49 protein-coding genes and 2 pseudogenes (1 of these 51 cut by a window edge) are annotated in these 54,635 nt (G+C 65.8%); 33 read left to right on the top strand and 18 right to left on the bottom strand.

Going from position 1 to position 54,635, the window contains the following annotated elements; genetic code table 11:
* Positions 1 to 436 precede the first annotated feature (436 nt).
* Both IE116_RS05550 and IE116_RS05545 read left to right on the top strand, forming a co-directional pair.
* Positions 437 to 1,219 carry a metallophosphoesterase gene (locus IE116_RS05550; RefSeq protein WP_189610520.1) on the top strand — a complete coding sequence of 261 codons (783 nt, stop codon included), beginning with the start codon at positions 437 to 439 and terminating at the stop codon, positions 1,217 to 1,219.
* Positions 1,220 to 1,335: 116 nt separating this feature from the next.
* On the top strand, positions 1,336 to 1,650 hold the full coding sequence (locus IE116_RS05545) for a nucleotide pyrophosphohydrolase (RefSeq protein WP_229828383.1): 315 nt from the start codon (positions 1,336 to 1,338) through the stop codon (positions 1,648 to 1,650).
* Between the two features lie 85 nt (positions 1,651 to 1,735).
* Here IE116_RS05545 and ilvD read toward each other — a convergent pair whose 3' ends face one another.
* From ilvD to IE116_RS05525, 4 genes are all read right to left on the bottom strand, one after another.
* Positions 1,736 to 3,433 carry a dihydroxy-acid dehydratase gene (gene ilvD, locus IE116_RS05540; protein WP_189610516.1) on the bottom strand — a complete coding sequence of 566 codons (1,698 nt, stop codon included), beginning with the start codon at positions 3,431 to 3,433 and terminating at the stop codon, positions 1,736 to 1,738.
* A 20-nt stretch (positions 3,434 to 3,453) separates the two neighbouring features.
* Positions 3,454 to 4,908: an FAD-dependent oxidoreductase gene (locus tag IE116_RS05535; protein ID WP_189610514.1), complete on the bottom strand. Its 1,455-nt coding sequence runs from the start codon at positions 4,906 to 4,908 to the stop codon at positions 3,454 to 3,456.
* Positions 4,909 to 5,016: 108 nt separating this feature from the next.
* Positions 5,017 to 6,300, bottom strand: a complete 1,284-nt coding sequence (locus tag IE116_RS05530) for an extracellular catalytic domain type 1 short-chain-length polyhydroxyalkanoate depolymerase (RefSeq protein WP_189610512.1) — start codon at positions 6,298 to 6,300, stop codon at positions 5,017 to 5,019.
* A gap of 19 nt (positions 6,301 to 6,319) precedes the next feature.
* The gene (locus tag IE116_RS05525; protein WP_189610510.1) at positions 6,320 to 6,754 is read right to left on the bottom strand and encodes a ribbon-helix-helix domain-containing protein; all 435 of its coding nucleotides are present in this window, start codon (positions 6,752 to 6,754) and stop codon (positions 6,320 to 6,322) included.
* A gap of 286 nt (positions 6,755 to 7,040) precedes the next feature.
* Between IE116_RS05525 and IE116_RS05520 the strand changes: the two genes are divergently transcribed.
* Both IE116_RS05520 and IE116_RS05515 read left to right on the top strand, forming a co-directional pair.
* Positions 7,041 to 8,606 carry a UbiD family decarboxylase gene (locus IE116_RS05520; protein WP_229828009.1) on the top strand — a complete coding sequence of 522 codons (1,566 nt, stop codon included), beginning with the start codon at positions 7,041 to 7,043 and terminating at the stop codon, positions 8,604 to 8,606.
* 85 nt (positions 8,607 to 8,691) lie between these two features.
* Positions 8,692 to 9,759, top strand: a complete 1,068-nt coding sequence (locus IE116_RS05515) for a Bug family tripartite tricarboxylate transporter substrate binding protein (RefSeq protein WP_189610508.1) — start codon at positions 8,692 to 8,694, stop codon at positions 9,757 to 9,759.
* An 84-nt stretch (positions 9,760 to 9,843) separates the two neighbouring features.
* Here IE116_RS05515 and IE116_RS05510 read toward each other — a convergent pair whose 3' ends face one another.
* Positions 9,844 to 10,143: a Dabb family protein gene (locus tag IE116_RS05510; protein ID WP_189610506.1), complete on the bottom strand. Its 300-nt coding sequence runs from the start codon at positions 10,141 to 10,143 to the stop codon at positions 9,844 to 9,846.
* Between the two features lie 46 nt (positions 10,144 to 10,189).
* Positions 10,190 to 12,478: an FdhF/YdeP family oxidoreductase gene (locus tag IE116_RS05505; RefSeq protein ID WP_189610504.1), complete on the bottom strand. Its 2,289-nt coding sequence runs from the start codon at positions 12,476 to 12,478 to the stop codon at positions 10,190 to 10,192.
* Positions 12,479 to 12,812: 334 nt separating this feature from the next.
* On the opposite strand from IE116_RS05505, the gene IE116_RS05500 reads away from it, so the two are divergent.
* Positions 12,813 to 13,406, top strand: coding sequence for a DUF1294 domain-containing protein (locus IE116_RS05500; protein WP_189610501.1), 594 nt, complete (start codon positions 12,813 to 12,815; stop codon positions 13,404 to 13,406).
* Here IE116_RS05500 and IE116_RS05495 read toward each other — a convergent pair.
* Together IE116_RS05495 and IE116_RS05490 are read right to left on the bottom strand one after the other, a co-directional pair.
* Positions 13,351 to 15,147: a GGDEF and EAL domain-containing protein gene (locus IE116_RS05495; protein ID WP_189610499.1), complete on the bottom strand. Its 1,797-nt coding sequence runs from the start codon at positions 15,145 to 15,147 to the stop codon at positions 13,351 to 13,353. The two genes, IE116_RS05500 and IE116_RS05495, sit on opposite strands and share 56 nt — an antisense overlap.
* Positions 15,148 to 15,152: 5 nt before the next feature.
* Positions 15,153 to 15,962: an alpha/beta fold hydrolase gene (locus IE116_RS05490; RefSeq protein ID WP_189610498.1), complete on the bottom strand. Its 810-nt coding sequence runs from the start codon at positions 15,960 to 15,962 to the stop codon at positions 15,153 to 15,155.
* A 289-nt stretch (positions 15,963 to 16,251) separates the two neighbouring features.
* Between IE116_RS05490 and IE116_RS05485 the strand changes: the two genes are divergently transcribed.
* Positions 16,252 to 17,079, top strand: a complete 828-nt coding sequence (locus tag IE116_RS05485) for a cytochrome c oxidase assembly protein (RefSeq protein ID WP_189610496.1) — start codon at positions 16,252 to 16,254, stop codon at positions 17,077 to 17,079.
* A 47-nt stretch (positions 17,080 to 17,126) separates the two neighbouring features.
* Here the strand turns inward: IE116_RS05485 and IE116_RS05480 are convergent, their stop codons facing one another.
* The 3 genes from IE116_RS05480 to coxB are packed head-to-tail and all read right to left on the bottom strand — an operon-like array spanning position 17,127 to position 20,841.
* Entirely contained in the window at positions 17,127 to 17,510 is a 384-nt protein-coding gene (locus IE116_RS05480; RefSeq protein WP_189610494.1) for a hypothetical protein, read from the bottom strand.
* Positions 17,507 to 20,008, bottom strand: a complete 2,502-nt coding sequence (gene ctaD, locus IE116_RS05475; RefSeq protein WP_189610491.1) for a cytochrome c oxidase subunit I — start codon at positions 20,006 to 20,008, stop codon at positions 17,507 to 17,509. Before ctaD ends, IE116_RS05480 begins: the two co-directional genes overlap by 4 nt.
* Positions 20,005 to 20,841: a cytochrome c oxidase subunit II gene (coxB, locus tag IE116_RS05470; RefSeq protein ID WP_189610490.1), complete on the bottom strand. Its 837-nt coding sequence runs from the start codon at positions 20,839 to 20,841 to the stop codon at positions 20,005 to 20,007. The genes ctaD and coxB overlap by 4 nt, the downstream gene beginning before the upstream one ends.
* Positions 20,842 to 20,908: 67 nt before the next feature.
* Here coxB and IE116_RS05465 point away from each other — a divergent pair, with 67 nt between their 5' ends.
* Positions 20,909 to 21,391 carry a DUF2231 domain-containing protein gene (locus IE116_RS05465; protein ID WP_189610488.1) on the top strand — a complete coding sequence of 161 codons (483 nt, stop codon included), beginning with the start codon at positions 20,909 to 20,911 and terminating at the stop codon, positions 21,389 to 21,391.
* Between the two features lie 16 nt (positions 21,392 to 21,407).
* Here the strand turns inward: IE116_RS05465 and IE116_RS05460 are convergent, their stop codons facing one another.
* A complete protein-coding gene (locus IE116_RS05460) occupies positions 21,408 to 21,842 on the bottom strand; it encodes a CopD family protein (RefSeq protein WP_189610486.1) in 435 nt (144 codons plus the stop codon).
* A 156-nt stretch (positions 21,843 to 21,998) separates the two neighbouring features.
* Between IE116_RS05460 and gor the strand changes: the two genes are divergently transcribed.
* Complete coding sequence (gene gor / locus IE116_RS05455) at positions 21,999 to 23,351, top strand: glutathione-disulfide reductase (RefSeq protein ID WP_189610484.1); 1,353 nt, start codon at positions 21,999 to 22,001, stop codon at positions 23,349 to 23,351.
* Positions 23,352 to 23,403: 52 nt separating this feature from the next.
* On the opposite strand, the gene IE116_RS05450 is transcribed toward gor, so the two are convergent.
* The 3 genes from IE116_RS05450 to mnmH all read right to left on the bottom strand — a co-directional run bounded on the left by IE116_RS05450 (position 23,404) and on the right by mnmH (position 26,107).
* Positions 23,404 to 24,534 carry an FAD-dependent monooxygenase gene (locus tag IE116_RS05450; protein WP_189610482.1) on the bottom strand — a complete coding sequence of 377 codons (1,131 nt, stop codon included), beginning with the start codon at positions 24,532 to 24,534 and terminating at the stop codon, positions 23,404 to 23,406.
* Between the two features lie 250 nt (positions 24,535 to 24,784).
* A complete protein-coding gene (locus tag IE116_RS05445; protein WP_189610480.1) occupies positions 24,785 to 24,955 on the bottom strand; it encodes a hypothetical protein in 171 nt (56 codons plus the stop codon).
* 93 nt (positions 24,956 to 25,048) lie between these two features.
* The gene (gene mnmH / locus IE116_RS05440; RefSeq protein WP_189610478.1) at positions 25,049 to 26,107 is read right to left on the bottom strand and encodes a tRNA 2-selenouridine(34) synthase MnmH; all 1,059 of its coding nucleotides are present in this window, start codon (positions 26,105 to 26,107) and stop codon (positions 25,049 to 25,051) included.
* Between the two features lie 84 nt (positions 26,108 to 26,191).
* Here mnmH and selD point away from each other — a divergent pair, with 84 nt between their 5' ends.
* Both selD and map read left to right on the top strand, forming a co-directional pair.
* Entirely contained in the window at positions 26,192 to 27,250 is a 1,059-nt protein-coding gene (gene selD, locus IE116_RS05435) for a selenide, water dikinase SelD (RefSeq protein ID WP_189610476.1), read from the top strand.
* 248 nt (positions 27,251 to 27,498) lie between these two features.
* A complete protein-coding gene (gene map / locus IE116_RS05430; protein ID WP_189610474.1) occupies positions 27,499 to 28,269 on the top strand; it encodes a type I methionyl aminopeptidase in 771 nt (256 codons plus the stop codon).
* Between the two features lie 135 nt (positions 28,270 to 28,404).
* On the opposite strand, the gene IE116_RS05425 is transcribed toward map, so the two are convergent.
* A complete protein-coding gene (locus IE116_RS05425; RefSeq protein ID WP_189610472.1) occupies positions 28,405 to 30,219 on the bottom strand; it encodes a tannase/feruloyl esterase family alpha/beta hydrolase in 1,815 nt (604 codons plus the stop codon).
* Between the two features lie 212 nt (positions 30,220 to 30,431).
* Here IE116_RS05425 and folC point away from each other — a divergent pair, with 212 nt between their 5' ends.
* From folC to chrA, 11 genes are all read left to right on the top strand, one after another.
* Positions 30,432 to 31,754, top strand: coding sequence for a bifunctional tetrahydrofolate synthase/dihydrofolate synthase (gene folC, locus IE116_RS05420; protein WP_189610470.1), 1,323 nt, complete (start codon positions 30,432 to 30,434; stop codon positions 31,752 to 31,754).
* A 61-nt stretch (positions 31,755 to 31,815) separates the two neighbouring features.
* Positions 31,816 to 32,676: an SPOR domain-containing protein gene (locus tag IE116_RS05415; protein ID WP_189610468.1), complete on the top strand. Its 861-nt coding sequence runs from the start codon at positions 31,816 to 31,818 to the stop codon at positions 32,674 to 32,676.
* Positions 32,673 to 33,161: a CvpA family protein gene (locus IE116_RS05410; RefSeq protein ID WP_189610466.1), complete on the top strand. Its 489-nt coding sequence runs from the start codon at positions 32,673 to 32,675 to the stop codon at positions 33,159 to 33,161. The genes IE116_RS05415 and IE116_RS05410 overlap by 4 nt, the downstream gene beginning before the upstream one ends.
* 26 nt (positions 33,162 to 33,187) lie before the next feature.
* On the top strand, positions 33,188 to 34,711 hold the full coding sequence (purF, locus tag IE116_RS05405; protein ID WP_189610464.1) for an amidophosphoribosyltransferase: 1,524 nt from the start codon (positions 33,188 to 33,190) through the stop codon (positions 34,709 to 34,711).
* Between the two features lie 197 nt (positions 34,712 to 34,908).
* Entirely contained in the window at positions 34,909 to 36,639 is a 1,731-nt protein-coding gene (locus IE116_RS05400; RefSeq protein ID WP_189610462.1) for a nitrite/sulfite reductase, read from the top strand.
* A gap of 43 nt (positions 36,640 to 36,682) precedes the next feature.
* Positions 36,683 to 37,243 carry a DUF934 domain-containing protein gene (locus IE116_RS05395; RefSeq protein ID WP_189614456.1) on the top strand — a complete coding sequence of 187 codons (561 nt, stop codon included), beginning with the start codon at positions 36,683 to 36,685 and terminating at the stop codon, positions 37,241 to 37,243.
* Complete coding sequence (gene cobA / locus IE116_RS05390; protein ID WP_189610460.1) at positions 37,244 to 38,011, top strand: uroporphyrinogen-III C-methyltransferase; 768 nt, start codon at positions 37,244 to 37,246, stop codon at positions 38,009 to 38,011.
* 24 nt (positions 38,012 to 38,035) lie between these two features.
* Positions 38,036 to 38,758, top strand: a complete 723-nt coding sequence (locus IE116_RS05385) for a MarC family protein (protein ID WP_189610458.1) — start codon at positions 38,036 to 38,038, stop codon at positions 38,756 to 38,758.
* A gap of 30 nt (positions 38,759 to 38,788) precedes the next feature.
* Positions 38,789 to 39,295 carry a disulfide bond formation protein B gene (locus tag IE116_RS05380; protein WP_189610456.1) on the top strand — a complete coding sequence of 169 codons (507 nt, stop codon included), beginning with the start codon at positions 38,789 to 38,791 and terminating at the stop codon, positions 39,293 to 39,295.
* Positions 39,296 to 39,328: 33 nt separating this feature from the next.
* On the top strand, positions 39,329 to 40,459 hold the full coding sequence (locus IE116_RS05375) for an enoyl-CoA hydratase/isomerase family protein (RefSeq protein ID WP_189610454.1): 1,131 nt from the start codon (positions 39,329 to 39,331) through the stop codon (positions 40,457 to 40,459).
* Positions 40,456 to 41,850, top strand: a complete 1,395-nt coding sequence (gene chrA / locus IE116_RS05370; protein ID WP_373302950.1) for a chromate efflux transporter — start codon at positions 40,456 to 40,458, stop codon at positions 41,848 to 41,850. Before IE116_RS05375 ends, chrA begins: the two co-directional genes overlap by 4 nt.
* A gap of 43 nt (positions 41,851 to 41,893) precedes the next feature.
* Here the strand turns inward: chrA and IE116_RS05365 are convergent, their stop codons facing one another.
* Both IE116_RS05365 and IE116_RS05360 read right to left on the bottom strand, forming a co-directional pair.
* The gene (locus tag IE116_RS05365; protein ID WP_189610450.1) at positions 41,894 to 42,796 is read right to left on the bottom strand and encodes a ketopantoate reductase family protein; all 903 of its coding nucleotides are present in this window, start codon (positions 42,794 to 42,796) and stop codon (positions 41,894 to 41,896) included.
* Positions 42,797 to 42,868: 72 nt separating this feature from the next.
* Positions 42,869 to 43,918, bottom strand: a complete 1,050-nt coding sequence (locus IE116_RS05360; protein ID WP_189610448.1) for an SDR family oxidoreductase — start codon at positions 43,916 to 43,918, stop codon at positions 42,869 to 42,871.
* Between the two features lie 291 nt (positions 43,919 to 44,209).
* Here IE116_RS05360 and IE116_RS05355 point away from each other — a divergent pair, with 291 nt between their 5' ends.
* From IE116_RS05355 to IE116_RS05305, 12 genes and pseudogenes are all read left to right on the top strand, one after another.
* Positions 44,210 to 45,184 (top strand): tripartite tricarboxylate transporter substrate-binding protein, encoded by a 975-nt coding sequence (locus tag IE116_RS05355; RefSeq protein ID WP_189610446.1) that lies wholly within the window; start codon positions 44,210 to 44,212, stop codon positions 45,182 to 45,184.
* A 62-nt stretch (positions 45,185 to 45,246) separates the two neighbouring features.
* A pseudogene (locus tag IE116_RS25825) lies at positions 45,247 to 45,561 on the top strand (N-acetylmuramoyl-L-alanine amidase); the annotation flags it as partial.
* Between the two features lie 34 nt (positions 45,562 to 45,595).
* A pseudogene (locus tag IE116_RS25820) lies at positions 45,596 to 45,811 on the top strand (lysozyme inhibitor LprI family protein); the annotation flags it as partial.
* Positions 45,812 to 45,882: 71 nt separating this feature from the next.
* The gene (locus IE116_RS05345) at positions 45,883 to 47,079 is read left to right on the top strand and encodes an MFS transporter (protein ID WP_189610444.1); all 1,197 of its coding nucleotides are present in this window, start codon (positions 45,883 to 45,885) and stop codon (positions 47,077 to 47,079) included.
* Positions 47,080 to 47,252: 173 nt separating this feature from the next.
* Positions 47,253 to 48,104, top strand: a complete 852-nt coding sequence (locus IE116_RS05340) for a p-hydroxycinnamoyl CoA hydratase/lyase (protein ID WP_189610441.1) — start codon at positions 47,253 to 47,255, stop codon at positions 48,102 to 48,104.
* Between the two features lie 66 nt (positions 48,105 to 48,170).
* Complete coding sequence (locus tag IE116_RS05335) at positions 48,171 to 50,273, top strand: acetate--CoA ligase family protein (protein ID WP_189610438.1); 2,103 nt, start codon at positions 48,171 to 48,173, stop codon at positions 50,271 to 50,273.
* Between the two features lie 54 nt (positions 50,274 to 50,327).
* On the top strand, positions 50,328 to 51,494 hold the full coding sequence (locus IE116_RS05330) for an acyl-CoA dehydrogenase family protein (RefSeq protein WP_189610436.1): 1,167 nt from the start codon (positions 50,328 to 50,330) through the stop codon (positions 51,492 to 51,494).
* Positions 51,495 to 51,520: 26 nt separating this feature from the next.
* Positions 51,521 to 52,288 carry an alpha/beta fold hydrolase gene (locus IE116_RS05325; RefSeq protein WP_189610434.1) on the top strand — a complete coding sequence of 256 codons (768 nt, stop codon included), beginning with the start codon at positions 51,521 to 51,523 and terminating at the stop codon, positions 52,286 to 52,288.
* A gap of 121 nt (positions 52,289 to 52,409) precedes the next feature.
* Complete coding sequence (locus tag IE116_RS05320; RefSeq protein ID WP_189610432.1) at positions 52,410 to 53,216, top strand: FAD binding domain-containing protein; 807 nt, start codon at positions 52,410 to 52,412, stop codon at positions 53,214 to 53,216.
* A 151-nt stretch (positions 53,217 to 53,367) separates the two neighbouring features.
* Positions 53,368 to 53,823: an SRPBCC family protein gene (locus tag IE116_RS05315; RefSeq protein ID WP_189610429.1), complete on the top strand. Its 456-nt coding sequence runs from the start codon at positions 53,368 to 53,370 to the stop codon at positions 53,821 to 53,823.
* Entirely contained in the window at positions 53,820 to 54,338 is a 519-nt protein-coding gene (locus tag IE116_RS05310) for a (2Fe-2S)-binding protein (protein WP_189610427.1), read from the top strand. Before IE116_RS05315 ends, IE116_RS05310 begins: the two co-directional genes overlap by 4 nt.
* Positions 54,331 to 54,635, top strand: the 5' portion of a protein-coding gene (locus IE116_RS05305) for a xanthine dehydrogenase family protein molybdopterin-binding subunit (protein ID WP_229828008.1). Its footprint extends 2,053 nt past the window's final position; 305 of the gene's 2,358 nt are visible here — the first part of the coding sequence; its start codon is at positions 54,331 to 54,333; its stop codon lies off the right edge, out of view. Before IE116_RS05310 ends, IE116_RS05305 begins: the two co-directional genes overlap by 8 nt.

The following is a 54,635-nucleotide window of genomic DNA, read 5'->3' as shown; positions in this document are numbered from 1 at the left end:
CGACGCAGGCCGTTTTTGTTTTTGCGGTGGCGACGACGCCTTCAGCTGCCGGCCATACCGAGAGCGGCTAATGGATAGCGGCTACCTGTCGCGTTGTATATCTGCCATGGCAGGGCCCGTGGCGGCCTGATGACTGCACGCAGGCGGTGGGCTTCGCTATCCTGTTGGAGGCTGTCGGAGCCGGGTGGCCATGCAACGGTAACTTCTTCACGGCCTTGGCATCCCGGCTGAACCGTCGGGGTGTCACGCGCGTGTGTTCCTTTTGAGGAAGTGCTGCGGGGTGTCCTGCTTGCGTGAGGAAATCGGGTCGCGAATCGCCGCGGCCTGCAGCACATCGCACCTTGCACGGTATTTGCTTCTACGTTGTCGCTTTGAGCCCGCCGCATGCGTGTGGCGGCAGTTCGTGCGAGTCGATGAAAGAGTGAACGGATAAACGATGTCCCTGGTGCAACATTTTCAGCGTAATCAGCATGGCCGCGATTTTGCGGTCGGGGATATTCACGGCCATTTCTCGAAACTGCAGGCTGCGTTGGACGCAGTCGATTTCAATCCTGCGGTGGACCGCCTGTTCAGCGTGGGCGACCTCGTCGACCGCGGGCCGGAGTCGGAAGAGTCGCTGGCCTGGCTGGCGCGCCCCTGGTTCCACGCCGTGCGTGGCAATCACGAAGACATCGCGATCCGGCATGTGGCCAACGGGAAGGTGGACGTCAGCAACTACACGACCAACGGCGGCGCGTGGTTCCTGGCGATGGCCGAGCCGCGTCAGGAAGAGTTCGCCGATGCGTTTTCTGCCATGCCGTTGGCAATCGAAGTGGAAACGCAAGCCGGGCTGGTGGGCCTGCTGCACGCGGACTGCCCGACCAGCAATTGGGCGTCGCTCGAAGCCAAGCTGATCAAGCGGCGTTCGGCTCGGGACCGGGCCATGTGGTCGCGCGACCGCATCCATTCCGAGAACGCCGAGGGCGTCGCAGGCGTGCACGCGGTCATCGTCGGTCATACCCCCGTGCGCGAGCCGCTGCGCCTGGGCAACGTTTTCCACATCGATACGCGCGGCTGGAAGCCGAACGGCTACTTCACGCTGCTCGAGCTGGGAACGCTGGATGTGCCGCCGCCTGAACGGATGCTGGAGCCGGCGCTGCCCGCGGCAGACGACGCGTCCATCGAGACGGGCGTGGTCGGTTCCTTGCTGCGCTGGTGGCGCAGCCCGGATGGTCCATGAACCGGGACGGCAACCAAAGCAAGGCGGTGGCGACGGGGGCATCCCCTGATCGTGTGGGCCATGACAGTGCTGCAGCAGACCCGGCCAGGGGCGCGCATTCCGCTTCGAATCCGCGACTGCTGGATGCCGACGAGCTGGAACGCCGTCTTGCGGCGTTTGCCGCCGCCCGGGACTGGGAGCGCTTTCATTCGCCCAAGAACCTGGCCATGGCGCTGAGCGTCGAGGCTGCTGAACTGGTCGAGATCTTCCAGTGGTCCACCGAGGCGGAATCCCGCGCCATCATGCAGACTGGCCACGCCGAACATGTGGGTCAGGAACTGGCCGACATCGCGATGTACCTAGTGCGGATCGCGTCGGTGCTTGGCGTGGATCTGAACGAGGCCATCGCAAAGAAGCTGGCGCTGAATGCGCAGAAATATCCTGCGCCGTGATGCAGGGGGCTTGAGGCGGACACCGTGATGCGGGCGCCTTGATCCGCGCCGTGAAGCGGGCCCCTCGAGTTTCGCGCCGCGCCGGCTATGCGCCCGGCGCTTCTCCCGTATCCACCAGCACCGCGCCCTGACTCAAGGGTCGGACATTTTCCCGATAGATCTGCAGCCAGCCGCCGTGCGCGCGCTGGGCCGGCTTTTTCCACCGTGCCTGCCGTTGCGCCATGACCTCGGCCGACACGTCCAGGTCCAGGCGGCGGGTGTCCAGATCGATGGTGATGGGGTCGCCGTCCTCGACCAGGGCCAAGGGCCCGCCCATGGCGGCTTCAGGCGACACCTCGGCCACGACCAGTCCTTTGCACACCAGACCGGAGAGATGTCCGTCGGTCAGGATCGCGACCTTGTCGCCCAAGCCGGCGCCGTCGATGGCGAACACGACGCGTGACGCCCCGCCGCCCATGGCCGGGCCGCCGCATACGCCGGCGCCGCGCATGACGACCACGCAACCGGGCTGGATGCGGCCGTCCTTGATACCGGCAATGGCGTCATCCGTGGTCCAGAAGCAGATGGCCGGACCGGTGTAGCGGCGCTGCTTGCGTTCGACGATGCCGGTCTTGATCAGGCCGGATTCCGGCGCCAGGTTCCCACGCAGCAGGATAATGGCGGGCAGCGGAGCCACTGGCCGGTCGATCGGCCGGATGACGTCAGGATCGTGCACGATCGCATCGACCAGGTTCTCGGCAACCGTGGTCCCGGTAGCCGTCAGCACATCCGTCATCAGCAGGGGTTCCAGCTGCTTCATGAGCGCGCGGCAGCCGCCCGCGGCTTCGAACGCTTCGATGGTCTCTTCGCCGATCGGCCGCACGCCGCTCAGCACGGGCGTGGTGCTGCCAAGCCGCTCGAACAGGGCGTAGACATCGACGCCGGTGCGCCCTTCGGCAGCAACCGCCTGCATGTGCTTGACGGTGTTGAGCGAGCCGCCGACCGACAGGATCACCCGGACGGCATTCAGGAAGGCTCCGTGCGTCAGAATGTCGCGCGGCTTCACGTCGTCCAGCACCATCTGCACGATGCGTGCGCCGGCGGCGCGCACATCGGCCATCATCTTGTCGCTGTTGGCGGCAACGGGCGTGCTGCCTGGCAGCGCCATGCCCAAGGCTTCGCACACCATGTGCATGGAATTGGCGGTCCCGAGGCCAGAACAGACGCCCGGGCTGCGGATGGCCTGGCGGCTCATGCCGATCAGTTCTTCCACGGGCATCGATCCCGTCACGGCGTGCATGGCGCCCACGAACACGTCTTCGATGTCGACGTGCTTGCCTTTGAATGCACCGCTGGCCTGGTAGCCGCAAGGCACCATCAGCGTCGGGATGTTCAGACGGGCCGCAGCCATGAGCTGGCCCGGGACGGTCTTGTCGCACGAAGTCAGGCAGATCATGCCGTCGAGCTGCGCGCCTTCAACGGCGACTTCGATGTCATTGGTGATCAGGTCGCGCGCGCCCAGCATGTAGGCGCCGCGCGCACCCGCGCCGGTGATGAAGTCGCTCGGCGCGGCGGTGCGGATCTCGAAAGGGATGGCGCCGGCGGCGCGGACCGCGGCCTTGAGCTGGACGGACACGGAGTCCAGGTGGCTGAAACAGGACGCCAGTTCGGACGAACTGTTGACGACGGCGATCTTGGGCTTTTCGCAATCGGCCTCATCAAGGCCGAGCGCTTGCCACTGGGCATTGCGCACGGCCCACAGGTAAGAGCCGCGCGGAAAGTTGCTGCGCAGGGGGCGGGTCATCGGGTGTCTCCGTGGAAGGCTCAGGCGGCCTGAGTGGCGGTGGTGGGACGGGCATCGGTCTGACTGCCTGCCCCGGGCCGCACCAGCACGTGTTGACGCAACAGGGCAGCCTGCAGGCTGCCGATGTCGACCGCGCGCGGCTCGACGTTCTGCGACACCGCCAGGGCCGCCGCGGTGCCGGCGGCCTGGCCCGTCACCCAGCATTGCGGGATCTCGCGCATGAAGCCGTGCGAGTTCGGGTCGCACGAGATGTGGCGGCCGGCGGCTAGCAGGCCGTCCAGCTGCTTGGGCACCAGGGCGCCGTACGGGATGGAGATATTGGGAAATTTGGGCGAGACGGCGGGCGTCACGCCGACCTCATCCGGCAGGGCCGTGCCCGACGACCACTGTTCCCGCACGATGCGGCCCGTGCCGACGAGGCGACGTGTGTGCCGCACGCCGATCTGCGGGGCGCTGAGCATCAGGAACGCGTTTTCGAAGCCGGGCGCGTGCTGCCGGAAGAAGTCGAGATGGCCCGCCATCAGCCGGTGCGAGCGCACTTCCACATCGGTCAGGTCTTCCACGACCAGTCCGGAAAATCCCGACTGGCGTGGTCCCATGAACAGTGCCACGTCATTGCGCCAGGACACGAAAGGCCGTTCGAACAGGCCGACCGCCTTGCGGCCCTGCGCCATGAATTCGGTGTACTGCTCGGGCTGTCCGACCCGGAAGTCGATCCAGCGCGCCATATCCACACCGCCAAACATCCATGAGGTGTTCATGCAATGGTGGACGTCGTTGGCTTCGATGTCGGTTTCGAATTCGGTGCCGGCGCGCGCGAACATGTCGCCGTCACCGGTGCAGTCGATCACGACCTTGGCACGGATGGCCATGCGGCCTTCCTTGCTCTCGAAGATCGCGCCCCGCGTCGCGCCGTCTTCCACGATGGGGGTCGCCCCCCAGGCGTGGAACACCAGGCGCACGCCGTGCTCCAGCACCATCTCTTGCGACAGAAGCTTCAGGCGTTCCGGGTCGATGGTGGGCGACCACGTCACGACGCCGTGGTACGCGGCGGTGCGCTGCGCCCAGTAGGCGGCGCGCTGCGGATCGCGCGAGCCCCATTCGTCGGCGGCCGGACCGGCCACGGCGCCAGGGGGCAGGCGGTGGAGCAACTCTTCGGCAAGGCCGCGGATGGTGGGCTTGCCTTCCCAGTCCGTCATCCGGTCGATCCAGATCACCAGGCCGCCGGTGGACAGGCCGCCCAGGTGGTTATAGCGCTCGAGCAGCGTGACTTCGGCGCCTTCCCGGGCCGCTGCAATGGCCGCAGCGGTGCCGGCCGGCCCGCCGCCCACCACCAGCACGTCGCAGCGATGATGGATCGGGATCTCACGGGCGGCTTCCTGGTAAAGGCCGGTGTCCCTGGGCCGATCCGTGCGTTGGCCCTCGAAAATATCCGAGGACAGAATGCGTTCGTCACTGCGTTCAATGGTTTTCATGCGTCTTGCCCAGCCTGTTCTGCGCCCGGACGCGCAGGATGGCTCGCCCGGTTTTCATTATTATGGAACGTCGTTCCAAAAAAATAAAGGCCGGGCGTGTCGAGTCGATTACACCGACTTGGGATGCGCCAGGAAGAAGCGGAGCATTTCGCGGCTGGCATCCGGCCCCATGGGGTCGGTGTAGCTGCCCGCGCGATCGCCGCCGGCCCAGGCATGCCCGGCGCCGTGGATGGTCCAATGCTCGACATCGGCCCGGCCGTCTTCGCCGGCAATCACCTTCTTGCTGTATGACCTGCCGCCTGCCGCTTCGCCTCGATCCGCCGCAGCCTTGGCGGACGCCGGACCGCTGATGCGGCGGACGATGTGCTCGGCGTGCTGCGGATGCACGGTGGTGTCGGCGTCGCCCTGGAAGACGATGGTCGGCAGGACAGGGCCTTTGGATTTGGCCGTCACGGTGTTGCGGCTGGGCGCCTGGCCGCTTTTCATGGCCGCCAGGGCCGAGGGCACATCGCGCGCGGCGCCTACGTCCAGGCCCGAGTGCACGCCCACTGCGGCGTACAGATCGGGATAGGCGTGGCCCAGGATGGCGGCCATGGCGCCGCCGGCCGACAGGCCCGCGACGTACACCCGGCTACGGTCCACCTTGTAGTTGGCAAGAATGTCTTCGGTCAGGCCGGCGAGCAGGGCAGGTTCGCCGCCGCCACGCAGCTGGTCACCCGGGCGGAACCAGTTCCAGCATTTCGACATGTTGTCGCTCTGGCGCTGGATCGGATAGGCGACCAGGCACACATTGGGTTCGGCCAGGCGGTTCATGCCGGTGCCAGCGGCAAAATCGACGCCGTCCTGGGTGCAGCCGTGCAGCATGACGACAAGCGGCAAGGGCGTGTCGGCATAGCCGCTCGGGATGTAGAGCAGGTAGTCCCGGGACCCGGCCGGGCCGGTAAAGGCGCGACGAACGGTGTGGCCGCAGTCTTCAACGGTAGCGGATGCCGCGGACGCCTGGCGTGGGGACGTCCCGGCAAAGGGGGACGCCGTGGCGCCGGCGAAGGGAGACGCCGTGGCGCCGGTAAAAGGAGACGCCGTGGCCCCGGCGAAGGGAGACGCCCCGGCGCCAGCCAGGGGCGATCCGCCGGCAGCCTGCGCTGCAAACCCGGCCGTGGCCGCGCGGGTGGCTTCGGCGACTTTGGCGGCGACGGCGGCGCCCAGCGCCGTGGCGCCGGCAGTCGCGGCCGATCCTTGCCCGAACGATGCGGCGTCGAACCCTGCGCCGGGCTGGCCCTGCATGGCCCCCAATGCGCGCTGGATCGCCGCGGTGGCTTCCTGCGGGCCGGCGGTCTGCAGCAGTCGGGCGGCGTCCTGCATGGACTTCAAGAAATCGTCGTTCATATTCATGCGTGCTCCTGTGGCGGCCTCAGTGGGTACGGGCGGCCAATGCGGTTTTGACGGCAGCGCTGGCGTGAAAGGCGCCCAGCACGGAAAGGGATTCAATGGTGGCCAGCGCCAGTTCCGGCGTGACGTCGTTCGCAATGCTGGCCAGGCCCAGGACCTGGATGCTCAGCGTCTCGCCCCGCGCCCGGACGGCTTCCAGGTCGGCCCGGGAAAAGTGCTGCATGCCGAGCACCAGCTCGCGCCGCACCACCGTGTCGTGAACGACCTTGGTGTGCAGCGCCAGCTGGTTGCGGATCGCCGTGCGGATCAGATCGGTCCGGTTGGCATAAAAACCTTCCTGCACAAGCAGATCGATCTGGCCCAGGTCGACCGGGCCCAGATTGATCGTGATCTTTTCGGTTTCGCCGCCTTTCGGTCGGCTGCCCGGCGGTACTGCCGGGACGGGTGCGTCGGTCATCGGAACGAACTCCTGGAATGCGGAACAGCTTTGAGAAGTTTGCAAAGGAGAGCAGAAAGCATCCTGTAAACATCCATTAACCATCCAATGGGATGGTTATAGCCTGGTCTGCTGCATTGCGTCAAAGACTGTGGTGACACATTGTTCGTTTTCTGCGATCACCTCATCGAAAACTTTTGCTTATTTCCGGCGCGGGCTTGCTCTTTAATGGCTCACCACAAAGAGACCGCGTCGGCGCCACCCACATGGCCCGCCAGACGCCGATCCGCCGATTCAGGAGACTGGTTTGACCGATGCCCACCACCCGGCTGCGCCTGCCGCATCCACCGCGCTCGACATGGAGCGCTTCCGACTCAAACATTTCCTGGAAAGCCTCGGCGACGATGAACTGGAGCGCCGCACCGACGCGACCCCGTTGACCGAGATCGCCGCCATCCTGGAAGGCAATCCGCGTGCCGTCTGGTTCGACGCGCCCGGTGGCGAGTCAACCAGCCTGTGCGGCAGCGTGGTCGCCGGCCGCAATCGTATTGCCCAGGCCTTTGGCACCACGCCGGACGGTCTGCTGCCGGAGATCATGGCCCGGCTGCGCCGCAAGGGTGAAGTCGTGGAAGTCGCCAGCGACGTGGCGCCCGTGCAGCAGGTGGTTCTGACAGGCGACGAGTGCGACCTGACCACTTTGCCGGTCCATTTGCAGCACGGCATGGACGGCGCGCCGTACATTTCGGCGTCGATCGACTTCGTGCGTGACCCGGAAACCGGCTGGACCAACGTCGGCATCCGGCGCCTGATGCTGCGCGGCCGCCGCGTGGCCGGTGTGGACGTCGTTGCGCCGTCCGACCTGCGCGCGATCTATCTGGCGCACGCGGCCCGGGGGGAACGCCTGCCGATTGCCTTTGCCGTGGGCTCGCATCCGATCGACCACGTGGCGGCGACCATGCGCATTCCGACCGACGAGCTGGCCCTGATCGCCAGCCTGCGCGACGCGCCACTGCCGGTGGTCAAATGCGTGACCAATGACCTGATGGTGCCGGCCGACGCCGAATTCATCATTGAAGGCTATCTGCACGAGCACGGCCATACGGAACCCGAAGGTCCGTACGGCGAATTCCTGGGCTATTACGGCGGCGTCAAGCGCAATCCGCTGTTCCACGTCACCGCGATCACGCATCGGCGCGATGCCGTATTCCAGACCGCGACCATCAGCGGCCCCAGCATGGCGACCACCGACACGGCGCAGCTGTCGGCCTTGCGCACCGAAGTCATGGTGTGGCGCGCGCTGGAGACCGCCGTGCGCCAGGTCGACGGCGTGTACGCCAACCCGGCCACGGGCGGCATGTTCAACGTGCGTGTCGCCATGCGACAGCGCGTCCCGGGCGAAGCGCGCAACGCGATTACCGCCGTGTTCTCGTCGCTGGCCAACGTCAAGCACGTGTTCGTCGTCGACCCTGACATCGACATCTTTTCTGACGCACAAATGGATTGGGCGCTGGCCACGCGCTTTCAGGCGGACCGCGACCTGGTCGTCGTGACCGGCCTGCGGGCCATGCCGCTCGATCCGTCGCTGGCCGGATCGCACCAGGGCGCCAAGGCCGGTTTCGATCTGACGCTGCCCATTCTGAAGCCGGGCGCCAAACGGTCGATGGAACACCGGGTGCCCGCGCCACCGGTCTTCGACGGCCCGCGTTTCGACTCATGGTTGGCGGCGCTGGAAGATGGCCCCAAAAGCTTCAACGAGCTGATGTCGGCGACTGGCACGCAGGATGGCCGCGAGGTCGTCCGCTGGCTGGAGGATATCGGAGCCACCCGGTCCATTACCCGCGACGATGAAGGCCGCTACCACTTCGAGCAATAAGGCGGACATTCGCTACCGCATCCATTTGGCACAGAGCGCCGGCCGACCGGCGCCGCCCATCGACACACTGGAGGAGACACCAGGCATGACCGCAACCGGCTTTCGACAGAAGACGCTCCCCGTCCGCACCTACGCTGAGGGCGCGCCCGCAACGGCATCGGCGCTGCGCCGCCATCTGATGCTCGGCACTGCGCTGGCCGTGGCCCTGGCCTGTGCTGCCGCGCCCTGGCAGGCCAGCCATGCGCAAGGCGTCGGCGATTATCCCAACCGGATGATGCGGATCATTTCACCGCACACCCCGGGTGGTCTGGGCGACACCTTCGCGCGCTACCTGGCGCTGGAACTGGGCAAGCGCCTGAACCAGCCGGTCGTGGTCGAGAACCGGGCCGGCGCCAACCAGGCGATTGCCGCCGAAGCCGCCGCCCGGGCCGCGCCCGACGGCTACACCCTGTTCATCGGCACCCAGACGGCGCTGGTGTTCAATCCGATCGCCAAGAAAAAACTGCCCTACGACGCGGTCAAGGACTTTGCGCCCGTCAGCATGCTGTTCAACACACCGTTCTACCTGGTGGTGAACAGCAATGTGCCGGCCACGACCGTGCCCGAGCTGATCAGCCTGGCCAAGGCCAAGCCCGGCAAACTGACGTTTGCGTCCCTGGGGCAGGGCAGCTCGCAACACCTGGTGGCGGAAATGTTCAAGGACATGGCCAAGGTCGACATCCTGCACATTCCGTACAAAGGCAGCGCGCCAGCGTCGACCGACCTCATGGCTGGTCAAGTGGACATGATGTTCGAAGGCGGCAGCTCGTCGCTGCCCAACGTTGCGACCGGCAAACTGCGCGCACTGGCGTCCACCAGCCTGAAGCGGACCGAGGCGATGCCCAACCTGCCCACCGTGGCCGAAACCCTGCCGGGGTTTGAACTGACGGTCTGGTTCGGCCTTGTCACCCCGGCCGGCGTGCCGCGGCCCATCATCGACAAGCTCAACCGGGAAGTCACGGCGATTCTGAAAGAGAAGGCCACGCACGACAAGTTCTACGCCGTGGGCGTGGAAGTGTCCCCCAGCACGCCCGAAGAACTGTCGCAGCGGATCCAGGCAGAAATCCCCCAGTGGACGAAGGTCATGCGAGACGCGAACATCCAGGCAGAGTGACCCCCCTGGCGGGCGCCATCCCTGCCGGGGGTTCCTGCTCCCCGCAGGTACGCGATGCCCGCTGGTTCTTGCTCCGGACCGCGTCTACACCTCGTAATCCACCATGCACCCCTGTTCCAGAAACCGGTCCACCTTGAATCGGGTTTCCTGATGGACCGGGTGCTGGTGGTACGCCTCCAGCGCAGCCTTGTCGGTAAAGACGGTGTAGACGGCCACGTCCATGGCCTTGGATGACACCTTGAAGTTCAGCCCGGCTTCGGATTCGAGCAGGCCGGGAATGCGGCCCACCTGCGCGGCCAGCGCGGCCTGGATGAGGGCAAAGGCCGCATCCTTGTCCTGGCCGTCGGCCAGGCGCAGCTTCCACATCGCAATGTGTTTGATCATGTCCGCCTCCGTGTCGAAGGCGGCAGTGTAGCGGTGCGCTGGCGCTTCACCGCCCCAACCTGACCGGGATGGCCTTGGCGGCCGGCACAAAGCTCTCTTCGGCGTAATGCGATAGCGGAATGAGCGGATTGCATTCCGGGTAGTAGCCGGCCACGCATCCCTGGGGGATGTCATAGGCCACGATACGCAAGCCAGCTACCCTGCGGGGCTTTTCCGGCTCGATGGCCGTCGTCACATTGACGGTCTCGCCATCGGCATACCCCAGGCGCGAGATGTCCGCCCGGTTCATGAACAGTACGTGGCGGGTCCCATCGACCCCGCGGAAGCGGTCGTCGTAGCCATACACCGTGGTGTTGAACTGGTCGTTGCTGCGCAGGGTCATCAACTGCAGGACGTCCGGTGCATGCACGTCGACGTCGGCGTCGGCCTTGAAGCTGGCGGGCACCGTAAAGTTGGCGCGGCCCGTTTTGGTGTTCCACTTGCGTTCGCGTGCCGTATTGGGGCGCGGAAATCCGCCCGGGGTGCGCATGCGTTCCTCGTAGTCGTGGAACTGCTCGGGCAGGGTCGCCTCGATCGCACCGCGCACCAGGCGATAGTCGCCAGCCCAATCCGCCCACGGCACGGTGGTGTGGTCCAGCGCCGCCAACGCAATACCGGCAATGATCGCGGGCTCGGACTTCAGGGTGGGACTGGCCGGGGTGGCGCGCCCGTAGGACGCATGAATGAACGTGGTGCTGTCTTCGGTCGTCACGGCCTGGACGCCGCTCAATTGCACGTCTTCTTCGGTCCGGCCCAGGCAGGGCAGCACGTAGCTGATCCTGCCGTGCACCAGGTGGCTGCGATTGAGTTTGGTGGCCACCTGCACCGTCAGCCGCAGGTTGGCCCAGGCCGCTTCCATGGCAACCGTCTCGGGCACCGCGCGCACAAAGTTGCCGCCCAGGCCAACAAAGGCCTTGACGCTGCCATCCAGCACCCCTTCGCACGTCTCGATCGTGTTCAGCCCCTTGTGACGCGGCGGCTCGAAGTGATAGAGCTCGGCCAGTTTGTCGAGCGGGAACAGTTCGGGCTTTTCGGTGATGCCGACCGTGCGTTGCCCCTGCACATTGGAATGGCCCCGTACCGGGCAGATGCCCGCGCCTTTCTTGCCGATGTTCCCTCGCAGAAGCAACAGGTTGACCAGCATCTTGACGTTGTCGACGCCTGCCCGGTGCTGCGTCAGCCCCATGCCGTAGATGCCCATGGCGGCCTTGGACCGGGCGTAGGTCGCAGCCACGGTTTCCAGGTCGGCGCGAGCCAGTCCGCTGTGGGCTTCGATGGTGCCCCATGACGCGGCGCGTGCCGAATCGGCAAATTCGTCGAAGCCATGGGTATGGGTCGCGATGAAGTCCACATCGATCCAGCGAGGCGCGCCCGTCGCCACCGCGCCATCGTCGGCCTCGATCAGCGCCTTGCACACGCCCATGATCGCGGCGATGTCGCCACCGGTCTTGACCTGCAGGTATTGCGAACTGATCCGCGTCGCGCTGTTGGTCAGCATCTCGGTCGGCGCCTGCGGGTTGATGAAGCGTTCCAGCCCACGTTCCTTCAGGGGATTGAAGGTGATGATGGGCACGCCGCGCTGGCTGCAGTGCTGCAGGTCGTGCAGCATGCGGGGGCTGTTGCTGCCCACGTTCTGACCGAAGAACAGGATGCAGTCAGTGTGTTTGTAGTCTTCGAGCCAGACGGTGCCGACCGGCATGCCGATCGTCTCGGGCAGGGCGACGGACGTGCTCTCGTGGCACATGTTGGAGCTGTCAGGCAGGTTGTTGTTGCCAAACTGGCGAGCCAGCAACTGATACATGTACGAGCTTTCGTTCGATGCGCGGCCCGATGCATAGAACACCACCGAATCGACGTCCTCGGCTTTCAGGGCCTTCAGCTCACGCCCGATCTCTTCGAAGGCGGATTCCCAGCTCACTTCCTTATACGTGTCGGTGGCCGGGTCCCAGCGCATGGGGGCAGTCAGGCGGCCGGTCTGTTCCAGATCGTAGTCACGCCATCCCAGCAGCTCGGTCACGGTGTGCTTGGCAAAGAATTCGGGCGTGGCCCGCAAGGACGTGTTTTCCCAGGCAGTCGCCTTGGCGCCGTTTTCGCAGAATTCGAACAGGTGCGGCTCGGACGGCTTGGCCCAGGCGCAGCTCACACAGGCCACGCCGCCCGGCTTGTTCTGCACGCGCAGCACGGCGGGCCCCGACGTCAGCGCGTGTTCCCGGGTCAGGATTTCCGTTACCGACCGGGCGGATCCCCATCCGCCCGCCGGGCCGTCATACGGTTCGATCTTGATGTCACGCGCCATGCTGCTCTCCACGAATTCGACCTTTAGTCTCGCGCGTGCGCGAACGGCGGCGCAAGTAAGCCTCTTGCACCTTTTGTAAGCGTCGGCTGTGGGGCTGACGCCGTGCCGAGACACCGTTGCGCGTCGCTGCTCATCCTTGGTGGCAACAGGTTGCGGGTGGATACCTTATTGGCCTTCGGGCAACGGGTCCGACGGTCTGCATCGGCTGCTACAGTACGGCCTGCGCGACGCCGCGACGACACGGGCAGGCGCAGCGGCCGACACGATCGGCTCGCACATCCGGGCACCACCGGCGGCCACCCGCCGCAGGCCCCCGCAGCAATCCAGGAAAGGTATGCAGCAGAAAGGCAAGTTGAAAAGCTGGAAGGACGAACAGGGTTTCGGTTTCATCCAGCCCGAGGGCGGCGGCGAGCAGATCTTTGTCCATATTTCAGCGTTCAAAAGCAAGCACCGGCGCCCCGACGTCGGCGAGGCCGTGCTGTATCAGCTGGGTCAGGGCAAGGACGGCAAGCCGTGCGCCGTCAAGGCGCAATTCGTGAACAACGAGATCCGCACGCCCGTGCCGGGACGCGGTTGGCCCGTGCCGATGGCGGTCGCGTTGGTGTTCCTGGGCGGGCTCGGGCTGCTGGTGTATCGGGACCGCATGTCGGTGGTGATGCTGGGCATCTACCTGGTCGCCAGCGCGCTGGCGCTGCTGGTGTACGAAATCGACAAGACGGCGGCGCGCAATGGCCGCTCGCGCATCAGCGAAAACGTCCTGCTGCTGATCGGCCTGCTGGGCGGATGGCCCGGTGCCTGGGTCGCCCAGCGCCTGCTGCGGCACAAGTCGCGCAAGACCTCGTTCCAGGTGGCGTTCTGGATCACCGTTGCCATCAATTGCGCGGCGCTGGGCTACCTGTTGTACCGCGGCGTGCCCGGACTGGTTTGACGGGCGCGGCGCCCCAGCCCAGCGCCAGGGTTTCGAACTGGTCACCGGGCAGGGGCCGGGCGATCAGATAGCCCTGGATCGCGTCGCAACCGATGTCGGACAGGAAGTCGCGTTGCGCCGATGTCTCCACGCCTTCTGCCAGCACTTCCATGCCGACCGACTTGCCAAAGGCCACGATGGCCCGCACCAGGTTGCGCGCGCCGGCATCGTCAGCCAGGCCCTGGATGAAAGCCATGTCCAGCTTGATGCCCCGTATCGGATAGCGCTTCAGGTGCGCCAGGCCTGAATAGCCGGTGCCAAAATCGTCCAGCGAAATCGCGAAACCCGACGCCGCGAGCTGGTTCAGGATCTCGGCGGCCCGCGTTTCGTCGGCGATCAGCGCGCCTTCGGTGATCTCGACCTGGATCTTGTCGATACTGATGCCGTGCCGTTCGATGGCGTCGGTCAGCACCTGGGGCAGAGTGGCGTCACTCAGTTGCCAGGCTGACAGGTTGACCGACACGGGCAACTGCAGGCCCGACTCGCTGGCCCACGCGGCGATCTGCCGGCAGACCTCGTCGATCGTCCATGCAAAGACCTGCTGGCGAACCGGCGACGCTTCGACCAGGTGCAGGAAGCTGGCGGGGTACAGCAGTTCGGCATGATCGGGGTCGTCCCACCGGATCAGGGCCTCGGCGCCCACGATGGTGTTGGTGCGCAGGTCCAGCTTGGGCTGGTAGTGCAGCACGAAGCGCTGCTGGCGTACTGCCATCGGCAGCGCCTGGCGCAGCAGGCTTTCGGCGGCGTGGCGCGCGGCGGCCTCGGGCGTGTGGACCACGGCGCGATAGCCGCCGGCCATCTTCGCCGTGTACATGGCGCGGTCGGCGTTGCGCATCAATTCCTGGCCCGTCGCGCCGCCTTCCGGGTACATCGCGATGCCGATGCTGGCGCCCACCGAAATGACCGCGTCCGAAATCTCGAAAGGCCGCGACAGGTCGGGCAGCAGCCGGCTGGCATAACTATGGGCATCGGCTTCGTCGGCGCCCTCCAGCAAAAAGACGAATTCTTCGCCACCCATCCGGGCCACGGTGTGCTGCGGGTCGCTGTCCGCCAGGAAACGTTCGGCCAGGCCCACGAGCACGCGGTCTCCGACGTCGTGGCCCCAGCTGTCGTTGATGTCCTTGAAGCGGTCCAGATCGACGAAGAGTACGGCCAGTGTGCCGCGCCGTTGGCGCGCTCGGGCCAGGGCCTCGTCAAGCCGGATGGCGAACGAATGCCGGTTGGGCAGGTTGGTCAGATAATCGTGGCCCGCCAGATATTCCAGGCGGGCCTTGCCCTTTTGCGCGACGCGCCGCGCGATCAGCAACTCTTTTTCGTAAAGGCGCCGGTCTCCCGCGTCGAACACGATCGTGCGGATGCCGACTGCCTGGCCGTCGGGCCCGGTCTGAAGGCGAGAATTGCAGAAGAAGGACAGGCGCTTGCGATTTTTCGCGACCAGATCGAAGGCCACCCCATTGATGAAGCCTTGCATGGTCAACAAGGGACCGTAGTGCGTTTCGTAGAACACCTTGCCTGCAACGGTCAACAGGTCCTGAAGCCGCAGTTTGCCGATCAATTCGTCTTCGCTGTAGCCGCTCCACTGCAGGAAGGTGTCATTGACCTTGAGCAGCGTGCCATCGGCTGCGGTCGATACGTAGCCACAGGGCGCCTGTCGATAGAGCGCTTCGTAGGTGTCATCGGCGGGCAGGCGGGACAGCGGCATCGATGTCATCGTGTCGGCGTGAGGGAGGCAATGAATCGGCCAAGATGGGCGGCGGTTTCATCCGGGGCGCTCAGGTGCGGGCAGTGGCCGACGGCAGCCATCTGCACCAGCTCGCTGTTGCGAATCGACGCATGCATGTAGTCGCCCACCGAGGGCGGCGCGACGATGTCCTGCTGCGTTTGCAGCAACAGGGTGGGCATGCCGAGGCGGGGCAGGGCGTCGCGATGGTCGGACAGGAAAGTGACGCGCGCGAAATGCCGGGCGATGTCCGGGTCGGTGCGGCAAAAGCTGTTCGTCAGTTCGGCTTCCACATCGTTGCGATCGGCGTGCTGCATCAGCACCTTGGCCATGGTGCTTGTCCAGCCCAGATAATTGCTGTCCAGCAGGTCGAGCAGTTCGTCCACGTCTTCGCGTTCGAACCCGCCAACATAATCGCCGTCGTTGATGTAGCAGGGGTTGGGCGCGATCATGCCCAGGCCGCGAAAGCGCGTGGGTTCGAGATTCGACGCCAGCATGGCGATCGTCGCCCCCACCGAGTGGCCCACCACGACAGGCTGACGGATATCGAAGGCGTCGCACAGCTGGAGCAGATCGTCGGCATAGGCGTCAAGCGTGCGATAGCGCGATTCGTCGTAGGTCGACAGGTCAGACCGTCCCGCGCCCACGTGATCGAACACGACGATGCGATGGGTGTCGGCAAACTGGGGCGCCACACGGGCCCAGACGTTCTGGTCGCAACCGAACCCGTGCACGAACACGATGGGCTCTACGCCGCTGCCATACATCCGAACATTGTTCTTATATCCAATAGACAACGCGAACCTCTTGATGTTGTTCAGCGCATTTTAGGCTAATGCGGGTCTGAACACGCGTTGAGTGTCCTCCGATTCTTACCGGTTGCGGTAATTCTTACCGTCGCGTTGGCCAGATGAGTGCATCCCGCAAGCCAGGTTTGCCAGCAAGGGATTTCTCGGCCTTGCTGGCCGGGTTCTTGCTATGGGACCCATGCCGAACCCCCGGCGTGCAAGAGATTGCCGGACTGCCGGTGACGCCGGTAGACCCTTTTCCACACCTTTTCACATTCTCTGCTGCGGATTCATCGTCATGGCTACCGACTTTTCCAGCTACCTGCCGTACTGCGGCTCGCCTGCCTTACCGGTGACGCTTTGGTCCAGCTGGAATCTCGATCCCTGGCTGATTGCCGGGTTTGCGATCGCTGCGGCCGCCTACTGGCGCGGCGGGTCGCCCGACCGCGGCGCGGTGTCCAGCCGCGAACAGGCCTGGTTCTACACGGGGTGGGCCGTGGCGCTGCTGACCTTGATATCTCCGCTATGCGCCATGTCGGTGGCCCTGTTTTCGGCGCGGGTCGCCCAGCACATGCTGCTGGTGCTGGTGGCCGCGCCGCTCATGGTGCTGGGGCGTGGGCAGGTCATGTTGCAACTGCCACGATGGGCCCACCCGCCAACCGTTGCCAAACGCGTGGTGGGCAGCGGGCGGCTGGCCTGTGCGGTCTTTGCGATGGCCCTGTGGTTCTGGCACGCGCCCGGGCCGTACTCGCAAACCTTCGACAGCACGCTGACCTACTGGGCCATGCATGCGAGCTTGTTCGCCGCCGCGATCATGCTCTGGCGCGCCATGCTGCCGCGCCACGCGCGATCGGTCGGGGCGGCGCTGATGGTGGCCTTGGTCACCGCCGTCCAGATGGGGCTGCTGGGCGCTTTGCTGACATTCGCCCGCCGGCCTCTGTACGTCGAACACTGGAACACCGCCATGGCCTGGGGCCTGTCGTCGCTGGACGATCAACAACTGGGCGGATTGATCATGTGGGTGCCAGGCGGCACCGTCTTCATTGGCGTGGCCGTGGTAGCGATCGCCGCCGTGTGGCGCACGCTGGGCGTAGCGGACACAGCAGGTTTGCGTACTATCCGCTAGCGCCTGTTACTGCCTGCCAGTGCCTGCGCGGGGCGGCGACTCGCCGCTCACAGGCACGGTGGCAGCAGCATCACGGCAAAGCCGGTCCATACGGTGGCCAGCAGCGCCACCCCTGTCAGCACCTGCCCCACCTTGGCAAAGAACGCGGCGTCTTCGGGCGCCGTGTCCAATTCGCCTTCCGGCATCTGCGCCCGGCCCCGGCGCTCGCGCATCAGCCGGCCCCCGAGCCACACCAGATGTACCGCCCAGATCGCAGCCAGGATCGCCGTCACGCCATTGACCCCCAGCCACTGCCGGCTTTCCAGGCCCGCGCTGCAGCCGGCGGCCTGCGCGCCGTACAGCATGGCAAAGCAGCTGGCCCACACGATCAGGCCGCCGCACAGCCGCCACAGGCCGCGCGACTTCAGCCGCGAGGAAATGGCGCTGCTCATGCCAGCACCCCCGGCAGCAGATACAGGGCGGCCAGGATGATGCCTCCGGTGCCTGCGGCATAGGTCCACCACAGATTGACCAGGTCCACGTCCAGGCGCCGCAAGGCCGACACATAGCCGCGCGTGCAGCGCAGCGCCGCAAAGACGGCCCACAGCGCTCCGACCCCCGCATGCAGTATTCCGTATGCAGCCAGGGCCGACGTCGTCGACGCATACGCGTGGCTGGCGGCAGGCGGCAAGGCGCTGAACAGGATGTCGGCAAACGCCAACGTGGCGGCGACACCTGCGATCGCGGCGCAGCCCAGCCAGGTCGCGACCCGTGTTGCGGGCAGGGTCTGGTTCGCATGCCGCGCGCGTCGGGTCGCCAGGGTGGCGACCAGCAAGCCCGCAAGGGCCACGGCCGGTGCAAACGCGTCACCGGCGATCAGGGCGGGTGGAGGCCAATTGGGCGCGATGGTCCACAGGTACACGTATCCGAACACCAACGATGCAAAGCAGGCCCCGTTGGCGATCAGGGCGTATACCAGGCCGTACCATCCTGGCGCGTGGGCGGTGGCAGCATGCGGCATCAGCATCAGGCCATGGCCGGCATCGACCGGCTCCGGGTCGGACCGCAGGCCGTTGCGCCATCCCCAGCCAAAGAAGACGGCCAGCATCAGAGCGCCAGCAACGGGCAGCACGACATAGACCTTGAACAGGATCGCCATGAACACGGCACCCGTGGCGATGGCGGCCGCCAGCGGCCACTTGCTTGGTCCGGGCAGGAAGACGATGCTTTGCGGCCGTCCGGTCAGCGGTTCGATGCCGATCGTCTCGCGCCGGCCTTCGGTGGGCTGCGGCAGATAGCCTTCGCCTGCGGCAAGGCGCACGCCCAGGGTGGGGTCCTGCCACAGCGGATCCGGCCCGTCCACCTTTGGAATCGACGCAATGTTGTAGGTGGGCGAGGGCGTAGGCATCGCCCATTCCAGCGTGCCCGCGCCCCACGGATTGCGCGTGGCCGCCTTCCCGATACGCGCATGCAGCAATACGTCGAGCACAAAGATTCCGAAGCCGATCGCCTGCAAGAATCCGCCAATGGAAGACAGCAGATTCAGCCAGTCCCACCCTGCATCGGCCTGGTAGGTATAGACGCGCCGCGGCATGCCCAGCAGCCCGGTCAGGTGCATGAAAAAGAAGGTCAGGTTGAAGCCGATGAAGATCAGCCAGAACGCCCACTTGCCCAGGTGCTCCGACGGCATGCGGCCGGTCACGTGCGGCATCCAGTAATAGGTGGCCGCGAGCAGCGGGAACACCATCCCGCCGACCAGCACATAGTGCAGGTGCGCCACCACAAAGTGGGTGTCGTGCGCCTGCCAGTTGAAGGGCACGAGCGCCAGCATGACCCCGGTCAGGCCGCCCGCGACAAACACGGCCAGAAAGCCGAACAGGTACAGCATGGGCAGCCGCATGACCGGTTTGCCCGCCCACAAGGTGGCGATCCAGGCAAAGAACTGCACGGCGGTCGGCAGGGCGACCAGCATGCTCGCCGCCGAAAAGAACACCGCCGCGAGATGCGCGATGCCCACCGTGAACATGTGATGGACCCACAAGCCGAAGCTGATGAAGCCCATGGCGACGATACTGGCCACGATCCACGGATAGGCCACGGCGCGATGCTGCGCGAAGGTCGGGATCATGGTCGACACCATGCCGGCCGCGGGCAGGAAAATGATATAGACCTCGGGATGACCGAACATCCAGAACAGGTGCTGCCACAGCAGCGGATCGCCGCCCCGCGCCACATCAAAGAAAGGCCAGTTCAGCGCCCGTTCCAGTTCCAGCAGGATGCTGCCCAGGATCAGGGGGGGAAAGCCCACCAGGATCATTGCGCCGGTGACCAGCATGTACCAGGCGAACAGCGGCATCCGCCGCAGGCTCATGCCCGGCGCCCGCAAACGCAGGATGGTGGCCACCAGTTCCACCGCGCCGCACACCGCCGAGATCTCGGAGAACGTCACGCCGATCAGCCACAGGTCGGCGTTGATGCCGGGACTGTAGGGCTGGCTGGACAAGGGTGTGTACATGAACCAGCCCGTGTTCGGCGCCACGCCCGACACCAGGCCGGCAATCAGGATCAGCCCGCCGAACAGATAGCACCAGTACGCAAAGGCGCCGAGCCGCGGGTAGGCCAGGTCGCGCGATCCCAGCATCTTGGGCAGCAGGTAGATCGCAAAGCCTTCCAGCATTGGAATGGCGAACAGGAACATCATCACCGTGCCATGCATGGTGAAGATCTGGTTGTAGGTCTCGCTGTCCAGGAAGTCATTGCCCGGCGTGGCCAGTTGCGCGCGCATCAGCATGGCCAGCACGCCGCCGATCAGGAAAAAGACCAGCGCCGTGCCGATGAAGCGCAAGCCGACCGTGGTGTGGTTGACCGAGAAGATGCTGCGCCAGCCGCGAGGGGCTCGCCAGACGGCGTCGAAGGCGTGATGGCGGGCGACGGGGCTCAGGTCAGTCATCGCGCGCCTCCACCGGACTGGGTGAATTCGGAAGCATCATGGGCGTGGACTTCAAAGGGCATGAGGGCGTGGCCGACGCCGCAGAACTCGGCACAGACGCCACGGTAGATGCCGGGGGCGTCGGCCTGCAGACGCAGGATGTTGACGCGGCCGGGAATGGCGTCCATCTTGCCGCCCAGCCTGGGGATCCAGAAGCTGTGGATCACGTCGCGCGACGTGATATGGAAATCGACGGGCTCCCCGGCGGGAATGTGGATGATGGCCTGGGCGGGCGCTGCGTTGGCCGCGAGGGCGGGCACTGCATCCGCCGCCTGAGCCGGCACAGCATCTGCCGCGAGGGCCGGCACTGCATCCGCCGCCTGCGCGGCATCGGCCATGCCGGTTTTGCCACGTGCCCCCGTCCACTGCCGCTCGGGATAGCGCGCGTCCCAGGTCCACTGCCGCGCTTCGATCTCCACACGCATGGCGGACGTGTGCGGCACGGGCAGCATGCGCGGCCCGGCGGTGAGTCCGTACGCCAGGATCGCCGCGATCACGGCACCGGGCACCACCAGCCCTCCAACAACCAGCCAGTGGCGCGTGGACACGCGGGCGCGGGCGCGCGGCGATGCCACCATGACCAGCACGCCGATCACCATCATCGCGACCAGAACCAGCATCGCGCCGCCGAACATCACCCACCACACGCGCGCAACCGAGGTGCTGACGGGGCCGCCCGGGTCCAGTGCGGACAAGGGGCCGGACGTACAGCCGGCGATCGCGCTGGCCAGGCTCATCGCGACCGACGTCCTGGCCAGCGCGTGGCCCGGGCCGCGTACAGTGGAGGGTGGCAAGCCGCTGAACCCTGGCCATTCGGGGCACGGAACTTGCACCGTCGCGGCATCACTATCAGGACATGGCATGGAAAAATTCGGACTCCCCCTCCCCATCGACACTCCCACACGCGTTGCGGTCGCGGAACATCCCATCCATCCGATGCTGGTCCCGTTTCCCATCGCGTTCTTCCTGGGCGGGCTGGCAGCCGATGGGGCGTTCATCTTTCTTGGTGATCCGTTCTGGGCCCGCGCGTCTTTGTGGTTGATCGGTGCGGGTGCGGTCATGGGCATCCTGGCAGGCATTGCCGGCACGATCGAACTGCTGTCGGTGCCTGGCATCCGCCACCGTGCGGCCAGCTGGAACCACTTTGTAGTCGCGGTGTTGTTGCTGGGGGTTGGCTCGATCAACTGGTATCTGCGGCTAGGGGATGCCGAAGCGGCGGTCGTGCCGTATGGCGTGTTCCTGTCCTGCATGGGCGCGCTGCTGGTGGCAGTGGCAGGGTGGATGGGCGGCAAGCTGGTCTTCGAGCACCAGATCGGTGTCGGCAACGACGATACGGACGATTGATCGCGGGCGGCCACCGTCATGGGGCCGCCGCGAACAGGAACGACGGCTTGCCCAGCACCATCCACAGCACCAGCGGTACCAATAGCGACGGCACGGCCAGCAAGCCCGCCGACCAGGTCCGCCCGTGCGCCATGCGCTCCCGGCCCAGTCTGGCCACGAGCCCTCCGCAATACAGATGGAAGAACACCATCAGGCATACCAACAGCAGCTTCCACATCAGCCATTCACCATGGGCCTGCCGATAGTGGACCAGCGCCGTGCCTGAAATAATGGCGATCACAGCGGCGGGCGAGACGACAAACGCGAAGGTGAAGCGGGTCAACATGCGCAGGCGATGGAAGCCGGCCTGGTCGACCGCGCGCGGATGCAGCATGAACAGCCCGGGCAGATAGAACAAACCGCCGCACCAGATGACGAGCGCCGCGATGTGCAGCGCCTTGATTCCAACCATAAGCATCCCATATGACAACGGCCGCCCCGTGCGACGTCGCTCTTGTGTGTGTGGGTTCAAAGGGGCGGCTCAGCAATATGTGTACCCGGCGCCATGGCATAAAATACCGCCAACTGCTTCCAAGCACCTTCCCAATTTCTACCAAGGACGTCCTCCATGCCCGATTTTGATTTCGACCTGATCACCATCGGGGCAGGTTCGGGCGGCGTTGCCAGCTCGCGCCGCGCGGCGTCCTACGGCGCGCGTGTCGCCATCTGTGAGGACAGCCGGATAGGCGGCACTTGCGTCATTCGCGGGTGCGTGCCCAAGAAATTGTTGATGTACGGTTCGCAGTTTTCCGAAGCCTTCGATGATGCCGCCGGCTTTGGCTGGACCGTGGAGCCGCCGTCGTTCGACTGGCCAACGCTGGTCGCCAACAAGGACCGCGAGATCGACCGGCTCGAAGGTATCTATCGCAAGCTGCTGGCGAACTCTGGCGTCACGCTGTTTGAAGGCCGCGGCACCGTGGTCGATGCCCACACTGTGGAAATCGCCGGCAAACGCTACACCACCGAACGTATTCTGATCGCGACCGGCGCGCGGCCCGCGCTGCCCGCCATTCCGGGCATCGATCTGGCCATCACGTCGAACGAAGCGCTCGACCTGCCGCGTCTGCCGGGCAGCATCCTGATCGTGGGGGGCGGCTATATCGGGCTGGAATTTGCGGGCATCTTCAATGGTCTGGGGTCCAGGGTCACCCTTGGCATCCGTCGCGATCTGGTGCTGGCCGGCTTCGACCAGGACATCCGCCTGTCGATCACGAAAGTGCTGCAGGAACGCGGCATCGAGATCCAGAGCGGCCACGTGATCTCCGCGCTGCGCAAGGACGGCGATCGTGTCGTGGCCGTATCGGACACCGGCGTGGAAACGCCCTACGACCTCGTCATGTACGCCACCGGCCGTCTGCCCAACTCGCGCCACATGGGGCTTGAAGAGGTGGGCGTGGAACTGGATGAATACGGCGCCATTGCCGTGAACAGCTGGTCGCAGACGGCGGTGCCGAGCATCTACGCGGTGGGCGATGTCACCAATCACCTGAACCTGACGCCCTGGGCCATTGCGCAGGGCCGGGCGCTGGCCGAAACGCTGTACAACCGCAATCCAATCGAAGCCAGTTCGCACAACGTGCCGGCGGCGGTGTTCAGTCAGCCGCCCGTGGCGACGGTGGGCCTGTCCGAAGACGATGCGCGCGCGCTGTACGACGTGGTGACCGTCTACCGTGCGACCTTCCGGCCCATGAAGAACACGCTATCGGGCCGCAACGAACAGACCATGATGAAGCTGGTGGTCGACAAGGCCACCGACAAGGTCGTGGGCTGCCACATGGTCGGGCCGGATGGTCCGGAGATCATCCAGGGTATCGCGATCGCCATGAAGTGCGGGGCGACCAAACGGCAGTTCGACCAGACTCTGGGTCTGCACCCCACGGCGGCCGAAGAATTCGTGACGATGCGCGACCCGGTGGCCTGACAGTCGACTGCACGATCGCACCGGTTGCCGGAGCGATCGCGCGCGTCACAGGTCAGCCCAGTGCGACGTTCCACGCGTCGTATTCGTACACCCAGTCGGCATTGCTGCCGGCTTTCAGCCAGTTGTTGCCACGCGACCCGATCTGGATCTGCGCCGTGCGGTCCAGGCGGGCAGCCTGATAGCGCGCCAGGGCCGCGGGCACGCCCGCATCACCGGCATCGGCCAGGCAACGCGCAAGCACGATCCCGTCTTCAATGGCCATGCCGGCGCCTTGCGCCATGAACGGCATCATCGGGTGGCAGGCATCGCCCAGCAGGGTCATGTTGCCCCTGGACCAGGTCGGCAGCGGATCGCGCACATACAGCGCCGACTTCAGCACCGTATCGCACGCATCGAGCAGGGCCCGGGCTTCCGGATGGAAGTCGGCGTACGACGCGCGCAGTTCCGCGACGTCTCCCGGCGTCGTCCACGACTCATGGCGCCAGCTGTCCTGCGGCGTCGTGGCAAAAATGAAGATGTCGCGGCCGCGGTTCAGCGGAAAGGTCACGATCTGTGTTTCGGGATTCGGACCCCACCACTTGGTGAACGCATTCAAGTTGTTCACCCCTTGCAGCCGCTCGGCGGGCACCACCGCGCGATAAGCCACGACACCCGTGAACACCGGATGCTCCTCGCCGACGATCGCGGTCCGCACCATGGAATGGATGCCGTCGGCGCCGATCAGCACGTCGACGCGCTGCGTGCTGCCATCGGCAAACGCCAGGTCGATGCCGTCAGGCGTCTCGGTGATGCGCTGCGTCCGCTTGCCCAGGCGCACCTGCTCTGACGGCATGGCCTGTTCCAGCGCCGTCATCAGGTCGGCGCGGTGCATGGTCAGTTGCGGCGCGCCGTAGCGGGTCTGCGCGGCTTCGGCCATCTCGATGCGCGATGTTTCTTCGCCGGTGTCCCACGTGCGGCTAATGCGGTGGGTCGGACGCGCGGCCGTTTCGCGCAGTGCGTCGCCAATGCCCAGGCCATCGAGCGCCAGCACGGCATTGGGCGTCAGGTTGATGTCCGCGCCGACGCGTGCGAACTGCGCAGCCTGCTCGAAGACGATCACGTCCTTGCCGAGTTTGCGCAGCGCAATGGCTGCCGCCAGGCCGCCGATGCCCGCGCCGCTGATGCCGATGAGTGGTTGTGCCATGGATGCCGTCCCGTAATTTTTGACTGGTGTTCATGAATGAACGTTGTGTGCAAAAAGTGTAGGAGGGGGCCAAGCCCGGGGTCAACGACGTGGGACGATCAGTACCTCGAACAGGCGTCGTCGCGACTGCGCCCGCAGCACCGCCCGTGACGGCACCGATCGGCCAAGCTGAAGCGGGCCCAAAGGCGGCGGGGCCGGGCCGCTTGCGCTCGCCCGGCCCCGCCTGGAAGACCCTTCAATGCACTGATGATCAGCGGCGGTAGCCGCCCCGGTGATGGCCGCGATCGTAGTACGGACCCTGCGAGTAGTGTCCGCCGTGGTAGTGGGGGCCGCCTCCGCCGCCACGCGGCACGACGATACACCCCGACAGCGCGACTGCGAGCACACTGCCACACACAAGACTGGCCAACAGGCGTTTCATGATGCTTTCCTTCGTCAGGGGACTTGATGTCCCGTCACTGAACGATAGCGCGGCGCCTGCCTGCAAATATGGAGAAATGCGGTGGTGGTTGTATCAATCGGCGTGACCCGGCAAGGCGGCAATCCGGCGCGCGACGGTCTCGATACCGGCGTCGGTCAGATCGTCGGCCACCACGGTCTGGCGCGCGGCCCAGGCATGGAAATGCCGTGCCTGCGACCGCTCGTAATGCGGATCGTAGTGCAGCGACATCAGCTCGGAAAACAGCGGGGACAGCTCGCCAGCCCGTGCCCAGTCCTGCCAGCGCTGCACCGTCTGCCTGCCCTGCAGTTCTTTCAGAAAACCGATCTGCTGCGCCAGCGCGTCGGCATCGTCACCCAGGTAAGCATAGTCACGCAGCAGGTAGTCCAGCCGCGCTGCTGCCGTTGCCTGCACTTCGATGCACGGCGCCGCGCGCATGCGTTCCACCAGGGGCAAGGGCAGGGCCACCTTGCCAATGCGCGGACTTTCGCCTTCCACGTACACGACCCGCGACAGATCCAGCCCTTCCAGCACATGCGCCACCTGGGTTTCGAACGCCTTTTGTGATGGCTGCGGAATGCCGGGCAGGGCCCCCAGCAACGACCCCTTGTGACGCGCGACGTGTTCCAGGTCCAGCACCTGTTCGCCCATCTCGCCCAGCGCCTGCAGCACCCGCGTCTTGGCGCTGCCGGTGGCCCCGCAGATCACCCGCAGTTGCAGCCTGGGGCTGGCGGCTTCCAGTTGTTCGATCACATGGTGACGAAAGCTTTTGTAGCCGCCCGCCAGCTGCTGCGCGTCCCACCCGACCAGCCGCAGCCAGTTGACCATGGACCCGCTGCGCAGGCCGCCGCGCCAGCAATACACCAAGGGCTTCCAGCTTGCGGGCTGGTCGGCAAAACGTTCGTTCAGATGCCGCGCGATATTCGCCGCCACCATGGCGCCGCCGACACGCCGCGCCTCGAAGGCGCCGGTCTGCTTGTAGATGGTCCCCACGATCCGGCGCTCTTCATCGTCCAGGGACGGGCAGTTGATGGCGCCGGGAATGTGATCCAGCGCGAATTCGGCGGGCGAACGCGCATCGATGAGGGTGTCGAAGGCGTGCAGCTCGTCGACGCGGACCGGGCCGCGCTTCATGCCGTGGCTCCGGCGTTCTGCGGGGCCAGGCGGGTACTGGCACAATGGAAGACGGCTGAACGCATCGAAGGGTTTCCTGAATTCATGACTACTACGGCTCTTACCCAGTTTTCCCATGGCGGCGGTTGCGGTTGCAAGATCGCCCCAGGGTTGTTGTCCGAGATTTTGGCACAGGCGCCGCAAGGACTCGTGCCGCCCGAGCTGCTGGTCGGCACAGAAACCAGCGACGATGCCGCCGTGTACAAGCTCAACGCCGAGCAGGCGCTGGTCGCCACCACCGACTTCTTTACCCCGATCGTTGATGATGCCTACGACTTTGGACGCATCGCCGCGGCCAATGCGCTGTCGGACATCTACGCCATGGGCGGCACGCCGATCATGGCGCTGGCGCTGGTGGGCATGCCTATCGCCAAGCTGCCGCCCGACGTGATCGGCCGCGTGCTCGAAGGCGGCGCCAGCATCTGCCGCGAAGCCGGCATTCCAATCGCAGGCGGTCACAGCATTGATGTGCTTGAACCCATCTATGGCCTGGTGGCCCTGGGTCTGGTGCACCCCGACAAGGTCCGCCGCAACAAGGACGCCCGACCCGGCGACGTGCTCGTCCTGGGCAAGCCGCTGGGGGTGGGCATCCTTTCGGCGGCCCTCAAGAAAGGCGTACTGGGCGACGCGGGCTATGCCGAGATGATTCGCCACACCACGCAGCTGAACAAGGTCGGCATTGCGCTCGCCAACGTTGACGGCGTGCATGCCATGACCGACGTGACCGGCTTCGGGCTGGCCGGACACACGCTTGAACTCTGCCGCGGCGCGGGCCTGGGGGCGACGCTGCGTCTGGACGATCTGCCGCTGATCGAGACGGCTGTCGGCTTTGCCAAAGAGGGCATCGTGACCGGCGCATCGGGCCGCAACTGGAGCAGCTATGGCGGCGATATCGCGTGGCCTTCGGCGGCCGCCGCCTGGAAACAAGCCCTGGTGTCGGATCCGCAGACCAGCGGCGGCCTGCTGGTCAGCTGCCGGGCCGACGCGGTCGACCATGTACTGAATACCTTCCGTGATGCCGGGTTCGCGCAGGCTGGCGTGGTGGGTACGGTCGACGCGGCTGGCGACGATCAGGCATCGGGCACGCTCAGGTTCGTGGTCTGATGGCTCGGCGCCCCCAACTGCCGTGGGCGCCCGTCGATCGTCCAGCAGCGGGTCGCCAGGCGGCGGATCGCCCGGGGGCCGGGGGGCGGGGAGGCAGTCCCGCCGGTAATCGGCCCGATGGCACCGTCATCGAAGGCCGGCGCCCTGGGTGGCGCCCGTTGTGGCTCATCCGACCGCAGTAATGCCCGGCAGAAAAGACGTATGACCGGTATCGCCGTAAAATCACGGAAATATTGGAGCGTTCACCCATGGCAATTACGATCAAGACGCCGTTGCAGGTTCAGGCAATGCGCGAGGCCGGCAGACTTGCCGCCGAGGTATTGGAAATGATCGGGGAGTACGTGCAGCCAGGGGTATCTACCGAAGAGCTCGACCGCCGCTGTTTCGAGCACATCACCAAGGTACAGAAAGCGATTCCGGCCAATGTCGGCTACCACGGCTTTCCCAAGACCCTCTGCACGTCGATCAACGGCGTGGTGTGCCACGGCATTCCCAGCCCGAAAGAAATCCTGAAGGATGGTGACATCGTCAATATCGACGTCACAGTGATCAAGGGCGGCTGGCATGGCGACACCAGCCGCATGTACTACGCAGGCACCCCGTCGGACGATGCCCGTCGTCTGGTCGACGTCACGCTCGAGTCCATGATGTTGGGCATCCAGGCCGTCAAACCCGGTGCGCAGCTGGGCGACGTCGGCGCAGCCATCCAGGCGCATGCCGAAGCCGCCGGCTTTTCGGTGGTCCGCGACTTCTGCGGGCACGGCATCGGCAAGAAGTATCACGAAGACCCGCAGGTCCTGCACTACGGCCGCCCCGGCACCGGCGTGCGCCTGAAGGAAGGCATGGTCTTCACGATCGAGCCCATGCTCAACCTCGGCAAGCCCGAGGTCAAGGTGCTGGGCGACGAATGGACCGTGGTCACGGTCGATGGCTCATTGTCCGCGCAATGGGAGCACACCGTGGCCGTCACGTCGACCGGCTACGACATCCTGACGCCGTGGCCCGGCAAGGTGAACTGAACGCGCGCCCGCCGCGCCAGATGACACAAGGCCGGCAATAGCCGGCCTTGTCGTTGGCGAGGCAGCGGTCAGCGGGCCGATGAAGGACGGGCGGGCCGGTGACTCGTGCGCACTACCTGGCGCGCGTCACCTGGCTCACGACGCCGAGCACACATAGTTCGACGCCAGGTTGCCACCCGCGGGCGATGTACCCACGTACTTCGGATACAGCGGATAGCGGCACAGCGGCTTGGATGCGGTCACGGTGAACGGCGGCACCCGCTGTTCGATCGTCTGCACCAGCTGGTCGGCCGGGGCCTGGCCGCCTTCGACCCACTTCTCCAGGATGGACACCCAGTCGATGGCGCCCGGAATGCCATAGGCTGGCGCTTCGACCGTGCCGGCCGGCACTTCCGATCCGGTGTGGCCAATGCCCGGTGTCACGTAGGTGCGCATGAAAGTAGCCACGTTCGCCTCGCCCATCCTGGCGTTGACCGAGTCGAAGTAGCGCAGCCCCGCGAACGGGCTTTGCGCCGTGTCGGACACGTTTTCGCGCAGGATCAGCTTGCCGCCGCGAGCGCGGAAGGCCGACAGGTCCGGGTTGGTGGCGTCCATCAACGCCGATACCTGTTCCACCCGCGCCCGGAAGTTGGTGGGGTTATAGGTCAGCGGGTTGAAGTTGGGGTCCTTGGCAATGAAGTAACGCACATAGCCGTTGCCATAGTTGAACAGGTTCCCGATGCCCGCCGGGTTGGGCGCGGCCGTGAAGGTGGGCGGCACCGTGCCCGTCATCCACTGCGGCCAGTTGGCGGGGTTGGCCTCATTGCCATAGCCGAACCCAGGGTAGGCGGTCACGCCATTGGCCAGCGGGAAACTGAAGGTGTAGCCCGTATGGGCCGCGTTGACCACGGCCAGTTGGGCGGTCGACAGGCAGGACGGACCCTCGTCATTGCCCGACGGGCACCGCAGCGCCGCCAGTGCCGCATCGGCCGGGGCCTTGCACCCCATGTAGTTGCTGACCACGCGGTCGGTGATGCCATCGAGTGCGTCGCATGCCGCCAGCACCGTGTCGTTGATCAGCTTGACCTTGGTGCCGAGCCACGCGCCCGGATCCTTCTGCAAGATGCCGCCCACGTTGTTGCCGAAGGTCTGCAGGCCAGACCAGTTCAGCACGGGGTACAGGGACAGGATCCCGTCATAGTCCTGCGGGTAACGCTGGGCCATCATCATGCCTTCCCGGCCGCCTTCCGACCCGCCCATGTAGTACGCCTTGCTGGCTGCCTTGCCGTAGTAACGCGTCATCATATGGACGCTGACATCGCGCGCTTTCTTGTACGACGCATAGGCAAAGTTGGTGAGCGCCTCGTCGTTCAAGGCGAACGCGAATTGCTCGACGCCGCTGGCGTTCTGGTGACCCGAGTCGGTGCCCAGGGTGACGTAGCCGCGCATCAGCGGCACCTGCCCGCTCGGCGGCTGGTTCGCCTCGCCGCCCAGCCCGGTGACGAGCGACCCGTTGTAGCCCGAACCGCCCAGTTGCATCGACTTGCCGTTCCACGTGGTCGGCAGGTTCACCTGCGCCTTGATCAACGGCGCGCTGGAATCGACCGGTTTGATGTCGATCAGCACGCGGCAGTACTCCGGCAACGCCGTCGTCACGCCGGTACCGGCAGCATTCAGGGTTTGCGGCACGGCGCCGACCAGGCTGGCCGACGTCACGACCGCACCGGTTGTCGGCTCGCCGATCGCCGATGCCGGAATGGCCGTGCCACCCAGCGCCGCGCAGGTCTGCGCATTCTGGACGAGGGCAGGCGGGGCAGGGGTGTCCGGCGTGCCGGTGTTGTCGTCGTCGCTGCCGCCGCAGGCCGCGAGCATGACGGCCGTGATCGGCAGCAGTGCGAAGGTGCGGGGAAGCGAAAAACGAGGGGGATGCGATCGTGCAGTGCGCCGGGCGGCGCTGGGGGTGCGGGTCATCGTTGTCTCCGAGATGGTCTTTGCCATGTGTGCACCGCAAGCGTAGGCACCCACTTCGGATTTGCCAATAGCGCGTTGCGGATAATCAAAATCACTGGGGCGAATAACAGCCGGTACCTGAACGCGCTTCAAACGGGCCTTGCGGCGGCCCCCGCAGGGCGTCCGCCCCAAGACGATCTATAGTTACGCCTTTCCGTCGATTGTCCCCCGCCATGTCCTCGAGTTCCACTTCCCGCCCCGACGCCAGCAGCCCGCTTTCCACCTGGTTGAGCTACCTGGAGTCCATTCACAGCCGCCCCATCGACATGGGCCTGGACCGGGTGCGACAGGTCGCGGACCGGCTGGACCTGAAGCTCGATTGCATTCGCGTCGTGGTCGGCGGCACCAATGGCAAGGGCTCGACCTGCGCCACGCTTGAATCCATCCTGCTGTGCGCGGGCTACAAGGTCGGGCTGTACACGTCGCCGCACCTGCTCGACTTCAACGAGCGCGCCCGCGTCAACGGCGAGATCGCCACCGATGCCCAGCTGACCGAACAGTTCGCCGCCGTGGACGCTGCGCGCGGCGACGTGTCGCTGACCTACTTCGAACTGACTACCCTGGCCATCCTGCGCCTGTTCGACCAACACGATCTGGATGTGGTCGTGCTGGAAGTGGGGCTGGGCGGCCGGCTGGATGCCGTCAACATCGTCGATGCCGATTGCGCCATCGTGACCAGTGTCGACCTGGATCACATGGATTACCTGGGCGACACGCGCGAGCAGATCGGCTTTGAAAAAGCCCACATTTTCCGTCCGGGCAAGCCGGCAATCTGCGCCGACCCCGTTCCGCCGGAGACCCTGGTCGAGTACGCCCAATCCATTGGCGCGGACCTGTGGCGTTTTGGCCGCGACTACAACTATTCGGGCGACAAGCAGCAGTGGAGCTATGGTGGCCGCAATCAGCGCCGCAATGCCATGGCCTATCCGGCGCTGCGCGGCGCAAACCAGCTGCTGAATGCCGCCGCCGCGCTGGCTGCGCTGGAAGCCCTGCGCGACCGCCTGCCGGTGCCGCAGCAGGCGGTGCGCCTGGGCCTGCTGCAGGTGCAGCTGCCTGGCCGCTTCCAGATCCTGCCCGGCCAGCCGACCGTGATCCTGGATGTCGCGCACAACCCGCACGCTGCCGCCGTGCTTGCCGACAACCTCGGCAACATGGGCTTTCACCCCTATACCTACGCCGTGTTCGGCATGCTCGGCGACAAGGACATCGACGGCGTGGTGGAAAAGCTGAAGGGCCGGATCGACCACTGGCTGTGCGCCGGGCTGCCGGGCCCGCGGGGCCTGACCGGCGAAGCGCTGGCCGAGCGGCTGCGCGCCCTGGGCGTGCCCGAGGGCAAGGACAACTCGATCACTGCTTACAACAACCCGGGGGATGCGTACGCTGCTGTCGAGGCAAGGGCAGGCGAGGGTGATAGAATCCTGGTCTTCGGATCATTTCTTACCGTGGCCGGCGTGTTGTCGTATCAGCGTGAGGCCAAGGCCGCGCGCCATGCTTGACTGACAGCGGGTTGAAGTCCCAACCCCGACCACGCCGCCAGCCTCATCGCCGGACGTACAAATGGGATTGCTCGAACGCAAACAGAAGGCCGGAACGACCTCGGCCAGGCCCACTCGTGCCAGTTATGGTGCAGGTAACGACGAACCTCAAGACCCCGCCCAGGAAGCGCGCCGCCGTGCACGCCGCCGGCTGGTCGGGGCGATTGCCCTCGTGCTGGCCGCCGTCATCGTGCTGCCGATGGTGCTCGACTCCGAGCCCACGCCGCTGCGCGACGATATTCCCATCCTGATTCCCGACAAGAACGGCCAGGTCGAAGCGCCCAAGCCGCCGGTCGCGGCCGTGACGCCGGCGCCGTCCGCCGACGCGCCACCGGCCACGCCTGCGCCGTCGACGCCGGTCGCGCCCACGCCCGATCCCCGTCCTGCCGAAATCGCCAAACCCGAACCGGTGCGCCCCGAGCCGACCCGGCCCGAGCTACGCCCGGAGCCCACGCGGCCGGAACGCACCGAACGCGCCGAAACCACCAAGCCGGAACCCAAACCCGAAGCCAAGCCTGCCGCCCCGGCTGCCAACGCCGCTCGCGCCGACGCGGAACGCGCCCGCGCGCTTCTCGAAGGGCAGACCGTCGCACGCGCGACGCCGCCCGCCGAGTCGAAGCCCGAGAGCAAGGCGGACAGCAAGGCCGACGGCAAGAACAGTTTCGCGGTCCAGATCGCGGCTTTCTCTACCGAAGAGCGTGCGCAGGACATGCGTGACCGCCTCAGTGCAGCGGGCATCAAGGCCTTTACCGAGCGGGTCAAGACCGGCAAGGGCGATGTTTTCCGCGTCCGTGTCGGCCCGTTCTCGTCGCGCGAAGCGGCTGACGTCGCCCGCAACCGCGTCAATTCCGCAGGATTCAGCAGTTCGATCGTTCCGCTGTGACGAACTTCGACTACGCGGTCATCGCGATACTGGCCGCGTCGGTCCTGATCGGCCTGTTTCGCGGCCTGATCAAGGAACTGCTGTCCCTGATCGCTTACGTCGCGGCCTTTACCGCCGCGATGCGTTACGGCCCTCTTGTATATGAGTGGCTCACCCCGCATATAGACACGCCCGCCCTGCGCCTGGGCGTCTCGTATGTGGGCGTGTTCATCGCGGTGCTTCTGGCGGTGGGCATCGTCAATATGGCGCTCGGCATGCTCATCAAGGCAACCGGGCTGTCCCCCGCCGATCGTGGCCTGGGTGGAATTTTTGGCCTGGCACGGGGTCTGCTGATCGTGCTGGTGCTGGTCATTGCTGCAGGGTTCACTCCTTTACCCAAGGAGCCCTGGTGGACCGGGGCGACATTCTCGCCTCTCGCCGAAGAAGGCGCACGGGCTGTCAAGCCGTGGGTGCCGGAACAGTTTGCGGATTGGATCCGTTATTGAAGTTGTGCTCTTGAAACGAGGCTCTCATGTGTGGAATCGTCGGTGTCGTCTCCAACGCGCCGGTTAATCAGTTGCTCTACGACAGTCTGTTGCTCTTGCAGCATCGTGGGCAGGACGCGGCCGGTATCGCCACGTCGCAGGGCAACATGTTCAATATGTACAAGGCCCATGGGCTCGTGCGCGACGTTTTCCGCACCCGCAACATGCGTTCGCTGCCTGGCAGCGTGGGCATCGGCCAGGTCCGCTACCCCACCGCGGGGTCGAGCTCCAGCGCCGAAGAAGCCCAGCCCTTCTACGTCAATGCACCGTTCGGCATCACGTTTGCCACCAACGGCAACCTGACGAATTGGGAAAGCCTGCGCGAAGAACTCTTCCGTATCGACCGCCGCCACATCAATACGAACTCCGATTCCGAAGTGCTGCTGAACGTGCTCGCGCACGAACTGCAGCAGTCGTCGAACGGCGTATCGCTCGATGAAGACGCCATTTTCCGCGCCGTGTCCGCCGTGCACCGCCGCGCCAAGGGCGCCTACGCCGTGGTCGCGCAGATCTCCGGCTACGGCCTGCTGGCGTTCCGTGATCCGTTTGGCATCCGCCCGCTCTGTATCGGCAAGCTCGAGACCGACGCCGGCACCGAATGGATGGTGGCGTCGGAATCGGTCACGCTCGAAGGCATGGGCTTTCAGCTGGTGCGCGACGTGGAACCCGGCGAAGCCATCTTCATCGACATCAACGGCCGCTTCTCGGCCCGCCAGTGCGCGATCAACCCGCAACTCAATCCCTGCATTTTCGAGTACGTGTACTTTGCGCGCCCGGACTCGCTGATGGATGGGGTGTCGGTGTACGGCTCGCGCCTGCGCATGGGCGAGTACCTGGCCGACAAGGTCGCGACCAATCTGCGCCTGGGTGACATCGACGTCGTCATGCCGATCCCCGATTCGGCCCGTCCGGCCGCCATGCAGCTGGCCGCGCGCCTGAACCTGGACTACCGCGAAGGGTTCATCAAGAACCGGTACGTGGGCCGCACCTTCATCATGCCGGGCCAGGCGGTCCGCAAGAAGTCCGTGCGCCAGAAGCTCAACGCCATGGGCGTCGAGTTCAAGGGCAAGAACGTCCTGATCGTCGATGACTCCATCGTGCGCGGCACGACCAGCGGCGAAATCGTCGACATGGCGCGCGCAGCGGGCGCCAACAAGGTGTTCTTTGCCTCGGCGGCGCCCCCGGTGCGGTTCCCGAACGTGTACGGCATCGACATGCCTACCCGCCGCGAACTGATCGCCTACGGCCGCACCGATGAAGAGATCGCCAAGGTGATCGGCGCCGACGCGCTGGTCTACCAGGACATCGGCGCGATGCAGCAGGCCGTGCGCGACATGAATCCGCGCCTGGAACGCTTCGACGTGTCGTGCTTCGACGGCACCTATGTGACGGGCGACGTCACGACCGAGTACCTCGACCATGTCGAGCGCTCGCGGGGCGCGCGTACCGACAAGGACGCCGAAGGCGGCCTGCGTATCAACATGGGACACGCGGCCACCGAAGAGGCCTGATCCACCGCGGGGGCCCTTGAGGCCCCCGCTTCACTTAAGCGCTTTTTTCATAAGGAACAGAGCGCTTAGATCGAATTCTGAATATACAAATTACAAATCGATGGTTCCGTTGATCGTCCGGCATTTGTAAGCTTCGACGATTACGCCGGGCGGGTGGCTTGCTTCTCGCCCGGACGCCATCCAGAGAGGCAAGCTGCATGTATCAGTACGATCCCGTCGACCAGCAACTGGTCGAGCAACGCGCCGCGCAGTTCCGCGGCCAGACGCGCCGCTTTCTAACAGGCGAGCTGACCGAAGACGAATTCCGCGTGCTCCGGCTGCAAAATGGCCTGTACATCCAGCGCCATGCACCGATGCTGCGCGTGGCGGTCCCCTACGGCATGCTCGCGTCGCGCCAGTTGCGCACCCTGGCCCACATCGCCCGCAAATGGGATCGCGGCTACGGCCACTTCAGCACCCGCCAGAACATCCAGTTCAACTGGCCCAAGCTCGAAGACGTGCCCGACATCCTGGACGAACTCGCCAAAGTCCAGATGCACGCCATCCAGACCAGCGGCAACTGCATCCGCAACACCACCACCGACCAGTTCGCCGGCATTGCACCCGACGAGTTCGTCAATCCGCTCGTCTGGTGCGAGCTGATCCGTGAATGGTCCACGCTGCATCCGGAATTCGCCTTCCTGCCGCGCAAGTTCAAGATTGCCGTCAGCGGGTCCGTCACCGACCGCGCGGCCGTGGGCGTGCACGACATCGGCCTGCAAGCCGTGGAGCAGGATGGCGAAGTGGGCTTTCGCGTGTGGATCGGTGGCGGCCTGGGCCGCACGCCCATCGTCGGCCAACTGATCCGTCCGTTCCTGCCCTGGCAGCATCTGCTGACCTACATGCAGGCTGCGCTGCGGGTCTATAACCTGCACGGCCGCCGCGACAACAAGTACAAGGCGCGCATCAAGATCCTGGTCAAGGACCTGACGCCGCAAGTGTTCGGCGAACAGGTCGAGCAGGAATGGGCGCTGATCAAGGACGGTCCGGATACGCTGACCAGCGAGATGGTCGACGCGGTGGCCCAGCGCTTCACGACGCCGGCTTACGTAGCCGACCCGGGTGCGGATACCTCGGCGCACCACGCCGCCAACGATCTTGCCTTCGCCCGCTGGCTGCGCCGCAACGTGCATCATCACAAGGTGGCCGGCTATGCTGCCGTGACCCTGTCGCTCAAGCGCACCGGTGTGCCCCCCGGCGACATCACCGCGGACCAGATGGACGCCGTCGCCGACCTGGCCGACCGCTACACCTTTGGCGAAATGCGCGTCTCGCACGAACAGAACCTGGTCTTTACCGACGTGCCACGCAGCCAGCTGTTCGCCCTGTGGCGCGAGCTCGATGCCCTGGGCCTGGCCACGCCGAACATCGGCATGCTGACCAACATCATCGCCTGTCCTGGCGGCGACTTCTGCGCGCTGGCCAACGCGGTGTCGATCCCGGTGGCCGAATCCATCCAGCAGCGTTTCGACGACCTGGATTACCTGTACGAAGTGGGCGAGATCGACCTGAACATCTCGGGCTGCATCAACGCCTGCGGGCATCATCACGTCGGCCATATCGGCATCCTGGGTGTCGACAAGGCGGGTGAGGAGTGGTACCAGGTCACCCTGGGCGGCCGCCAGAACGGCGCGGCCAAGCCGCTGCCCGATATCGAATCGCGCCGCGGCGCGGGCGCCGCGATCGGCAAGATCATCGGCCCGTCGTTTGCCCGCGCGCAAGTGCCCGACGTGGTCGAGAACCTGGTCCAGACCTACCTGGACCTGCGCGACAGCGACGCCGAACGGTTCATCGACGTGGTCGATCGCCTGGGCATCGACCCCTTCAAGACACGGGTGTATGCCGACGAAAAACTCGCCAAGCCCGCCAAGGAGGCCGCCCATGTCTGACGCGAAGCAAGACGTGGATCTGGGCGTCACGCCAGCGGTCGTGATGGGTCAGCCGATCGATACGCAAGCAGCCGCCGCAGCCGAATCTGCCGCCATTCCCGCGCCCCAGCCCACGCTGATCCGCAACGGCGAACTGCAGGTCGACACGTGGCAGCGTTTCGCGCCCTCCGACGATCAGAAGCTGCCTGCCGACGACGGCGACTGGCTGGTGCCGTTGACGGTATGGCTCGAAGCCCATGCGCAGCTGCGCGCGCGCCAGCACCCGGTCGGCATTTTCCTTCAGCCTGCTGACGAACCGCTGGAACTGGCTGACCACGGCGTGTTCGACGCGACCGGCGTGGCGCTGATCGCCATCGACTTTCCTCAGTACACCGACGGTCGCGGGTATTCCATTGCGCAGATCCTGCGCACGCGCCTGAAGTACACGGGCGAACTGCGCGCGGTCGGTGACGTGATGATTGACACCATCCACTATCAGGCCCGCTGCGGTTTCGACAGCTTCCTGCTCAAGCCGGGCCATCGGCCCGAAGAGGCGCTGGCCGCGTTCAACGCGTTCACGGTGCACTACCAGCAGACCTATCCCAAGCCCAGGCAGGTGGCGTAAATGGAAGCAGGGCGGTCAGGTCGGGTGTATCTGGTCGGCGCCGGGCCGGGCGCGGCCGACCTGCTGACCCTGCGTGCCGCGCGCCTGCTGGCCCGGGCCGACATTGTCTTTCACGACGCCCTGGTCCAGCCCGATGTCCTGGCGCTGGCGCCCCAGGCGCGGCTCGTGGCGGTGGGCAAACGCAGTGGCCGCCTGTCCACCGCGCAGCAATTCATCAACAAACAACTGGTGGACGCTGCCAGGCAATACGGCTGTGTGGTCCGGCTCAAGGGCGGCGACCCCATGCTGTTCGGCCGCGCCCAGGAAGAAATCGACGCCCTGCACCAGGCCGGCATTGGCCTCGAAATCGTGCCCGGCATCAGCGCGGCTTTTGGTGCCTCGGCCGAAGTGGGTCAGTCCCTGACGCGCCGGGGCATGAGCCGCAGCGTGCTGTTCCTGACGCCGGCCGTGGGCAAGGGCGAAGTGCCGCATGCGTGGGCCGACGCCACGAAGGATGTGGACACGCTGGTGTTGTACATGGCCGGCCGCCAGGCGCGCGACATTGCCGATGGGCTGATCGCGGCGGGCATCCCGGCAGGCCGGCCCGCCATGCTGGTCGAGAACGCCAGCCTGCCCCAGCAACGCATGTGGCCCACCACCGTGGGCGGGCTTCCCGACGCCGCCGCGCAGCTGGCGGAAGGCCCCGCGCTGATCCTGGTAGGCGAGGTGTACGCTGAATGCCTGCCCCAGGCACTGGCTTTGCCCCGGCTTCGACACGCTGCAGCCTGATCGGTAATCTTCTACACTGCCCGCATGCTGATCGAAGACTACATGCTGGGCTTCGGCAAGAGCTTTCTGTTCGCCCTTGCCACCCTCATTCCCATCCTGAATCCCACTGCTACCGCGCCCATTTTCCTGTCGCTGACGGAAGGTGCGTCCAATCACACGCGCGAGATCCTGGCCCAAAAAATCGCCCGCAGCGTCTTCCTGCTGCTGACCGCGGCAATGCTGGTTGGGTCCTTCGTGCTCGACTTCTTTGGCATCTCGCTGGCCATCGTGCGGGTGGGCGGTGGCCTGCTGGTGGTGGCCAGCGCGTGGCGACTGCTCAACTCGTCTGACGGCGGCATGGAACGCTCGGCCCGCATGGCCGAAGGCTTCACGCCCGAGATGGCCAAACGCAAGGCCTTCTATCCGCTGACCTTTCCCATTTCGTGCGGCCCCGGCTCGATCGCAGCCGCCATTACGGTGGGCGCGAGCCTGCACTCCAACACGTCGCTGGCCATGGGCGCGAGCCGCATGTCGGGCGCCGTGGCCGGGATGGTACTGGTCGCGTTCGCCGTCTTCTTCTGCTTTCGTTTTGCGCAGCGCCTGCTGCGGCCGCTGGGCGAGACGGGAACCGTGGTGTTCCTGCGGCTGTCTGCTTTCATCCTGCTCTGCCTTGGCGTACAAATCGTGTGGGATGGCGTCAGCGAGCTGATCATCGACGTCATCCAGCGGGCGAACATGACCCTGCCGGTCGCCCCCAACGCTCCCTGAGCCGTCCCAACCCTAACCGCGCGCCATTCCATGACCTCTGCCCCGACCGATCGCCAGCTTGTCTTTGTTGCCGTTGCCAGCCTGTTGGCGGTGGCCATCGCGCTGGTGTCGCAGCACCTGTACGACATGCCGCCTTGCGCCTACTGCGTGTTCCAGCGCGTCGTGTACGTGGCGATGGCGGTCAGCGCCATCCTGGCCTTGCTGCTGCGCCGCGTGCGTCCGGCGCAGATGGCGCTGACGGGGCTGGCCTTCGTGCTGAGCCTGGTCGGCATCTGGGCCGCCTGGTACCAGCATTCGGTGGCCCAACATCTGCTGTCGTGCGACATGACCTTCGCCGATCGTTTCATGACGAAATCCGGCCTGGACGAAGCCTTGCCCAGCGTGTTTGGCATCTATGCAAGCTGCATGGACGCGGCGGTCGATGTGTTCGGGGTCAAGTATGAAATCTGGAGCCTGGCGTTGTTTGCGACCCTGGGCGTGGTGTCACTCATGGCTCTGATCCGCCAGTCGCGCGCGCCGGCGCGCCGTTACGTGTAGCCCATCCCAGTCATCCTGACGGAGACACCGCCCATGAGCGACGTCGTACTGTTCGAAGAGCGTCCCACCTCGCATGGCAAGACCATCGCCATTGCGACGCTCAACGCGCCGAAGGCCTTGAACGCTGTCTCGCACGAGATGGTTGAACGCCTGCTGCCGCGGCTTCGTCTGTGGGCGGAGGATCCGGCGGTTGCCGTGGTGGTGCTGCGCGGCGCGGGCGACCGGGCTTTCTGTGCGGGCGGGGATCTGCATGGCCTTTACCGCGGCCTGACAACGGGCGATATGACGCCGGCGCCCGGGCTGCCGGTACCTGCGTCGGTCGAAGGCTTCTTTGCCGAAGAATATCGGCTCGACCATCTCATCCACACCTATCCCAAGCCCTTGCTGTGTTGGGGCAACGGCGTCGTCATGGGTGGGGGCATGGGGCTGATGGTGGGCGCAAGCCATCGTGTCGTCACTGAGCAGTCGCGCCTGGCCATGCCCGAAATCGCGATCGGTCTGTTTCCCGATGTCGGGGGTTCCTGGTTCCTGAACCAGGTGCCCGATGGCGTAGGCCTGTTCCTGGCCCTGACGGCGTCGCAGTTGCGCGCTGCCGACGCGCTGTTCGCGGGCTGGGCCGATCACCATGTGACCCATGCGCACTATGCGCAAGTCCTGGATGCCATGGTGGCGCAAGAGTGGGGCGATGATCGCGCCGCCAATGACGTGACGCTGACGCGCATCCTGACCGAGGCCGAGACGCCGCCCGAACCCGCGACAGGCCCCTTGGAATCGCACATGCCCGCGCTGCGCGAGATCTGTGCGGGCGAGACCCTTGAACAGATCGTTGGGGCCATTCATCACGCAGCGGGTGCCGATCCCTGGCTGTACTCGGCCAATGCCAACCTGAAGGCGGGCGCACCGGGTACCGCTCGGCTGGCGTTCGAGCTGCTGCGGCGCACGCAAGGCTGGTCGCTGGCGGACGTGTTCCGGCTCGAGCTGGAAGTGGCATTGCATTGCTCGGCGCAGCCCGATATTCGCGAAGGCATTCGTGCGCTGTTGATCGACAAGGACAAGTCCCCGAAGTGGCATCCGGCGTCGCTGGGTGATGCGGACGCCGAATGGGTGGAGCGCTTTTTCGTGCCCATTTACGAGGCCGAGAACCACCCGCTAAGGGACCTGTGAACCCGGCCGCCGGGGCGGCCCCGAAGCCGCCCGCCGCCGTCTCGATCTGGACTGCGTTTGCCTTCTGGCTCAAGCTAGGCTGCATCAGCTTTGGCGGGCCGGCGGGGCAGATCGCGATCATGCACGCGGAACTGGTGGAGCGCCGTCGCTGGATCAGCGAACGACGTTTTCTTCATGCGCTCAATTACTGCATGGTGCTGCCCGGACCCGAGGCGCAGCAGCTGGCGACCTACATCGGCTGGCTCATGCACCGCAGCTGGGGCGGCATCATTGCGGGCGGTCTGTTCGTGCTGCCGTCTTTGTTCGTGCTGATTGCGCTGTCGTGGATCTATCTGCGCTTTGGCGACGTCCCCGTCATTGCCGGTATTTTTTATGGCATCAAGCCTGCGGTCACGGCCCTGGTGGTGCATGCCGCCTTCCGGCTCGGCAGCCGCGCACTGCGCAACCGTGTCATGGCCGCGATTGCGCTCGTGTCCTTCCTTGCAATCTTTGTCTTTGCGGTACCGTTCCCGCTCATTGTGATCGGCGCGGGCGTGATCGGTATCGCGGGCGCGCGCTGGGTGCCGGCCTGGTTCGCGCCGCCTGCTGCCGCCGGCCACGGCGCGGCGGGCAAGGCTGGCGGCAAGGACAAAGACGGGGCCGGCCTCGGCCCGGCACTGATCGACGACGACACGCCCACACCGCCGCATGCCCGTGCATCGCGCGCGCAGATGCTGCGTGTGCTGACGATCGGCATCGTGCTGTGGGGCCTGGCCTTTGGTGCGCTGGTTGCCTGGGCCGGTCTGCATGGCACCCTGACCCAAATGGCCACGTTCTTTTCCAAGGCCGCGCTGATCACCTTCGGCGGCGCTTATGCCGTGCTGCCGTATGTGTACCAGGCCGCGGTCGAGCAGTTCCAGTGGGTGACCGGCACGCAGATGATCGACGGACTGGCCCTGGGCGAAAGCACCCCCGGGCCGTTGATCATGGTCGTGGCGTTTGTTGGCTTTGTGGGGGGCTGGACGCACGCCGCGCTTGGCCCCGACGCGGTGTTCCTGGGCGGTGCGGTGGCAGCCACGGTGGTCACGTTCTTTACCTTCCTGCCTTCCTTCATCTTCATCCTGGCAGGCGGCCCGTTGATCGAAGCCACGCATGGCCGCCTGGCCTTTACCTCGCCCTTGTCCGCCATCAGCGCAGCGGTGGTCGGCGTGATCGCGACGCTGGCCTGCTTCTTTGCGTATCACGTGTTCTGGCCGCGGGGCCTGGCCGGGCCTGTCGATGCCGTCGCGCTGGTGATCGCGCTGTTGGCGGCGATCGCCTTGTTCCGTTTCAAGGTCGGCGTGGTGCCGCTGCTGGCCGTGTGCGGCGCGCTTGGTGTTGCGGCAACCTGGGCGTTGCCGGGCTTGCGCTAGGCAGGCAAGCAGCTGAGCAGCCGAGCAGCTGAGCAGCTCAGTGCTAAGCGGCCAGCGTACGTGCTTCGTTGAGCTTGACGAGCGCGAACAGCACACGGTTGGCCGGCGTCGGGACACCCAGCTCGGCGCCTTTGCGCACCACATAACCGTTCAGGTGATCGATTTCGCTACGGCGGCCACGCGCCATGTCCTGGGCAGTCGACGACAGCTGCGTCGGCATGGTGACCGCAATGCGTTCCACCGCATCCCACATCGCCGGGCCGGTACGAACGCCCGCCGCCGCCGCCACGGCCAGGCATTCTTCCATCACATCGCGCAGGGTGTTGCGCACTTCCACGCCGTCGATCAGGCGGCCATACGGCGTTTGCGACAGCGCCGACATGGCGTTGTAGACGCAGTTCATCAACAGCTTTTCCCACAGCGCCCCAAGTACGTTGTCCGATACATCGGTCCGGACGCCCGCGTCGCGCAAGGCCCTGGCAATGTCCTCGCTGCGGGCGGACGGGCCGATCACCAATTCGCCGCGGCCATGGTGCCGCACGTGCCCGGGGCCGACCATCTCGGTCGCCACATACACCACGGTCGGAATCACCAGGTGATCGGGCAGCACCGCTTGCAGGCGGTCGGCATTGTCGACGCCATTCTGGAGCGTAAGCACGACGGCGTGCGGGGCAAGAAACGGCAGCAGGTCGCGGCCCGCGGATTCCGTCGCTGTCGACTTCACGCAAAACAACACCAGATCGGCATCGCGCACGCCGTCAGGCTCGGTCGTGGCCTTCAGGCGTACCGGCCCGTCAACGCCCGGCGCGTCAAGACGCAAGCCGTCGCGCGCAATGGCATCCACATGCTGCGGGCGTCCGATCAGGGTCACGTCGTGACCGGCGCGGCCCAGCATGCCGCCGTAATAGCACCCCACGGCGCCCGCGCCTATGACTGCGATCTTCATGTGTCGACTCCAGGAAAGAGGCAGCCAGTGTAAATCGGCTTGGCGCGCGGGCGCCGCGACGTCGGGCGACGTTTACGGGAAGCCCGCGCCGCCCGATGCGCCGTAGACCTGGCCCGTCGCGTAGCTCGATTCCTGCGACGCCAGCAGCACATACACCGGCGCGATTTCTGCCGGTTGGCCTGGGCGGCCAAGTGGCGTATCGGCGCCGAATTGCGTCAGCTTTTCCTGCGTCTGGCCGCCGCTGGGTTGCAGCGGGGTCCAGAACGGCCCCGGGGCCACCGCGTTCACGCGGATACCTTTCTTGGCCAGTTGCTTGGACAGCGACTTGGTGAAGGCGACGATGGCAGCCTTGGTCTGCGCATAGTCGAGCAGATTGGCGGGCGGCTCGTAAGCCACGACCGACGCCGTGTTGATGATGGACGCGCCTTCACCCAGATGCGCCATCGCGGCTTTGGTGATCCAGAACATTGCGTACACGTTGGTGCGGAAAGTGGCATCGAATTGCTCGGTGGTCAGCTCGGTGATCGAGTCGACCGAATGCTGCTTGCCCGCGTTGTTGACCAGGATGTCGAGCCCGCCCAACTGCTGCGCGGCGGAGTGGACAAGCTGGTTGCAGAACGCCTCGCTGCGGATGTCGCCCGGGATCGCCACCGCCTTGCGGCCCGACGCGCGGATCCATTCGACCACTTCGCGCGCATCTGACTCTTCTTCGGGCAGATAGTTGATCGCGACATCGGCGCCTTCGCGGGCATAGGCGATGGCGGCGGCGCGGCCAATGCCGGAGTCCCCGCCGGTGATCAGCGCCTTGCGGCCCAGCAGGCGGCCCGAGCCCTGGTAGGTGGTCTCGCCATGATCCGGACGCGGGTTCATGCGGCTGGCCAGCCCCGGGAAGTCCTGCGGCTGCTTTGCAAATGGGGGCTTGGGGTACTGCGATACGGGGTTGCGCTTGACGGACTGCATGGGCCCCGCGTTGGCGCCAGCCGTCCCGGCAGCCCCCGCGGCAGAAGCGGAGGCGGAGGAGGTCTGTGCGGTAACGGGCGTCGCCATGGCGGCAACGAGGCCGGTCGTCAGGCCTCCCACAAAGTGGCGGCGGGAATTGGGGGTGTTGGCGTCCTGGGTCATCGTCATTCCTGTCGTGGATGCCGCGCGCTGACGGGCTGCCCGCGCACGAGCGCTGGCATGGGCCGGGTCAGGCGGCGCGGCAAGACACCGGACCCGGATGTCAGGGGTTTCCCGACGGCACCCATCAAGCAACCCGCGTTCCTGCCAGGCGATGCTCTGACGGCATCAAAACAGGCACAAATAGCATTGGTCATCCGCGCGCGTCCGAACGATGATCCGCACCATGAGTGAACACCTGCGCGGACGGGTTGACCGGTCTGCGCCATACCTACAACACCTGGAGACTCGACCATGACCTATGCCCCGTTCACCCTTGCCGTCGGACTCGCGCTGATCGCCGGCACCGCCGCGGCGGAATTTCCGGACAAGCCGGTAACGATCATCGTCCCGTTCGCCGCCGGCGGGCCGAGTGACAAGATCGCCCGTGACGTGGCCGAAGCACTTCGCAAGCCGCTGGGCCAGACGGTCATCATTGAAAACGTGGCGGGGGCAGGGGGCACGATCGGGTCCGCCCGCGTGGCGCGCGCCGCGCCGGATGGCTACACGCTGCTGGTGCATCACATCGGCCTGGCAACCGCCCCGGCGCTGTACCGCAAGCTGAGCTACAAGACGCCCGACGACTTCGCCTTTCTGGGCCTGATCAACGAAGCACCTTCGGTATTGATCGGCAAGCCGACATTGGCCGCCACCAATTTTGCCGAATTGCGCACGTGGATCAGCGCGAATGAAAGCAAGGTCAACCTGGCCCACGCCGGCCTGGGCTCGGCATCGCACCTGTGCGGCCTGATGCTGCAGAACGCCATGAAGGCGACGATGACGCCCGTGCCCTACAAAGGCACCGCGCCGGCCATGACGGACCTGATGGGCGGGCAGATCGACCTGATGTGCGAACAGGCCACCAACGCCGTGCCGCAGATCGAAGGCAACAAGGTCAAGGTGTTTGGCATCAGCAGTGCACAGCGCCTGGCCTTGCCTGCGCTGGCGCAGGTGCCCACCCTGGCCGAATCCGGCCTGAACGGTTTCAACGTCACGGTCTGGCACGGCATGTACGCACCCAGCAACACGCCGCCCGCCGTGCTTGAAAAACTGAACACCGCGCTGCGCGCCGCCTTGAAGGACCCCGAACTGATCAAGCGCGAAGAAGCGGTCGGACTCACGGTCGTGAACGATGACCGCCTGCAACCTGCACAGCACAAAAAGTTCGTGGAAGCCGAGATGGTGCGGTGGTCCGCCGTAATCAAGGCGGCGGGGCAGTACGCCGACTGACGCCATGCCCCGCGTGTTACCCACCTTTGCAAAGATTGTGTGACTAGTCAGGCAGCCGCGCCCTGGCAACCGCAGCCGACAGCCTGGCTGCGGCGCCCGGCGCCCGCAGCCCCTACATCGTCGTCGACACGGGCCATACGCCGCAGCACCCGGGTGCAACGGGCGCGAGCGGGCGGGTCGAATACCAGTACAACCTTGACCTGAGCACGGCAATCGCCGAGCGCATGTCGGCCGCCCGATACCGCGTCACGCGCGTGGCTGCCGACGGCCTGGAGATCGCGTTGAAGGACAGGGCGACCCGGACTCCCGACGCCGACCTGTTCGTCTCCACCCACCACGACTCCATGCAGCAAGCCTGGATCGACGCAGGCCGCCGCCGCGAATTTGCGGGTTGCTCGATCTTCGTGTCCGAAAAAAATCCTCGGGGCGCAGCAGGAAGCGCTCAAGCAGGGGCAACTGGCCTGGATCAAACAGCGCGACGACGAGTGCAGCTACGAAAAGCCCAACGGCTATTACGTCAACCTGGGCTGCGCGGTGAAACAGACCCAGTCTCGCCTGGACTTCCTGAAGGCGCGTCAGCGCGAATGCGGCAGCACCGGTTGCGTGACGTCAAAACTCGGCGAATGATCGGGCGGAATACGCAGTAGACTAAGGGTTTTCACTGACCCGGCCTGCTCAGGCCCTGTCCGGAATCCCTGATGTCATCCCTTCCTGTCTATTCTCCTCGCGCCATCGCGATGGCGGCGTTCGCTCTTGCGATCGGCGGCTTTGGCATCGGTACTGGCGAATTCGCCATCATGGGCCTGTTGCCTAATGTGGCCGAACATCTGCAGGTATCGGCGCCCGAGGTCGGTCACCTCATCAGCGCCTACGCGCTGGGGGTGGTGATCGGCGCCCCGCTGATCGCCGTCATGGCAGCCCATCTGTCGCGCAGCACGCTGCTGTTCGGCCTGATGATCTGGTTCGTCATCGGCAACTTTGCCAGCGCCTTCGCGCCAGGCTATTACTCGCTCATGGCCTTCCGCTTCCTGACCGGCATGCCGCACGGCGCCTACTTTGGCGTTGCGGCGCTGGTGGCCGCGTCGATGGTGCCGCCGCATCGACGGGGGCAGGCGATCGGCCGGGTCATGCTGGGGCTGACGGTGGCCGCGCTCATCGGCAATCCGCTTGCCACGGGCCTGGGCCAGTGGCTGGGTTGGCGCGCGGCGTTTGCCGCGGTCGGCACCATCGGCATCATTACCTTGATCATGCTCAACAAATTCGTGCCGCATCAGGAAGACCAGCCGGTCAGCAGTGCGCGGCAGGAACTGGGCGCGCTGCGGCGTGGCCAGGTGTGGTTCACCCTCGGCATCGGCGCAATCGGCTTCGGTGGATTGTTTGCCGTGTTCAGCTATATCGCACCGACCCTGACGCAGGTCACGGGACTGGGCGAGTCGTGGGTACCGATCGCGCTGGCCGTCATGGGCGCCGGCATGATCGTGGGCAATATCGCGGGCGGCTGGCTGGCCGATCGCGCGCTGGTCAAATCGATTGGCGGCGTCCTCGTGTGGACCATGCTGGTGCTGGCGATCTTCCCGTGGATGGCGGGCAATGCCTGGACCATGATGCTCAACATCTTCCTGATCGGGACAGGGCTGGCGCTCGGGCCTGTGCTGCAGATCCGCCTGATGGACGTTGCGGCGGACGCCCAGACGCTGGCCGCATCGCTCAACCATTCGGCCTTCAACATGGCCAATGCGCTGGGCGCGTGGCTGGGCGGCGTCGCCATTACGGCCGGCTATGGCTGGACGTCCACCGGCTGGGTCGGCGCGATGCTGGCCCTGGCGGGACTGCTGCTGTTCGGGGTGTCCGTGCTGCATATGCGGCGGATGGGGCCGGTCTCGGGCGCGGCCTGAGGGCCGGGGCGGGGGCGGCCCCCCTGCAGGGCTGCCCGACAGGAACGCCTGTTCCCCTCCGGGCTTTCCCGCGTCTCCCCTAATGTAAGTTGATTTATATAAAGCGACCTTATATAGTTCGCGAATCGACCCGCGCGGTGACCGTGCGGCAACTTACAACGAGGAGACGATCCATGTCCGAGCAGTCCACCACCGCGCAAGAAACCAACCCCAACGACGCGCCACCCGTCCTGGTCGAATTCGAAGACGGCATCGCCTGGGTGACCCTGAATCGCCCGCACAAGCGCAACGCCATCAACCCGGGCATCGTCTATTCCATGCTCAAGACCATGGAAGACCTGGAGGTCGACGACCGATGCAAGGTGCTGGTGCTGACCGGCGCCGGCGACGCCTTCTCGGCCGGCATGGACCTGCGTGAGTACTTCCGCGGCACCGACAACGACCCCAAGGAACGCGTCAAGCTGTTCCGCGCCAACGGCCAATGGCAGTGGCGCATGCTGCGTCATTACTCCAAGCCCACCATTGCCATGGTCAACGGCTGGTGCTTCGGCGGCGCCTTTACGCCCCTGGTCTCGTGCGACCTGGCCATCGCGGCAGAAGAAGCCACGTTCGGCCTGTCGGAAATCAACTGGGGCATCATCCCCGCCGGCGTGGTCAGCCGCGCCGTCGCCCAGCTGGTGCGTGAACGCGAAGCCATGTACTACGTCATGACCGGTGAAAAATTCGACGGCAAGCGCGCTGCGCAGATCGGCCTGGTGAACGAAGCCGTGCCGCTCGCGCAACTGCGTGACCGCGTGCGCGAATTGGCCAAGGTGTTGATGGCCAAGAACCCGACGGTGCTGCGCACCGCCAAGATCGCCCACCGCATCGCGTCCGAAATGACCTGGGAACAGGCGGCCGATTACCTGATGGCCAAGGTCGACCAGTCCACGTTCCAGGATCCTGAAAACGGCCGCAATACCGCCATGGGCCAGTTCCTTGACGAAAAAACCTTCAAGCCCGGCCTCGAAACCTACCGCCGTTGAAGCGTTGCGCGTTGACGGATGGTTGCGATCTGCAATCATCCGTACAAGAACATCAGGGGATGAACGATGACCAGGAATGCACTGGAGCGCCTGTTGCGGCCGCGCTCCATCGCGGTGGTGGGCGCCTCGCCCGAACCCGCATCGGTAAGCGGCTTGCTGCTGACCAATATCGGACGCTTCGACTACGGCGGGGACCTGCACCTGGTCAGCCGCAGCCGCGACGAAGTCAATGGCCGGCCGTGCCTCAAGTCCATTGATGACTTGCCCGAAGGCGTGGACGCCGCGGTGCTGGTGGTGCCGCAGGTGGCGGTGTATGACTCGGTCGAAGCCTGCGGCAAACGCGGCGTCGGCGGCGCCATCATTTTTGCGTCGGGCTTTTCGGAGCTCGGCGATGAAGGCCGGGCCGCGCAGGACCGGCTGGCCGACATGGCGCGCGGCTACGGCATGGCGTTGCTGGGCCCGAACTGCATGGGCTTCGTCAACTACAGCGATAACGTGCCGCTGACGTTCGAGCCCGTGCCCGCGCGCAAGACCATGTCGGGCCCCAAGGTGGCGATCATTGCGCAGAGCGGCGCCATGAACGGCAACCTGCGCGCGGGGCTGACAGCGCGGGGCGTGAATGTGTCGTTCTCGCTGTCGACCGGCAACGAAGCCGTGACCAGTGCCGAGGACTTGCTCAGTGCACTGATCGATGCCGACGACGTCGACGCCTTCGCGATCTTTGTCGAAATGCTGCGCAAGCCCGCGCTGTTCCTGCAGGCCGTGGCCCGCGCGCGCGCGCTGGGCAAGCCCGTGGTGCTGATGCACCCCGGCCGCAGCCAGCGGGCGCGCGAAGCCGCGCAGTCGCACACCGGCGCACTGGCTGGCGACTACCAGGTCATGCGCACGCTGGTCGAACGTGAAGGCGTGGTGGTGGTTGATACGCTGGACGAGCTGTTCGACGTGACCGCGATCCTGGCCCGCTATCCGGTGCCGATCCGATCGGGCAAGGCAGCCGTGTCGTCCAACTCGGGCGCCTTGCGCGGCGTGGCCATCGATTTCTGCGAAGACATCGGCATGGAACTCGCCACGCTCTCGCCGCAGACGCTTACCCGCATCAACGAAATCCTTCCTGACTTCGTGACGGCAGACAATCCGCTGGACCTGACGTCGCAGGGCATGCAGCGGCCCGAAATTTTCGGACTAACCGCGCAGGCCATCCTGGACGACCCGGAAGTGGGCAGCTTGATCGTGCCGTTGATGGGCGGATCACCCGCGCAGCAGGTGGCCAAGGCCAACTCCTTGCTGCCGGTCATGATCGCTTCGCAAAAGCCGGTGGCCTTCTGCATCATGGGCGACACCGCGCCGCTGGCTGAAGAGTTCACCCGCCTCGTCACGGAAAGCGGCATGCCGTTTGGCCGGTCACCCGACCGCGCCTTGCGGGCCATGGCGCACGTGCATCGCTACGGTCAGCTCAGCACCGCAAGCAGCGAGCGGGCGCAAGGTGACGCGGGCAGGAAACTGCCTGACCTGGTGCCCGGTCCCCTGGTCGAATACCGCGGCAAGGCCTGGTTGCGTGACCTGGGTATCCAGACTCCCGACGGGGACCTTGCCACGTCGGTGGACGAGGCGCTGGCCGTGGCCGACCGCATTGGCTATCCGGTCGTGCTGAAGGCGCAGGCCGCGCAGCTGATGCACAAGAGCGATGTTGGCGGCGTGGCCGTGAACGTGCGCGATGCCGACGCCTTGCGCGATGCGTGGTCGCGCATGCAGGACAGCATCGCAGCCAAGTGCCCGGGGCTGGCGCTGGACGGCATTCTGGTCGAAGCCATGTCGCGGCCCGGTCTTGAACTGGTGATCGGCGGACGCCGTGATGCCAACTGGGGCGTGGTCATGCTGGTTGGCCTGGGCGGTATCTGGATCGAGGCCTTGCACGACGTCAAGCTGCTGCCGCCCGACCTGACCGTGCCGCAGATCGTTGCGGCCATGCACACGCTCAAGGGCGCCAAGCTGCTGTCGGGCTTGCGGGGCAAGGGACCTGTCGATGTGCAGGCCGTGGCCCAAGCCGTCTCGCGGCTGGCTGCGCTGATGCTGGCCAATCCCGAGATCACCGAGATCGACGTCAATCCCTTGATCGCCTTGCCGGAAGGCGAGGGCGTGATCGCGCTGGATGCACTGTTCGTGATGTGACGCAGACGTGAAGCAACCAGGGCGGCCCGCGGCCGCCCGACGAAGGAGACAATCATGCCCGCCGTCCTTGACGACGACAGCTTCCGGCAGTTGATGGATTCCATCAACCGGTTCATTCAGCAAAGGCTGAAGCCGCTGGAAGCGCAGGTGGAAGAGACCGAAGAAGTCCCCGCCGACCTGATCGAGACCATGCAGGAGATGGGCCTGTTCGGCCTGGGCATTCCCGAAGCCTACGGCGGTTTCGAGTTGACCCTGCGGCAGGAAATCGACGTGCAGATGGCCTTCAGCCAGGTATCGCCCGCGTTCCGGCTGGTGTTCTGGCCCAACGTGGGCATTGGCAGCAAGGGCATCGTCATGGCCGGCACCGAGGCCCAGAAGCAGGCCTTTCTGCCGGGCCTGGCCAGCGGCGCCCTGCGCGCCGCTTTCTGCCTGACCGAACCCGATGCCGGATCCGACGCCGCAAGTCTCAAGACGTCGGCCGTGCGCGATGGCGATGACTTCGTCCTGAACGGCACCAAGCGCTACATCACCAATGCATCCCGCGCGCATGTGTTCACGGTCATGGCTCGCAGTGACGCCACCCGGCCGGGCGCCGATGGAGTCACCGCGTTCATCGTGGACCGCGACACGCCGGGGCTGCACATCGGCACGCCCGAACGGAAGATGGGGCAGCGCGGCTCGCCGATCTGCGACGTCATCCTGGAAAACGTACGGGTGCCCGCCAGCAGCATCGTGGGCGGGCCGGCCAATGAGGGCAAGGGATTCCGGATCGCCATGAAAGTGCTGGACGCCGGGCGCATCAGCGTGGCCGCGTCGGCCCTGGGCATGGCAAAGCGCCTGATTGACGAGGCCGCCACCTATGCCTTGCAGCGCAAGCAGTTCGGCCAGGCCATTGCGCAGTTCCAGTTGATCCAGGCCATGCTGGCCGATTCGGAAACCGACTACCTGGCGGGGCATGCACTGGTGCTGCGCGCGGCCGACGCGCTGGAAGGCGGCGAGGACACCCGCAACCTGGCGGCCGCCGCCAAATACTTCTGTTCGGAAGCGCTGGGCCGCACCGCCGACCGCGCCGTGCAGATCCTGGGTGGCGCAGGCTATGTGGCCGACTATCCGGTGGAACGTCTGTATCGCGACGCCCGCGCCGTGCGCATCTACGAAGGCACGAGCCAGGTCCTGCAACTGATGATCGCCCGGACGCTGCTCAAGCGTTACGAGGACTGATCACCCCTACACACAAGGAATCCGCCATGCATCCGACCCCTGTCACAGTGGGCCACGGGCCCCGTCACGTCATCGCCATGAGCGGCTGGATGGGCAGCGCAGCCCACTGGGGCACGCTGTTCGACGCCATGGACCCGGCAGCCAGCACCGTCGCGCTGGTCGACTACCGCGGCTACGGCACGGCGCGCGACCATGCAGGCCCCTACGGCTTTGCGCAGCATGCTGACGATGTCATCGCCCTGGCCGACCAGCTGGGGTGGGATCGCTTCAGCCTGATCGGGCATTCGATGGGTGGCGTGGCGATCCAGCACGTGCTGGCGCGGGCGCCGTCGCGCGTTCAAGCGCTGATCGGCATTAACGCCGTGCCGGCCTGCGGCTCGCGCATGGACGCCGCCCGGCTGGGTTTTTTTGACAAGGCGGTCGATGACGTCAGCGTGCGTCGCAAGATCTTTGACGTGTCGACGGGCGGGCGTCTGTCGGCCACCTGGCTGGATCGCATGGCGGCGGCGTCCGACGGCCTGATGCGGCCCGACGCCATGCGGGCCTACCTGCGCGAATGGGCGACCGAAGACATCTCGGCAGGTATTGCCGGGCTGGAATTGCCAGTGGGCCTGTTCATCGGGGAACACGATCCGACCCTGTCGGAAGCGCTGATGCGCGACACCTGGATGCGCTTCTACCCGAACGCCACCGTGGAGGTGATCGGCAATGCGGGCCACTATCCGATGTACGAGGCGCCCGTCATTTTGGGCACGCGGATCGACGCATTTCTCAATGATCGAATTCGCTTGTGACTCCATCAATTTTATGTGATTCAGCTCGCCCGGGCTTTCCGATACATTGGCCGTATTCCTATAACGATGACAGCGATCGGAGACAAGGCGCTGGCATACGCCCATCACGGATGGACCCACTGTGTACCCGTTGAGCTATGTTCGTCCAGACACCCTGGACCAGGCCCTGGCGCTGTTGGCCGACCAGGAAGACGCCAAGCCGCTGTCAGGCGGCATGACCCTCATACCCACGCTCAAACAGCGCCTTGCCGCCCCGTCGCACCTGGTGGACCTGTCGCGGCTCGACGCCCTGCGCGGCATCGGCCTGAACGGCGATGTGCTGCGTATCGGCGCCGCGACGAAACATGTCGAGGTTGCGCGATCCGACATGGTGGCCGGCACGATCCCCGCCCTGGCCGCGCTGGCAGGCCTGATTGCCGACCCGCAGGTGCGTAATCGCGGCACGCTGGGCGGCTCGGTCGCCAACAATGACCCGGCCGCGGATTACCCGGCCGCGGTGCTTGGCCTGGGCGCCATGATCGAGACCAGCACCCGCCGCATTCCGGCCGATGATTTCTTTGTTGGCATGTTCGAGACCGCGCTGGAACCCGGCGAGTTGATCGTGGCCATCGAATTTCCGGTGCCCGATCGCGCCGCGTACCAGAAGCTGCGGCACCGGGCCACGGGGTACGCCGTGGCAGGCGTCTTCGTCGCGCAGTTCGGTGACGCCGTGCGCGTGGCCGTAACGGGCGCGGGATCGTCGGTATTCCGGTGGCTTGAAGCCGAAGCGGCCCTGGCGGGTGACGGTCAGGCGGACCGCCTGACCGATGCCGCGATCGACGAAACGCTGTTCAACACCGATGCCAATGGCAGCGCGGCCTATCGCGCGAACCTGGTGCGGGTCATGACCCGGCGCGCCGTCGAAGCCTTGACGCCTCGGCCCCGCTGAGCGGGCGGGCAGCACGCGACGTGCTGCCCGGCGCCGCGCACCCATGCAAGGCCAGCGCCTGCTTCCAGGTCACCGTGCGGCGACATCGCTCTGCGGCATCACCCAGCGATATCACTCTGCGACATCACTCATTCTTTCTTCTGGAATCGTCATGGAATTCAAAGGCAGTCATCGTATTCCGGCCGCCCGCACCCAGGTCTGGGCTGGCCTCAATGACCCCGCCGTGCTGCAGGCCTGCGTGCCAGGCTGCGAGGCGTTCGAGCCTACCGGGCCGGACACCTATGCTGCCGTCGTCGTAGCGGCCATCGGGCCGGTCAAGGCGCGCTTCAAGGGCAGGCTTGCCATTGCCGACAAGGTCGAAGACACCGGCTACACCATCATCGGCCAGGGCGACGGCGGCATGGCCGGCTTCGGCAAGATGACGGCGACCGTGACCCTCACCGATACCGACGAAGGGTGCGAGCTGGTGTACGTTGCGGTGGCCGAAGTCGGCGGCAAGTTGGCGCAGATCGGCTCGCGCCTGATCGGGTCCGTGACCAACAAGCTGGCCGATGAATTCTTCAAGCGGTTTTCGGCGGCGATGACGGAACGGGTGGGGCAGGCATGACGCAGGTCCATCTCACGATCAATGGCGAGGCGGTGTCGCGCGACGTGGACGACCGCACCCTGCTGGTCGAATTCATTCGCAAGGACCTGGGCCTGACGGGCACGCACGTGGGCTGCGACACCAGCCAGTGCGGCGCGTGCACCGTGCATCTGGACGGCGTCGCGGTCAAGTCCTGTTCCGTGCTGGCGGCCCAGGCCAGTGGTGGCGAGGTGGTCACCATCGAAGGTCTGGCGCCAACGCCGGATGCCCTGGGCCCCGTCCAGGAAGCTTTCGTGGCCTGCCACGGCCTGCAGTGCGGCTTCTGCACGCCGGGCATGATCATGGCGGTCGATCACTACCTGACGGTGGATGGGCGCCTGGACGATGCGTCGATCTGCCATGGCCTGGAAGGCAATATCTGCCGCTGCACCGGCTACGTCAACATCATTGAAGCGGTCCGGCATGCCGCGGCGGCGCGGCGCGCCGACGCCGGCGGCCCGGCGGCAACCACGACCCAGGGAGCCGCGCATGCCTAAGCTGATCGGACAGCCCATGCCGCGCGCCGAAGACGCGCGCCTGGTCGCAGGAAAAGGGCAGTACACGGATGATGTGTCCCTGCCCGGGCAGGTGTATGCCGCCTTCCTGCGTTCATCGCGCCCGCATGCGCTCATCCGCGGCATGGACCTCGAAGCGGCGCGGTCTGCGCCCGGCGTGATTGCCGTGCTGACGGGCCAGGACTACCTGGACGATGGCCATCAGGGCATGGACCACGTGCCCAATCCGGCGGATGCCATCGCGCACGAACAGCGTGCCTTCAACAATTCATTGACCGG

This window comes from Pigmentiphaga litoralis, assembly GCF_014651835.1.
In the GTDB taxonomy this organism is placed as follows: domain Bacteria; phylum Pseudomonadota; class Gammaproteobacteria; order Burkholderiales; family Burkholderiaceae_B; genus Pigmentiphaga; species Pigmentiphaga litoralis.
The sequence above is the reverse complement of the archived record's forward strand: the minus strand, read 5'-3'. Positions and strand labels throughout refer to the sequence as shown.

Excerpts from the sequence above, each read along its gene's own strand:
- IE116_RS05550 (WP_189610520.1), top strand. The coding sequence starts at position 437 with ATGTCCCTGGTGCAACATTTTCAGCGTAATCAGCATGGCCGCGATTTT.
- ilvD (WP_189610516.1), bottom strand. The coding sequence starts at position 3,433 with ATGACCCGCCCCCTGCGCAGCAACTTTCCGCGCGGCTCTTACCTGTGG.
- IE116_RS05535 (WP_189610514.1), bottom strand. The coding sequence starts at position 4,908 with ATGAAAACCATTGAACGCAGTGACGAACGCATTCTGTCCTCGGATATT.
- IE116_RS05530 (WP_189610512.1), bottom strand. The coding sequence starts at position 6,300 with ATGAATATGAACGACGATTTCTTGAAGTCCATGCAGGACGCCGCCCGA.
- IE116_RS05525 (WP_189610510.1), bottom strand. The coding sequence starts at position 6,754 with ATGACCGACGCACCCGTCCCGGCAGTACCGCCGGGCAGCCGACCGAAA.
- IE116_RS05515 (WP_189610508.1), top strand. The coding sequence starts at position 8,692 with ATGACCGCAACCGGCTTTCGACAGAAGACGCTCCCCGTCCGCACCTAC.
- IE116_RS05510 (WP_189610506.1), bottom strand. The coding sequence starts at position 10,143 with ATGATCAAACACATTGCGATGTGGAAGCTGCGCCTGGCCGACGGCCAG.
- IE116_RS05505 (WP_189610504.1), bottom strand. The coding sequence starts at position 12,478 with ATGGCGCGTGACATCAAGATCGAACCGTATGACGGCCCGGCGGGCGGA.
- IE116_RS05500 (WP_189610501.1), top strand. The coding sequence starts at position 12,813 with ATGCAGCAGAAAGGCAAGTTGAAAAGCTGGAAGGACGAACAGGGTTTC.
- IE116_RS05495 (WP_189610499.1), bottom strand. The coding sequence starts at position 15,147 with ATGCCGCTGTCCCGCCTGCCCGCCGATGACACCTACGAAGCGCTCTAT.
- IE116_RS05485 (WP_189610496.1), top strand. The coding sequence starts at position 16,252 with ATGGCTACCGACTTTTCCAGCTACCTGCCGTACTGCGGCTCGCCTGCC.
- IE116_RS05480 (WP_189610494.1), bottom strand. The coding sequence starts at position 17,510 with ATGAGCAGCGCCATTTCCTCGCGGCTGAAGTCGCGCGGCCTGTGGCGG.
- ctaD (WP_189610491.1), bottom strand. The coding sequence starts at position 20,008 with ATGACTGACCTGAGCCCCGTCGCCCGCCATCACGCCTTCGACGCCGTC.
- IE116_RS05465 (WP_189610488.1), top strand. The coding sequence starts at position 20,909 with ATGGAAAAATTCGGACTCCCCCTCCCCATCGACACTCCCACACGCGTT.
- IE116_RS05460 (WP_189610486.1), bottom strand. The coding sequence starts at position 21,842 with ATGGTTGGAATCAAGGCGCTGCACATCGCGGCGCTCGTCATCTGGTGC.
- gor (WP_189610484.1), top strand. The coding sequence starts at position 21,999 with ATGCCCGATTTTGATTTCGACCTGATCACCATCGGGGCAGGTTCGGGC.
- IE116_RS05450 (WP_189610482.1), bottom strand. The coding sequence starts at position 24,534 with ATGGCACAACCACTCATCGGCATCAGCGGCGCGGGCATCGGCGGCCTG.
- IE116_RS05445 (WP_189610480.1), bottom strand. The coding sequence starts at position 24,955 with ATGAAACGCCTGTTGGCCAGTCTTGTGTGTGGCAGTGTGCTCGCAGTC.
- mnmH (WP_189610478.1), bottom strand. The coding sequence starts at position 26,107 with ATGAAGCGCGGCCCGGTCCGCGTCGACGAGCTGCACGCCTTCGACACC.
- selD (WP_189610476.1), top strand. The coding sequence starts at position 26,192 with ATGACTACTACGGCTCTTACCCAGTTTTCCCATGGCGGCGGTTGCGGT.
- map (WP_189610474.1), top strand. The coding sequence starts at position 27,499 with ATGGCAATTACGATCAAGACGCCGTTGCAGGTTCAGGCAATGCGCGAG.
- IE116_RS05425 (WP_189610472.1), bottom strand. The coding sequence starts at position 30,219 with ATGACCCGCACCCCCAGCGCCGCCCGGCGCACTGCACGATCGCATCCC.
- folC (WP_189610470.1), top strand. The coding sequence starts at position 30,432 with ATGTCCTCGAGTTCCACTTCCCGCCCCGACGCCAGCAGCCCGCTTTCC.
- IE116_RS05415 (WP_189610468.1), top strand. The coding sequence starts at position 31,816 with ATGGGATTGCTCGAACGCAAACAGAAGGCCGGAACGACCTCGGCCAGG.
- purF (WP_189610464.1), top strand. The coding sequence starts at position 33,188 with ATGTGTGGAATCGTCGGTGTCGTCTCCAACGCGCCGGTTAATCAGTTG.
- IE116_RS05400 (WP_189610462.1), top strand. The coding sequence starts at position 34,909 with ATGTATCAGTACGATCCCGTCGACCAGCAACTGGTCGAGCAACGCGCC.
- IE116_RS05395 (WP_189614456.1), top strand. The coding sequence starts at position 36,683 with ATGGGTCAGCCGATCGATACGCAAGCAGCCGCCGCAGCCGAATCTGCC.
- cobA (WP_189610460.1), top strand. The coding sequence starts at position 37,244 with ATGGAAGCAGGGCGGTCAGGTCGGGTGTATCTGGTCGGCGCCGGGCCG.
- IE116_RS05385 (WP_189610458.1), top strand. The coding sequence starts at position 38,036 with ATGCTGATCGAAGACTACATGCTGGGCTTCGGCAAGAGCTTTCTGTTC.
- IE116_RS05380 (WP_189610456.1), top strand. The coding sequence starts at position 38,789 with ATGACCTCTGCCCCGACCGATCGCCAGCTTGTCTTTGTTGCCGTTGCC.
- IE116_RS05375 (WP_189610454.1), top strand. The coding sequence starts at position 39,329 with ATGAGCGACGTCGTACTGTTCGAAGAGCGTCCCACCTCGCATGGCAAG.
- IE116_RS05365 (WP_189610450.1), bottom strand. The coding sequence starts at position 42,796 with ATGAAGATCGCAGTCATAGGCGCGGGCGCCGTGGGGTGCTATTACGGC.
- IE116_RS05360 (WP_189610448.1), bottom strand. The coding sequence starts at position 43,918 with ATGACCCAGGACGCCAACACCCCCAATTCCCGCCGCCACTTTGTGGGA.
- IE116_RS05355 (WP_189610446.1), top strand. The coding sequence starts at position 44,210 with ATGACCTATGCCCCGTTCACCCTTGCCGTCGGACTCGCGCTGATCGCC.
- IE116_RS05345 (WP_189610444.1), top strand. The coding sequence starts at position 45,883 with ATGTCATCCCTTCCTGTCTATTCTCCTCGCGCCATCGCGATGGCGGCG.
- IE116_RS05340 (WP_189610441.1), top strand. The coding sequence starts at position 47,253 with ATGTCCGAGCAGTCCACCACCGCGCAAGAAACCAACCCCAACGACGCG.
- IE116_RS05335 (WP_189610438.1), top strand. The coding sequence starts at position 48,171 with ATGACCAGGAATGCACTGGAGCGCCTGTTGCGGCCGCGCTCCATCGCG.
- IE116_RS05330 (WP_189610436.1), top strand. The coding sequence starts at position 50,328 with ATGCCCGCCGTCCTTGACGACGACAGCTTCCGGCAGTTGATGGATTCC.
- IE116_RS05325 (WP_189610434.1), top strand. The coding sequence starts at position 51,521 with ATGCATCCGACCCCTGTCACAGTGGGCCACGGGCCCCGTCACGTCATC.
- IE116_RS05315 (WP_189610429.1), top strand. The coding sequence starts at position 53,368 with ATGGAATTCAAAGGCAGTCATCGTATTCCGGCCGCCCGCACCCAGGTC.
- IE116_RS05310 (WP_189610427.1), top strand. The coding sequence starts at position 53,820 with ATGACGCAGGTCCATCTCACGATCAATGGCGAGGCGGTGTCGCGCGAC.